Below are 57,671 nucleotides of genomic sequence, written 5' to 3'. Positions count from 1 at the left end.
TCGATTATCAAAATCCCCATGGCCGATCTCCCCTCTTAACAAGGTGTAGTAATCGATAGATCTCCTTTTATAGTAATACCCCAGTCGATAGGATATATTGACAGAAAGGCTAAAACCTTTGAAGGAAAAATCATTCCGTATTGCTCCAAAAGAGGTAGGTCTGGCAGAACCATGATATTGTAAGTTCTCGATGGTAGCTGCTCTGCTGAGCTCTCGGTAATCCTCACTGGCTTCTCCGTCCAAAAAACCTCTGGGATTTCCGGTATCAGGAGAAAGACCTGCCCATTCATAGGTATATATCCCATACAAGGGCCTTCCCACCACAGGATATGGAGCTGCCAGGAAGGCAGATCCTAAGAGGTTATTCACAGTAGGCTCTTTCTCAAAATCCAGTACTTCTTCCTTCAAATGGCTGTACAAAACATTGGTGCTCCACTGAAAGGAATTCCGTAACCATTTTACCTGCATGCTGAGATCTACCCCACGGGTCTGGGTCTCTGCAAAATTCCCGGTAAAACTACTTTTACCTGAAGAGGATGGAACGGAATATTCCCCCAACAAATCGCTGGCATGTTTGGAATAATACTCCAGACTGCCTGCAAAAAAGCCATTCTGGGTTTCCCAGTCCAGGGCCAGATTGGTCATTTGAACCTTCTCCCATCTCAAATCAGGATTGGGTGGATTGACCAAGACCGCTGCACGCATCTGAGGAAGCACATCGTAAAACTGAAAATTGACAAACTGGGCTGTCACGTCTGAGGAAAGGCTTTTGTCCACATTTCCACTGTAGCCATAGGTAGCGCGCAATTTCAGGAAGGGCATGTTGGCTCCGGACGCAAACTTCTCCTCCGAAACAATCCATCCTCCTCCCACAGACCATAAAGGAACTCCCCGTTGGTTGCTCTCTACCCCGAAAATATTGGACTGATCCTTTCTGGCACTTAAGGATAGGAAATAGCGGTGAGCATAATCATACCCAATATTTGCATAATAGGATATAAACCTGTCAGTAAATCCCGAGTGGGACTGAGCAGAAAGAATACTCACCTGTGAACCCGGATTATAATACATGGGAAAGCGTGAGATCCAATCCACCGGCACACTGCTTCCCAGATCATCCCGATAGCCATAAAAGCGATCCGAAAACCCCAAGCCCTGACGATCCTTTATTTCTGCTCCTGCCAGAACATTCAGAAAGTTAACCCCACTAAATACCTTAGCGTATGTCATTTGGGGTCTGAAAGTATGGGAAAAAGAGTTGTTTTCGCTGACATCCAAAACATCTCCTATGGGAACCGGATAACTCAGGTTTCCTTGCTCATCTTTCTGTGTATATTTATTGATCAGGTCACGGGTGTAGAAAAGCTCCTGACTGTTACGGTTTCTTCCAGCAGCCTGATTAGACCAATATTGATAATAGACTCCCAGATTCAGGTCAGGGGTAATATTCCATTTCAGATAGGGAGATACCCTGAAGTCATAGGCTTCTGTGCTGTTGTCCAGCTTCCCTATTTCATTCAGCGGAACGTATTTCCAATCCAACAAGCCTTGCCCCTCAACTGATTCGATGTAGCGGGTATTGTAATTCTGGATGATCCCAGTAGGATTACCCGCCTCATCAGTCAGCGATTCATAGGCATAGCCATTGGGAAGAGCCGTTCTGCCACTGGATTGCTGTCGGGCAAAATTCAGGTCCAGCCCTGCTTCCAATTTTCCTTCCAATAATTTCCATTGATTTCCTCCAGCCAAGGTCCAGCGGTTAGAAGGATTTACTACTATATCGGCATCAGACCGGTCATAGCCCAGGGATAAATGATAGCTGTGGACCTTTCCTCCTCCCCTCAGCGATAGTGCGTATTGCTGTGCGACGGAAGGTCTGAGGTAATAGGATTCTATATCCCTGCGGATATCAGACTGTGCATAGCCATTCAGCCTTGCATCTGCTCCTGCTTGGGTGATCTTCCCATCTCTCAGTGCAATAAGCGTTTCCACGACGGGGGAAAGCTTGGGTTTGTTGGCATTGTTTTCAGTAGATCGGTAAAAGTTCTTTTCAAACAATTGCTTTTCAATCCCTATAAAATCCGGAATGGACATCTGGGGCATATAAAACAAATCCCTTGCCTGGCTAATCGTGACATTGGAGTTGAAGCTTACCTGCAGAGGCTGGCTTTCACCTCCCCGATGGGTAGTAATTACAATCACACCGTTTCCGGCACGGGCACCCCAGATGGAAGCTGCAGCCGCATCTTTCAGTACTGTGATGCTGGCCACATCATTGGGGTTGATATTTTCCATAGGTCCATCGTAAGGGAAATTATCCACGATGATCAACGGTTGGGTATTGGAGAAAATGGTACTCCGCCCACGGATGGAAATGGGATCATTGGCAGCCTGTGGTCCTTGGTTGAAAATCAAACCGGAAGTCACATCTCCCAATCTTTCCAACACATTGGCTCCTACTTTTCTTTGCACCAGCTCCTCGTCCAAAAATGCAAAGGAACCTGTAGCCCTTTCCTTAGGGATCTGCTGATATCCGGTGGAAACTACTTCCACAGATGCAAGATCCAGCGATTGAGGGATCAGTTGGATTTCCTGGCGTTCCTCCATGGGCAGGGTGATTTCAATTTCCTGGGATTCCATTCCTATGTAGGAAACCAGCAATGTGTAGGTACCTGCCGGAGCCTGTAAGGAGAATTCACCTGACTCATTACAGATGGCAGAATAGGTCGAATCTGCAAGCTTGACAAAGGCGCCTGGCAAGGGAATGTCGGCATCATCAGATACCCTGCCTTTCAATTCGGTAGTCTGGGAAAATCCCGATTGGCAAATGCTGAACATCAGCAATAAATAGATTATATATCGTTTCATAAATTTACTGATTAGTTGATGAAAGGACGTCTGTTGTATACTCAGAAGCATGTTCCAGACGGTTGATCAGATCCTGCAATTCCATCCGCACAATGGACTGTAGCTGGATGGCACCGTTCTTGGAAATGATCATTTTTTGTGGGTAAGAATAAACTGAATAGGACTGTAAGATTCCGGTATTCAGGGGCACCCAGGTATTCAGGGAACTTTCCGAGGTATATTTTCCTGTGGCTAGACTCCTTTTCCAATTTTCCTTATTGGCATCCCCGTTCACTGTCATGATCAGGATATCCTCCCGTCCTTGGTATCGTTCGCTGAGATCAGCCATGACCCGTTGATGTTCTTCCAGGCAAAACTTACAACCGGAAATCCAGAAATGGATCAATACGGTCTTTCCCTGGATGATAGCAGGATCTAGCTGGCTTCCATCGGGTAAATAAATGCCCTCGGCAGAAAATGGATCCCTGACATTCGCCAATAGGTTTTCAAATCTGGATTTTATCCATTCGGATTGCAGCAAGCGAAGGTTTTTTGAAATGATTCCCGGCAACCTGTTTTCCATTCTGTTGAAATTATCCAGGACGTAAAAGGCAATTACTTCCTCCCTCAGAGGATTGGGTAACTCTCGATAGACCTGCTCAATGGGTGTTTGGGTAGCCTGGGCTTCCATCAGAGAAAACTGGAAGACCGCCTGTGCCAGGAGCGGATGGGAATATTCCTGATCCTGTAAATAAAAGCCATCCACCCATTCCTTGAGTTTTGCCATTTTTGCGGGATCCTGTTGAATGGCAGTCCATGCCAGATCCGCTTTATTGATGGCTGTAAAAAGAAGCTGTCCCTTGATAGCAGCTTCTACCAGATTTAAGCGTTCGGCAGAAAGCAGGGTGCTGTACCTATCCAGTATCCCAATAGCCGGATGTTCCAGCCAGTTGGAGGAGATATACTTTTCCAATTCTTCCCATCCCTCCTCGGCATTGCTGATCAGCTGCATCTGCACGTAGAGGTCTTCCCGTCTGGTTCGGGATTGCTGCCATAGTGTTTCAGACAGGGAATCCGAACGGTAAAACTCCCTGTTGGATGAAAACAGAATGGGATTGGCATTGAACTGATCTTCCTTGAATGCCCTGTCCACTTCGTATTGAAGCCGATAGAAAGCAGCATCAGGACCTCCAAAGAGGAGCACTCCTGCTGCAAGGTCCGCCCGAATTCTTACCCTGTCTTCCGGGAAATAGATCCACTGCCTGATCAGCTTATCCCTGCCGGAATTGACAGAAAAATACCCATGGGTATCTGATTCGGGAAAGGTCGAAGTGAAGACCTGAAACTTCATACTTCCTTCAAACATATTCCCCTCGGCACCCGGAACCATTTTCTTGGTTCCAGGGGTCACGTTCATTCTTTCGCTGATCAGGTGATCCCAAAACCTCAGTGTGAGGGAATCCAGATCCTGACTTTTGGAAAGCTCAAAGTAAAGCGTTCCCTCTCCCAAGCGAGCAGAAGGAACTAAGCCCTCCTGCCCTGGGAAACCAGGCTGATAAACCAAATCAGTGCCTGGAGGTGACTCCGCAACTTTACTTTGTGCTTTTAGTGTGCTTCCGAAAAGACATAGCTGTATCAGGAAGCATGTGAGTATGTGTTTTTGCATGCTTTTAGATGTTTGTTGCTGGGTGACCGATGACGGGAGACGGAAGACGGAAGACGGGAGACGGAAGCAGTGATCAGTAGGCAGTCGCAGTTAACCGTCATTGCGAGGAGGACCGACAGCCTGTCCCGATTTTTTCGGGAAAGCAATCCAGTCTTCAGTGAGCAGTCTCAGTGATCAGAGTCATTTCGAACGGAGCTTGCGAAGAGAGAAATCTCTATTCCTACTTACAGCTCTAGGTTCTACCCTCTTGATACTTGCTACCTGATACTTGATTCTATCTAGACACAAGTCTCCCACCCTGTCCAAACCGACCAACCGCTTGTGGTGAGCCTGTCTAACCAGCAATAATGAATAAGAAATTAACTAAAGTAATGGAGCTGATGATCCGCTGCAGCAGATGATCTCCATCATCGTGTAACGTCACTCCCTGATCTGTGTGGATAGTCCCGACGAAGTATACAAAGCTCAGTCGGAATCAATCAGAGAGAAAAAGTGCCCTGATCCTTAGATCGGATTCTTGGGTTTCAGAGGATACAAGCGATCTACCGCGGCGATGCCGTGGACCTCTGGTAGGTTATAATAGCCCCGAAAGTGATCGGGGGAGCAATGTGACCCAACGCATAAAAGCGCAGACAGATCTTTCTTCCAGAATACTGATCCCAGGAAGCAACTCAATCCAGAAATAATCACCGTCTTTTCCATGATACTTGGGTTATAATTATATCCAAGTTGAGAACTAGCCAAAATAGGCGTGGAACTCAACTCAGCGCCTTAGAGGTACTGCCATACCAAGAACACGGAAAAGTGAGCCCACGCCAAAGGCGTGAGCATTTTCACTTCACTTCTCGTGTCTTTTTTGAAAATTGGCAGTTTCCTAAGACGAGACTATAAAGTGCAAATGCATTCGAAGAATGAATCGAAGAATTCGCTGGCTAGAAAAGAAAACCTTTACTTTTCAAACCTTGATCAATATTACAAAAAATTTAATGTAATACAAGTTTATAATATCGTTTTAGATCTTTTTTATAATGCAATACGATATTTTACTATCTAATCACATCATTTTCCAATTCTTTATATTTGATAAACTTGGCAGTTTTCAAATGGAAAAAAGGGATTTAAACAGAATAAAAGCCGCTTTGGCTGAGAATAAGAAGAAAAATAAAGATCTATCTGAAGATCTAGGCGTTGCTCCTTCTACCGTTTCAAACTGGGTTACCAACACATCTCAACCTTCAATTGAAACTTTATTTGAAATAGCAGATTACTTAAAAGTAGACGTAAGGACACTTTTGGTATCGAACTTAAGGACCTAATTTTTTAGTAATTCCTTTAAAGAACCAAATTTAAAATGTTTTAACAATCAAAAGCAGAGGTATGTGATTACTGAGGAGGGGAAGCGTGTGGCTTCATTGGGAGAAAAATTCCAGAATTTCTTTTTAATCCTCCCAAATAATGCTCAATGAATAATTATAACTTGGCACAAACAAGCAAAATTCATAGAATTTTGGATCTCCATATTCTGGATTATGTCTAAGCCATGTCGACTTCCATATTTCTTGTTTAAGCTCATTCTGTGCATAGACTCTTTTTGAAGTAAACAATTCGTAAGCAACTGAGTCTGTAGGAGGGTGTTTATCGCGTTCGAATTCAAGGAAATATTTCCAATCATAAGATGCTTTAAACCATTTCATTTTGTTGTTTTTGCAATAAATTACGCAAACTGGATGATTTCCTCGTTTAACAAAACGAAGAAGAGCCGCAGTTTTACTCACTTCAAACATATTTGCTAAATGAGTGATTAGTGAAGGATCAAAATAGTATTCTTCACACTCTGAATGAAAAAGATTAGAAGGCATCAAAAACTCAGCAGCAAATTCGTTTGCCTCAGCCTCCTGCGGACCAGCTTGATACCAATTGACTAGATCATACTCAGTGTCAGTAATTATTGGAGACAGATTTTTATGCATTTCAAAATGTCCCAACTCATGGGCAATTGCAAATCTCTTTTTTGTTTGATACTGAATATTTGAATTAATTGTAATAATTGATCTATCTCCGAAAGAAACAATTTCTCCCTCTTTAAATTCCAATGACTTTTCTTCATAATAAGCCCCACGACCCAATACAATTTCTTCAAGCAATAGCTGGGTTGGCATATCTAGTCCACATTCTTCTAATACTGTTTTGGCTTTAAATTCTGCTTTTGTGAATTTGAAGTTCATTTTTTATCCAAATTACTTTTTTCTATAAGTTTCAAATAATGGTACTGGATTAATGTGTTCTTTATATCTGTATCACTTAATTTTTCAAGGTTTCTATTATGCATTGGAATACTGTTTTGGATAATATAGCTTTCGAATGAAAAATTTGCTTTCTCCATAAGCTTATCAACAATTTCAAGAGCCATTTCCTTTAAAGATTGATTTGATTGCATTTCTGTTCGCGTTTTTTCAGCATTTAGCCTTAGCATCATTCTTTTAAAACTCTGTTTCCCTTCAGATTTAACTTTATCCAAGTCAATCCCTTCATCATGCGCATAGATTTTAACGGATTCATCATTTTCACTTATAGCATCTGCATTAGTAAGCATTAGCCTTAGGAAATCAATTTTAGTATATGCATTCTTGTTGCTCATGACTGCTTAGATTTTAGGTCGTATTGCTTTGCCACCCTAGCTTTTATTGTATTTAACCTTCTAACTGCATTATTATATTCCGATTCAGACATTTTAAATTCTTCAATTATCTCTCTTCTTTTCATATCGAAAACAGAAAGCCCTAGAAATACGCTTTCAGCATTTGGGTCCTCATTTACTTCTTGTTCGATTTGCTTCATTATTGTATTATAATCAAGATCATCATCTAAATGTTCCTCCAAAAAAGGGAGGATAGTATCTAAAAAGGCAGATGGATCATCAACTCCCTCATCAGTATATATCGCGAATAAATCTGAAGTTGTCTTATTCTCTGGTGACCTAGCGTCATTTCCAACCAAAGTTTGAATAATATGTACTTTTAAATAATTGACAAGTGATCGTCCAGATGTCAAGTCATATTTTTCAGGAAATCTAAGATATTTTTCCACTGCATCCATTATGTAGTCATGTATTTCCTTACCCTTCAAGAAAGAATCGGATTTACCCTTTCTAAACCATTTTTTCTTTTTAACTAAGAAATCCGTATAAACATAAAGCTTATCATAGATCTTATCAAATTCAGACTCTGTCATTTCTGCAGTAAGCTAGCTCATTAACTATATATGTTATGAAAGTAGTTTTTTTTTCACCTACCTGCAAAAATTAAGTTCTGAGTAACATATAGTAGTAGGGTCTCAAGATCCATTGAAAAAAACTATTATGTCGAAACCATTTAAAATACTGTCAATTGACGGGGGAGGTATTAAAGGCCTCTACTCTGCAAAAATCCTTGAGCATTTGGAACAGCGATATTCATGCTCAACATCAGATCATTTTGATATGATATGCGGAACATCTACTGGTGGGCTTATAGCTCTTGCGCTTTCTTTGAAAATACCTTCTTCAGAGATATGTGAGTTTTATGAAAAATACGGCAATCAAATCTTTCCTCACCGCACAAGACTTGGAGGACTCATTAGGCAAACATTCTGGGGAGGAAAATATTCAGATAAACCTCTAAAAAAAGCTCTCCAAACTATTTTCCAAAACAAGAAAATGGGGGATTGTCATAATCTATTATGCATTCCCAGCTACTCTTTGACTGACGCCAGACCGTGGGTTTTCAAATATGATCATATTGAAGGTCAGCTTGATAGGGATAATAAAGCTTCATGCATTGACGTCGCTCTTGCTACTTCAGCAGCGCCTACTTATTTCCCTTTGGCGGAAATTAGTTGCTATGACAACAAACAATTTATCGATGGTGGTGTGTGGGCAAATAATCCTACTATGGTAGGTGTAATAGAAGCATTGACATATTTTGTTGGCGAGGGGAAAGAATTTGATTCTATTGAGGTGCTTTCAGTAAGTAGTCTAAACAACACTGCCGGTAAATCGATAGGCTTGAATAGACATCGCTCTTTTATAAAATGGAAGGACGACTTATTTGAGACATCCTTAATTGGCCAAAGCATGATCACAGACTACATGATGTCAAAGTTTTGCGAGATGAATCACATCAAAGTCAACTACGTACGTATTCCTTCAGAAAATATATCTGCCGAACAACAACACTTGGTCCAACTTGACATGGCTACAAAAAATGCTATCCGATTCATTAAAGGGAAAGGTAATGATCGGGGGGAAATCGCAAAAAAAGACCCAAAAATAGGATCATTCTTTTTGGAAACTAAAAATTATAAAATTTAACAATATGGCAAATTGCAACTTATTACTCAGCGAATACAATAATATAATCAGGTTATCAGATGAAAGGAGACAACAACTATTAGAAGTTCGTAACAACCTAAGAATTAGGCTAAGACGTGGTTACTCTATTGTATCTGAAGAGCTAGGTCTAAAAAATGAAATAATTCATCAGAGCCAAGGGTCGTTTGTTATGGACACCATTATTTCTCCAATTAGAGGAGATTATGATATCGATGATGGATTATACTTTATTGGTAACTTAGATAGAAAGAACAGACCATCTCCCTCAGATCTCCATAAATTGGTAAAATATGCGCTTGATCGTGGACATGATGACATCGAAAGAGTAATTGATAAATCGACATGCATACGAGTACAATACAAAAGTGGTTTCCATGTAGATATCCCTATTTATTATGCCGATAATGTCGATTGTCCAGAATTAGCCGACGTAAATCGTGGCTGGATTTTGAGCCATCCGATTGAATTTATTGAGTGGTTTGAACAAAAAGTTCAATCAGGGTTCAGAAAAGCATTTATTACTGAATCCAGACTTTTTGATGAGTTTGTACAGTGGACATCAGACATTAGAAAAAATGATCATCAGCTTCGTAGGATTGTCAGGTTTTTAAAGGCTTGGGGAGATCTGCGAAGAGAGGAAATGCCCTGTGGATTAATAATGACCATCCTTGCGGCAAACAATTATTATCCGCACCAACGAGATGATATTTCCATAAAGGAAACTTTAATTAATATCCAAGCTGCATTGCGCAATGACTTCAGGTGCGAACGTCCAACTACTCCTAAAGGAGAAAACCTTTTTGAAGACTATAAAAATAAAGATGCCTTTATGAAATATCTTGGATACTTTATTGACAATGCCAAGAAAGCACTTGAAGAGCCTAACCAAAAATTAGCCTGCAAACATTGGCAAGCAAGCCTGGGAGACCGTTTTCCTTGCAATTCAGCGAAGGATGAGAATATTGGCAATGCAGCTACTGTAAGCTTGGGAATTGGAGGTTCAATTAGGAAACCTTGGTGCTATTAAAATGGATAGTTTAAAGATTTTCGAAAGCCAGATTGGACTTGTCATTGAAAAATATCCGAAACTACACAGGGCAATAACCTCAGAGGGAAAAGTAATCTTAAAAGGAGAACTTGAAATAGTTGATGATTGCGGCAAGTTCTGGGAAGCCTTTGAGGTAGAAATTCATCAAATAATTAAGTATCCACTACAATTCCCCCAGGTTTTTGAAGTAGGTGGAAAAATCCCTAGAATAGCCGATTGGCATATTTATGAAGACACAAAGTCATGCTGCGTTGCTATAGCTCCAGAAGAAAGCATTGCTTGTAAAAAAGGCATCTCTTTGGTCAAGTTTATCGATGACTTTGTATTGCCATATTTTTTTAATCAGGCTTTTCGTCGGGTTGAAGGATATTACAAAAACGGGGAATATTCCCACGGTATTCAGGGGATTTTCGAATTCTATGATGAAACTTTTGAAGCAGGAGGAAATGTAAGAGAGGTAATCCACTTAATGAGAAAAATGGCCTCAACCCACATCAAACCAGGAAGAACTCATGAATGCTTTTGCGGAAGTGGCAGTAAATTCAGGCAATGCCATAGAGATGGATTCAACCAACTTTTTGATTTAGACCGAAGGCTGATTCTAATTCATGCAGATTTAATATTAAAGGTCTGGAATTAATTCGCTTTAATCAGGTGGCTTCCACTTAAATATATATTTCAGACCGAAATCGTGGTTGATAATTGCATAACTAAACAAATAATTAAAAAACCAAAATTCTAATCTAGATAAAATAACAAATACTATATATTTAGAATTGTTAAAATATTTATTTCATCACGCCAACTATTTTATTTTTCCCGGAAACCTTAGCGATTCTCAAATTCAACATGCATTCATTTATAGTAAAACCAAAACCAATACTTAATGAAAGACCTGACTTTTCCTTAAACTGCTCATTTAGCTTTTTTAAAAAACCTTCATCAAAGTAACTTATATCCATCGAAAACAAAATATCATCACACCCTTTCATCAATACTGCTATAGAATTATCTAATTCCAACTCTTCAAAGATGAGATTAATGTTATACTGAATTAAATTATGCAAATATTGAGCTTCCTTATAATCACTATTCAATAATGCCAACTCAATTCTATCACCGGCATTATCCACATCTAATCTAATGTATATTTTTTCACACATTATCCCTAAATTTTTTAGCTTCAAAATACGAATCGACTATATCATTACATAAAAAGGAAACTTCTATTTTCCCATTTGTTTTATGATTGCTCCAATATTTACCTTCTAATCTCCTAGGTTTTGATTCGATCAATCTTAGTTCTGTTGCTCCTTCTTGTAGAACTTTATCATCATCCTGACTTGTTTCTTTCCTATATAAGTAAGCCACATTCTTAAGTCCAGTTTCTTTTTTTAAAGTAAATGTCTCAGAATAGGATGTTCCGATAAAAGAGTCAGTGAAGGTTGTAAAATGAATTCTTAAAAAGCTTTGTCTAATGACAATATAGAACTCTATATCACCAACTTTTTCACCATGTTCATTTCGCCAATCTGATTTCAGAATACCAGACCAAGTGCCATTTAAATTTGGACGATAAAAAATTTTATCTAAGCCCCAAAGCCTCCATCCAAAAGCGAAATAAAATGTCCAAAAAAAAGTCGTAATAGTTAGCCCAAAACTAATCGCTCTAACCCCTTCAGACAAAATAAATTCCTTCTCCAAAAGAACGATTTGTACAACGCCAATGAAAACCGCTAAAGCGATAGAAATAGTTACAATAAGATTAAGCTCTTCTTTTTTCATTTATTTCGTTATACTACCTTGAAAATTTAAGAAATTTGTTGTCTAGCAATAATTCAAACTATTCTTTACAAAAAATTATACAGAAATAAGATTTTTATAATCATACTTCTCATAATCATTTATTCTCTCATTACTTAATTTAATAATTTCATTTTTTAATTGAATTCTGAACCAATACTCTGGCTTAGTATGAGAAAAAGAACTAATTTTAAGTACAACTTCAGAGTTCAATTTTCTTCCGCCAGTTAAATATTTGTGAAAATTACTATCTTTCATTCCAAAATAATTAGCTAACTCCTTTTTTGTAATATCCAATGCCTTCAAGTACATTTTAACAAAATCTAAAACATCTAACATTTCATTTTCCTTAATATCATCCATCTCAATATAATCTTCAATTTTATATTGAATAGAAAGTAGTTTATTTCTAATTTTCCTTTCATTAGATTGAGTATCAGAATGACTCTTGATGAATTGTTCAATTCTCTCAAGCTTTGCACCATTCCAAATGTCCTTTGGTTTTATTTCAGTATTTTTCATGATTCCTGTCTAATTAAATATTCATTGATAAGCTTTTCACTTCCTTCAGGTAGAATAATCATAGTTGTAGATTTTTCTAATCTTACTGCATAATATTTGTCGGAGTATACTTTCATAAGCTTTATCTCATCTTCCTTTTTTTCCTCAATTACATCAAGTGCCAAATACCCTTCCTTTCCTTTTATAAAACTCAACCTACAAGCAAATGCAATCAAACAGCCTGCAACCCAATCATGCTTTCTATCTGGATCCCTATTATGTGGGGCTAATTCTACATATGCCATGTATGACTGGCCCTCACCTTTGTGGTGGACGATCAAGCAGCCCTCAATTATATTTGGAGTAAGCTGCTTCACTAAGACATAAGTTTCGTAGCCAGTTGATTTTGAATGCCTTCTAAAGTTGAACCTCCATCCATCTGTTATCGAGGGTAGCGTAGTATCACCTTTTCTTACAATCTCAATTTTTGAATCAAGTTCATCCTTTGTTTTAACCTCTAAGACCTTAACGTTCATCTTACATCATTTGAATACAAAGATACGAAAAATATACAAAACGTATATTTCTTGTTAGAAATCAACGCTAAATTCTCATTCTTTTTTATTGGAGCCCCCCGCTAAGTGTATTCACGATGCTTATGTGACTGGGTAGGTTTTGTGGCTCATAACTCATGACCTTATACTCGACCCTGAAGAAAGCTTTTAGCTATTGAATTCCTTCTCAATTTCCACCAACATTTCTTCAAGTTCATTGATTTGCTTTTCAAGGCTATCAAGAAAAATTTCCGCATCGTCATTCCCGAAAAGAGTCTTTTCCGTCCACCATTGATCGAATCGGAGAATGATATAGTCTATCATTCTAAATGCATCTGATATACCGCTAGGCAGGTTTTCATTAAATCTTAAATTTAACTCCTCGCGTATCTCATCAATAGCAACTTTCGCTCCTGAAATACCCCATTCACCCTGAAAAGTTCTATCCTCATCTCTGATACCACGAAAAATGAACTCAATATTTCTGTCTAAACCAACTATCATTTCTTTTAGTGATTTATTTTTATGTTCTCTTTTTTGCATTTCAATCTTTTTTGATATATCGTCTTTGATTGTTTGCAGGACTGTGTTTGCAAATTCAGACTGTTTGGATATAAATGAGTTAATATCAACTTTTACGGCCCTAAAAGTTGGTGTATACCCTGCATATGTAAATCTATCTTTTGAAATTGGACCTTTTGCGATAAAATAAAATTCTGTGTTTTTTCTATTTGTAGGATGCCCCGCAATGTCGTTTCTGACTTCTCTGATATCTTTGTCAAAGGAAAATAAATCAAAGAAGTTTGTTTGGTTTATTTTGTTATTTACAATGCACTTATATAAATGATATAGTCCATCCTGTTGGAGAAAAAAAGCTTGAAGTAGTCCATAAATCAACAATGTACTTCTTCCCTTTTTTCCATTTGATTTAGCATTTTTATATTCTTCAATTGCTATTTGACTATCTTCAATTAGGTCGATTGAAGTAAATGTCTGGTTATAATTTAATTCGTCTGGTATGTTATAGAAATAATGATACAATGGCTCGTGGATTGCCTTGTTTAAAGTACTGCATAATTCTATAATACCATTTTCCATTTCTATTTTTATTCATCCTTATTAAAATGCAACAAATCGGGTCAGGTAAGAGAATTGCGCTCTCACCTTCCCACAAAACCGTGCGTCAGACTCTCCACGAAGCATATCTAATTCCAAGTTACTGATTTTGATGCTGCGCATAGTGATTTTTAACCTCGTTTCGGCGGTAATGGTGGCCTTGGAGGATTAGGCCGAGGAACAGATGGTGGTGAACCCTTCACCCTTCTAGGTGCTGGAGGCGGTGGTGGTGGTGGTTTCTGCGACATATTTCTATTCATTTCAAGTACCCCATTGTTCCAAGTATTATTAGCAAAACTAAATCTATAAAAAGAAAAGTTCGAGTAAGATAATAAGAGTCAGCTCTTTTATCATTTATTTCTTGATTAACTTGCGAAGTATTTATATAGTACATTTTTAAATTTGCTGTGAAATTCTTGCACGTCATAATTTTAGCATCTTTTCTTTTGTTTTTATATTTCTTTTTTTTGCTATACTTATAATAATACTTATACAATTCTAATTCGTGATTTTGTAATTCTCCCGTATATGGCAAGTATTCATATTTTCTCGTAAATCCGTGGAACATTATCCCTAAAAAACAAATTGTAATAATAGTTGATAAAGAAAATAGACCAAAGATTATTGAAAAAAACCAATCTGACTCCAAGCAAAAATTATTAATCCCTATTGGAAAATATTTGTTTAAAGAATATAGTGATGCTCCAACGAAAATTACTAATAAAGTGGTAGGGTATTGAATTAATCTATCGTAGAATTTTCTCCTTTCGTGTTCAAAGTAATATTGATTTTGATAAAACTCAATATTTTTAAATTCATTTTCTGTCATTATTGATTTTTCTTTTCTTTCAGGGAATCTAGGCCATCCAGAACAATTGGTTAAGACAATCCGAATCTAAAACAAGAATTGAGAATTTTTATGATCAGCTATTGAATCTTTTCAATACATGCGATAAATCTCTTTCAACTGCAAGCAATACAGTTTCTTTATCTGAACTTTCAAGTTTATCAAAGTATGGGGCTTCTCCAATCTCATACTCCTGATCAGCTGCTTTCATGACTGTGTTCATATCAAAAAGGCCATCTTGTTCAGGTTCAAGTGGAAAAGATTTATTAACTGAGCCTGTCATTCGGCGCATGATATTGCAAAAAACCTTGCTAATTAAAACCTCTTGTAAATCTAACTTATTCATTATTAATGGATTTAGTAAATATTTGGGTAATTCAAAAGGCGATTGATGGTTTCTGGATTTATGCCCAGAAGGGTGTTATAAAAGTTGGTCTAGTCTACCTTCCTCATCCTTACCTTCTCCTTTAGGAGAAGGCGATTGGCTCTGCTCCAAATGGGCTAAGAATAAGACGTAGGTTGGCCTTACTCAATAACTAAAAGACATCTGTAAGAAATGGTTTTTCGGACACAAAAAAAATACCCTGTACAGGGTATTTTTCACTAGTCTTACCTTACTTTATTTTCCCTGCTTATGCTTATGTGGCTTAAGGGACGGTGTGTTTCCAGGAGTATCTTTATTATCCCGTTGGCGCTTGTCTGGTTGTCCGGTTGAATCTGCAATTCTCTTTGGACCTGGTTTGATTCCATTTCTAGTTTCCATGTTTGTGTGGTTTTGATTAAACATGTAGTGAATCTAACCTAAAAAATGATAGAACCTCCTAATTTACAAGACTTTGGACAGAAAGTGTCGGGATATTTAACAATGATAAAACAAATCCCATTAACTAGTCAATAAGCTCCGACTGGGTGTAGTCAAAAGGCCATGGTTACTGGGTGTAATTTGCAATTCCACCCTTGTATCCTTACCAATTTATAATTTGCCTTCTCCGTTTTTACCCTCCGCGTCACACCTTATTAAAGTCACCAATTATCCTGCTTGTATTGTTCCCATAGTCCATCTGAAACAGGTTGTGCAAATTTTGTTTTTGGATCCATGGAAATAATCATAAATCCAATAACCCCGTCTTCGGTCTTCCATCCAGGAAGCCAAAGGAAGTATGTCTACTGGCATCATTGCCGACAATAATATAATTTATTAACTAGCTCAGCAAGATTTTATTAAAGACTAATTATTCATACCTGGGGCAGACATCATTTTTGAAAGTTTGATAAGTCAAAAAATTTCCGCCGTCAAGACTAGCAGAAAATTCATTTAGGACTCCTAGGGGATTTGCCGGGAGAATTAACCACTCACTATCTCTTTTAGCATTTGCTTTTGATTTTTCATATCCATCGAATTGGGACAAGTATTGGCCAACATCTATTAGCATAACTCTACAATAATTTAGATGTTGAAACATTAGTAAAGTTGGCTGATAAATTCCAGAATAAGCACCTTTGCAAATTTCACTTAGAGTCATCTGTACCGTTTCAATTTTCAGAATTGCAAAATCCCAAACACTATCATTTCCAAAATAATCTTCAGAATAACTATTTTTCCTTTGTTCCATTTCATCTGGTTCACAACCAATTCCAAATCTAAGTGCTACGTTTAGATTTGATGAAAACGATAAGAAATGTGTTGTATTCCAGCCTTTTGAGACATGACGGTCAACTAAATCTACAATTGGACTTTCCGTTATCTTTCTACCCTCTCCACCTTTAATGAGGTTAGTTTGAAGTTGATAATGATGAAGAGTATGTCTTAAATATCTTGTTCCCTTTGGATCACTATCGCCTCTATATAAATCTGGAATCATGTTTGGGATAGAATAATTATCTTAACATAAGTAATTTATTACAGATAAATCTCTCTCAAATAGCAGCCAATCCCAATTCCCAAAAAAATTCCTTATGTCTCATTTGAGCCCCTTCAATTTTGGACAGCTGGTCATTCATGGATTTCACAAATATTTCTTCAAAACTGATTCTTTTTGATTAGGAATCTCTTCAATCTGCTTTTCTAAAGATTTGATTTTGGCTTCAATTTTTTCAATTTCATCAATAACAGATGGTTCTTCTTTACTAGTTGGTATTGAAATCGGCAATGCCAAAAAATCTTTAGGTTTTATTCTTGGCAGACTGGTACCACTCATTAAATCCGTAGTCTGTTTTACAAATTCAGGGGCTCTTAATGCATATTTCAAAATACTAGGTATCCTGGTTTCCAAGACAATTATATCTGTAGAGCAAATCCCCTCAAAATCAACTAATAATACTTTGTTTAAATAGGGTCTAAGTTTTCCGTATAATATGTCTCCACTTTTAAACTTATTCTTAGATGAAAGTATGTTTTCACCAAGCTCCATATTCATCGTAACTTTCCCAGTATTGCTTTCAATATGTTCTAATCCAAGATATACATATTCCTTATCTGGGTAAGATGATGGATTTTCCTTTCTCGTGGAAATTTTACAAATAGAAGAAACTGACTGTTTCGGAAAAGATTCAAATTTGAGGAATATAGAATTTTGTAATTCTTCAATCTCAGCTAGAAGAATAGTCTCTTTAGTTCCTATCAGATCAATTTCATCTACTATCTTTTTCTGAATATTTATTGGAGGAAGAGGAATTAACAATTCTGAATAAAATGATTCCGGAACTCTTCTATGACCACTAGCCCCGGTCATATTAGATTCAGCGTACTCTCTAATTATATCCCGATTGAGTAACGAAAACAAATATTTGTTATTCAACTTTGGAGATGTTCGTATTACATGAAATTCGGAACTCCCAAAACCTACTCCATTCGTTAGGCCCCCAACAATGGCACACTTCCCATTTTCCATGCAAGGAGTAATTTTAGCAATAATTATATCCCCATTCAAAAAATATCGATAGCTCCCTCCTTTCACATCACTAAATGGGCGATCGATTTTGTCTAATATTTTCCCTGCATTACTGACTGATGCCATTTCTATAAAAGAGACCTCAGAATTGTCATCCAATTTTGCCACTTCACTTTTTGAAGGATTGAATATCGCGATATTCTTAAACAGTACTAAATCCCACTTACTTTCAAACTTTATTTTTTTTTTTGCAGATAGGGAAAGATTCTTCTCAAAATCCACCCTGTCAAATGTGAGCAGATCCACCAAATTTCCATAGCTCAGATTTACCGATAACTCTTTAGGAATTGGCAAGTCAAATTTGCCATTAAATGCCTTATATATATAAGTACTGGCTTTGTCTGGATGGTCAAAACTATCAGCGTCGTACAAATGTGTACACTCATCAATGGACTTCCTACGTTGGATCGGATGGATACCTTCGTTTCCCCGTCTATTACTAAACTCATAGCCTAAGAATCTCTTTTCCTCTATTTTTCCCCCACTATTGACTAAAACGAGCTTTTGAGGATAGGCAATAATAAAGTACGTTAACTTCTCTTGCTCTAAAGTCAAGATAGCTTCCCACTGGGCAGCTTCGTCTTTCCCTTTAATCTTCTTTTTGTATTCTTGATACAGCTCATGATCAGACACTTTCTTGTTGGGAGTTTTAGTAATCAGGGTTTTGTAATCGTCTAATGATATTCCCTCCCATGCATGAGCGATGTATTTTGAAAGTGGGTTTTCAATACCATTTATTGTGACATCCAGTTGAGTAGCGAATAATTTCTTAACGGCTTCTGCAATATTTGTGGCATCAGCATTGTTTCTACGTCTTAGGAAAAAGGTAACTGTACTGGTATTCGTTGCCATAAACGTATTTGACCCCAACTCAGCAATTGCCAGTATATCGAAGTACTTCAAAATAATCTCCCGACTCTGGGTATATATACCTGCATTGCTCAGGATACTACTAGGAAGAATGATTCCGGCAACCCCGCCATCTTTCAGTAATTGCTTAGTCCGCTCAATAAATAAGCATTCTATTTCAGAACTCTGGTCTGTCAGTCTATTGAACAGTTCAAAACCCTTCTTTGACTTCTCTTCATCCATCAATCCCTTAAAGGCAGAAACCGAGTAAGGAGGATTAGAAATTATGATATCAAATTGTTTATTATCCTGAGGATAGGTCTTATCAGTCTCCTTTAATAGATCCTTGTATTCGGTGTAAGTAGCAAAATCTCCTAATCCATCGCCATGGATTACTTTGGCCAGACCATCTCCATGTAAGTAACAGCTTACTTTTGCTGTCTTTACTAATCTGTAATCCTTTTCGATCCCATATACATATTGCTCTGCCCAATCAAATTGATCTTCCTTCCACTTCTTTACTGCTCTTTTGGTAGTAGGAGTTAAACCTTTTTCATCCACATTATCAATGTATTTCTGAACTTCTTCCATGGATTCGGTAAGGAAATGTCCACTTCCTGCAGCGTAATCGATGATAGTAGGGAGTAAGTCATTTTTATTGCCAGCTGCAATCTTTTTGGCTGTAATCTCCGGGAGAGGTAAACTTTTGATTATAAACCTTGCAATCGGGACTGGTGTAAAAAACTGTCCAGACTCCTGCTTTAGACCCGTAGTCAACAGCAACTCAAAGAAATCGCTTAAAAACTGCTGGCGATAATTATAGCGAATCTGATACACCTGTAGCAGTTCTACTACTTCTTTCACTACTTTGGCATTTTCCTCAAATGAAGTATCATCGTACACTTCTTTGATGGCAAATTCATTGTTCTTTTTTAGTCTAATCGTAGTAAGGATATCTTTTATTTCATCCCTATATTTTTCATCTACCTGCTGGAAGCGTAAATCAAATTCATCATCACTCACATCGGTCACTTTCTTTTCCAGAAGCTCCCTCATCCCCTTGCGGTATAAATCCGTTAGTCGCTTTTGGAATTTGATGTGATTATCTTCCCCCTCAATCCATTGAAAATCTAATTGATCATCCTCATTTTTTGAATACTCATCGACGATTTTACAAAGGAAAAGGGTAAATATTTTATTAAAGGCATTTGGTTTATCTGACACTACATTGTGTCTAAGTATTTCCAAAAACCGATTAAAAATAAAACTACTATCCTCTTGCTTTAATACTTGTAGATCCTGCTTGGTAAGTGCCTTGGATTGGAAATCGTAAGGTGACACCCAATTATCAAAAATCCCGTTAGACTTTGGTAGTTTATTCCAGCGTTCATATAGATCCTTTACGTTCCCTGTTTGTCTGTAATCCTCCTCTATTTTGACAATAATGTTTTTATAGCTGACCTCACCCTTATCGATCTTGGAAGTATATAGCATCAAAATATCGGAATTCTTATCCTGTTGGAAATAGGTGAATAATTGTCCACCGTTTTTTTCCAAATTCTTTAGTTCCTTTTCGAATTCTGCTCCCCATGTTTTGCATTCGATCATCAAAAAGGCAGAACCGTCCTCTTTTGTCACCAAAATATCCAATCGCCCACTGGTACCATGTCCAGAAGGATAGGTCTTTTCCAGAGTAATGTTTTCTGGCTTGTAGCCTTGATTCAAAAGGCGATCTACACATTCCAAAATCACCCAGTTCTCAGATTGTGAGAAATTCTGGGTTGTTTTACTATCTGCTATGATTTTGTCACCAAAAATGAAGGTTTCTTTTTCGAAGTCAACCTCAAGACAATAATAATCGCAAGCGGTATATTTTTTATGAAATATTCCAATTGTATTTTCCTTAGGCGTAAATCCCAATGTCTGTATGAGTTTCTTATAGTCCATCGATGGATTAGAATTTTAAATCTCCCTGTTTAACTTTTTTTGATGCGATGTATTTGGCTCTGTCTTCCGCAAAAGAGAAAACTTTTTCAGTACAACCGTATTTTAAAGCCTGTTCTACTAAAATATCTGCTCCAAACCGATCACGAACTATCACAAAATCCAATTCAAAAAAATCAGCCATTTCCTTCAGCTTGTTGAAGGGGAATTTTTTCTTCCCATGCTCGATTTTGCTGATATCTGTAAATGGAATATTTAATTCTCGAGCCAATTGATCCTGCGTTAATCCCTTAGAATCACGGTGTTCTCGTAAATATTGACCAAAGGTTGTTAGATTTTTCACTTGCCGAAATTTAACTTGACTCAATATTGTCAAATATAAGTGTTTACCGCATGTTTACTGCATAATTTTTTGACCCAACTAACGGCTTGATCGGACAATTGATGTCCCAAAAAGTCTGCATTAAAAACAGGGTATTATTGTGGATTTGATAAAATTCCCTCTAAAATGGAAAATTTAGGCCAGCCTTTACTTTGCTCCTTCAAAAAATTCATTCAAAGTTATTCTCAAGCTATCAACCTTTTACTATTTGCCAAAGCAAAAGAACTAGGTTAATAAGGGCTAAAACTCCGTTAATGACCAAGAATTTTCTATTAAACTTATTATTTCTTTCATTCAAATTGTTGGCTCTGATAGTAGATTCCGCAAGTTCAAATTCGAGGACTTCCTTTTTACTAGGCTGGTACAACTCAAATGAAGAGCGTTCATTCATCACCAATTCTCTGCCCTTTGGTCCTATAGCATATTCTCCAAATCCATTAATTGTCTTGTTTGTTCCAGGAGGAATTATGACCCGGACCAAATCGAAATGAATTAGGTCATGTTCTATTATCTGGTATTTCCAGGTTTCCTTATGCCCTACATATTGTTGGCCATCTAAAAGTTCAGGTAAATTACCGGACCTATCATTGTACAGTGCCCTCAAAACTCTGTCAATTATTACTGATTTTTCCATTTCATCCATACTTAATAAATTGATTGTGGCTTGGGTGATTTTGTAATTGGTTAGTTGTTTCATAACCATTCAAATGCAGTTCAATCTTCATATGAACTTCGAAGTTACGGCACTAAAGTGCTTTTATTCTTTACGATGAGAACACAATAAAACCTCACAATTATTTGCTATTTTCAAATAAACAGTCTGTAATCGTAAGTTCTACCTTCAAACCTTGAAAGCAACTTTCCAATTCTAGCAATTTGATTTGAGGAGTCAATGGTTGATGGTAATTTAGAATATAGATCAAGCGAGTTCCAATTCATTTTGGTCAAACCAAGTATTTCAGTTGCAATTACGTCAATATTGGAATCTCCATAGTGTTTTACAATCTTAACAGGAGCAGGAATACTTCTTCCTCCCAAATAAAATTTATAGTTTGTTTGACGAACAGAGGGCACAATACCATGTGTCCAAAGCAGAGCTGTATCCTTATTTGTAACTATACATGTTCCTCGTGAAATTGGAAACCTGTCTACTTGTAACAGTCTATTATAAACACTCATAGCAAAAAAACGAGCATCAGATTCATATGCAATTTCTATCAAGTCAATTTTCTTGATACCTGCTTTATGAAGACTTGCTTTAATGCCATTAATTTCATCTGAGGTGAATTTTGTTCTTTTATGAATCACAACTCTTTCAGGTAGTTTGTCTAGCGAATGATAGAATAATTCCCTGATTGAAACACCAAATTGAAATGCATCATTATAGGATAGAAAAGGATTGTTTTGACGATCGAGGTAAAAGTCATCAATTTTAGAAAGCTTATACTTTAATCCTTGACCATTAGAATCATAAATATGGCTACAACCTATTACTATTTCAGTTTGATCCTTTATTTTAGAAACACTATACCCGATACCTGCATAGGCAGTATTTCTTTCTTGATTATTTAATATCCATGGCGTCCTCAATGCCTTAACGTAAAAAGAAAGTGATAACCACCAATAAATCTGGCATTTCAGACTGTCGTTAAGTGTTTTTTCTCTAATTAGTTGAGTAGATATCCCCCTTGTTGCCGCAAATGCTTTAATGTAATCGTGTAAATCAAAAGTTTCTCCTTCGTTAACAAAGGTTTCAAAATGCTGCCATTCTTCTGGAATAAAAACGACAATGGTACTTTGCCCTTGGCTATTTACTATCTGCTCAATTTTTGAGGTAATTAGCCTTGCAAGTTGCACAGCATTTTCATGATGTTCACTTTCATTTTCCCCTTGAAACTCGATGTTAACCCACTTCTCGCTATCCTCATAATTAGGGATATTAATAGGTATATTATAAATGTTTGAAAAACCAGTATAGTCAATTAAATAGTCAGGATTAATACCACCTGCTTGGTGTTTCAGTGTGAGTTTAGACAGAAAATCATAAAGCTGTTTAGAGTAGTTAGTGCCACAAATCACAGATAGATTAACCTCATTTGAGAGAACACTTCCACTTAAATTTACATCATAAGGTCTGTTTTTAATTAAACCTCTCATGGGATGGTAGTCTTTGAAATCTTGATTTGAAGATATGTTTTTAAAAATTAATTCAGGCTCAATAAACTGTACCCCTTTAAATAGTGTCTGCTTCGAATCGTAGTTATTGGGAGCATAATGCCTGAAATTTGGGTCTAATACATCAATCTCTCCAAATGCTGTTGATTTAGAAATAATAAACTCAAATCCACTACCTGATTTAGATGGGAATTCAAATTTAATCTTTGGGGTGGTGAAAATACGCTCATTCCAACACTCAAGTAATTCATCATACTTGTCATTAAAAAGTTTCTCTAAATTTTGTTTTCCTATCTGTTGCCGACCTGATTTTTCTATTTCACCTTCAGATTCCATGTATACTGTTGGAATAAAAGTAAGGTATCCATAAGCATTACTTTTATCAAAATATAAGGAAATAGTTAGCGCTTGGTAAACCGAAATGCCATTGTATTCAGTCTTCTTATTATCGACCCATATTTTGTTTTTGGAATTTGAAGACAGGTTTGGCAAAGAACTGAAATACTTTAAAATAGCCTGCATCATTAATGCTTTGAATGATGAAACCCTCTCAATATCTCCTTTGCTAATAGGCGAGCGTTTAATTTCACTTTTGAGATAAGGCTTAAACACTTTTGATATTTCAGTTAGTGTCCCAATCGCAAACACTTTCCTTTTAAAGGGAATCGCACATATATCTTTTTCAGATGTTAGACCTTTCAAAAAAGCCCAAGGTCGTTCATCTTTGTAATCTATTTCAAACTGAAAAACTTCTTTAGGAAACACAACAGGATGAAGGTTGCTTTTAATATATTTTCCAGTTTGTCTAAAATTTAAATTGAAGTCAGTTTTTGTAAATGAGTCCTCTTCGGATATTTCTAATGCATCCTGAATTTTTTTACTAAAATATTGGTCATCTTCGAAAGCTGATTTTGCTAAATGAATCATGGTTTTATCAAATCCATCTGTTGAGACAAAATAAGCCTCCCTCCCTGATTTTCTCACCTCTTTCAATAAATCCTCTACCTCTTGGGTTATGATATCTCCATAACCACACCAATATAACCGACCGGCACCATCTTTTGAAAAGGCGTATTTTATAGCATCCATTAACGATTTATCTCGACCGCTGTACCCTATAACCACAAGATTTTTGTCAATGTGGTAGTTGGCTAAATGTGCTTTAAATGCTACTTCCTGTGAATCGAGCTCTCTTTCTGTGTTTTTAAGAGAGGAATATTTATAATCTCCATGGAGAGCAATAGTGAGCAGTTCCTTATTGCTTTCAGTTCTCTTCAGTCTCTCGGCATTATCTAAATTAACTTCTATCGGAATTAAGTTGTTTTGATGGGCTGCTCGAACCATTAAGCCATCGAAGTTTGTGGTCCAGATAGATCTTGCTATCCCACCTTTTGCCAGCAGACAAAGTAATTTATAACCAACATAAGGCTCCTTATTTTCAATCAGACCCAAAAAGTACTTTCTTCTATCTTCAGCTATAGGATAGGCCTTCTCAGCGAAAAAGGAATATTCGTTGTCAGAATCAAGTGCAGGATATTCTCCCTGATTATCTAGCCATTTCTGAATACTTTCTTTCACTACGTCTTCTTTGTAGTTTTTATAGAAAACTGAAGCATTAAGGTTTTTTGATAAATAAATATCCTTTTTCCATTCCCAAATACAGTCATAAGCGGACTGTATTCCAGAACTAATAGAAGCTCCTGCTCCTAAAAGAAATGAATGTGAAACATCTGTATTTCTTTTAAAGGATCTTAAAAAGGCATCATAATCTAGGATTATTTTTTCTGTCATTTAAGGAATTTTATTGGATAAAGGATAATTCAAATTGTACTAGTTCTATTTGTAATACCAACATAATATCACTTTAGTTGAAATTCAATATTGATTCAGTTTCTAGATTTAGCCCAGAAGAACACTAGCAGTGTTGAATATTTAGCCTATTTTTTTTAAATCTCTTTGTATAGTAGATCGATCGTGATCTCCATATAGAGAAAGGTTATGAACCACTTCCTTCAACTAACAGATATTTGCAAGAAAAGGATTATTACACGCAAAAAAATACCCTGTACAGGGTATTTTTCAGTTCTTATGAATACAAAAAAAGAGTTTCTCTATTTGCACCCATTCTTTGCACAGGTAATTCTTTCATTGGAATTTACCCAGTGCTCTGCTTTTACAGTGGTATCGATACCACATCCGGTTTTTCCTCCTTTTTGTCCTTGATGAATTTCCTTCGTTGGAGTGTGCTTTACAGCCATGATGATTTTGTTTTAGTGGATAATAAATCGTAGCACATAAAGTCAGGTTTTTATAAAATCCAGTGCTCATCAAAACTAACGAACTATTTACTGTAAACACTTGATAAAAAAAACAATTAGCGACAGTCTATGTCCATCTTAAGATTCTCCATTCCCATCACCCCTACTTATCCGATTCCGTCTAGGCCGCATTACGACTTTGTTGACAGGATCTGGCTCAATTTGTTTATCATGGATTTGAGTGAATTCCTGCACTCGGGTCACATTATGGTAGATCACCATCCCGCCTCCCAGTACTTCTTTTTTGATATTGCCTTTTTCGAGATGGTAGGTCAGCACCGCATAAGCCCTATCCCAGTCGTGGCCATTTAATTTGATGATTTCTTCAAACGTGATAATTGGTACATCCATAGGAGAAAAGTCTGTGGGTTTACCAAACCAATATCGGACTTATCAGGAATAAACCAGTGGATAGCTAACTGAACCAAAACCTTATAAACCAAAAAAGTAACCTTCGCTTCTGTTCTCATATAGCCTGTCTTTTAGTAAAGGTTGTTTGGTAGAAAAATCATCTGAAAGTAAATCCCAAAGGGCAGTTCTATCAGTTGTAAGCTACTACAAATACAGTATTCACCCACACTTTCTCTTATACATTTCCGATCAATCTACGATATCAGATCGGACAAGGATCGTAGTAGCATCGTAGATACATCGAAGGAGAGTCGAATTAAAGCATATTTTCAGCACGTTATGTTACCAGTTTATACTATAGGATAATCCTGAGAACACCTAGGGAAAAAGAAGCGAGAAACAGCTAGGAATTTAACAAAATGCAGAAATTGATCGCATCTACTTTTCTACTAAATTGACACCTTTTGTGGCTGGGCTTAGCGACCACAGCTTATGCATAAAGGATTTCAAGTATATTTTGAAATAACGAGTCTATGCAATTGGTTAATTAGCCTAGTCTTTTTGACTTAATCACCGGTGACAAGTGAGTTTCCATAAATAGCTCCACCGCCGCTACCCAATGTCTGTCCTCCACTTTCTTGCTATTGATTAATAGGATTCGTGAAGCAGAATCTGAGACTAACTCACGCATTTCCAAATGTTCATTTCTTGTGTTATCACGAACATGCTCCAACGCCCGTTTCCTGCAATTCACCAAATGTCTTCCCACTTTAATCACACTTGTTGAATTATAAAAAATATACACACCTGGGTGATACACGAATTCCTCCATTGAAGACTTCACTTCACTAAGTTTAAGATCAATAATTCTGAATTTGTGCTTAATGAAATTAAACTCAGCTTCAAATTTCCGTATAATTTCGTCGGGATTATCCATAGATAGTATGAGATTACCATAAGTGAGTACAAGATATTTGTCAACGATTAATTCACTTAAGGTACCTCTAGATAATTCTAAAAATACTTTGACAGCTTGTTTCAAAAAAGTTTCCAACATATAGGTTTAGATTCGAACCGACACCAAATCCCACCATATTGCAATCAGATTTCAAAAATACATGTACAACTGGGCCGATTTATGCAGCGAACTGAAGGAACTCGAAAAACGGGTAGATACTAAAATGAATCGCATCATCAGCGTGAGCGCCAATACTTTTCCCTATGACCGATTAAAGAAAGGCAAGGAAATAAAGGCGCTTTCTATGGCTTTACGGATGTTTATAGAACAGGATCTGGAAAAGGATGCTACGGTGGTACTCTATATGCTCCAAGAAAAAGGAGTAAAATTAAAGTCGGTGAGGTGAAGTAGCAACCATTAAAGAGAAGTTGGAAAGCAATATCGAAAAAGTTGTATCCGAAATACCTCCATAGAACGAATAGGTATTCGGTACACTTTACTGTCAAAAAAACTGTTTAGTTTTAATCAAAGAGAATTAATATAAATAGAGAATCCCTTCATCAACTAAATCATGTATCAATACCAAAGCCCCGAAGACAGAAAATACGTTAATACACTGATCAATTCAGCAAAGAAAGAAGCAGAAGCCTTCTTAAACCTCAAACATACTGCAGAGCGCTCAGATGGGATAATCCCTGTAAAGTATCGAGAATTGATGTCCATTGCTGTAGCATTGACCACTCAGTGTGCCTACTGCATCGAATCTCATATTGAAAATGCAGTAAAAGCCGGTGCTACCAAAGAGGAACTTGCGGAAACTGTCTTCATAGCTTCAGCTATAAGGGCTGGTGGGGCGGTGGGAAATGGACTATTGGCGATGAAAATTTTTGAAGAGACAACTGGAAAAGTCAGTAATACCTAGTCCTATTATCCATAAATCGTTAAGTAATTCGAAAAATCGCCAACTTAAATTAATGTTTAATTTCCTTGATGCATCTTTGCACTCCAACTAAGAGTTATTCATGAAGCGATTGCGAATTCTGTGTGCAAAAAAAATATCTGAAGGCCCACTGGTGGGAAGTATCACACATATCGGAGGCGTAAATGGAACTGGTGACAAATGGACCATTTCTACCAAAGAGGCAATTGAGGGAATCAATTCGAGGACTTGGGAATTCTATATCACCGAAAATCGTGAAGAATTACAAGTTAGTGTTTGCAAATCAACTGATTCCGAATCCATTCTAAGTGCGAAAGGCCAGGGTTATTTACATAACTTATTGGAAGACTTGCCAGAATGTCCTTGATTAAATACTGGCAAAACTGCTCTAGTCTCTGTTGGTAACTCTTTGAAATGACCAAAAAAGGGGATCTCTCCCCTTACTCCTAAAAAGGACATTCATTAAGAATATAATCCACTGCTTTCTGCGCTTTGCTTGCTGCCTCAATCAGTAAGTGCTTATCATTTCGGACCTCTTGCAGCCAGTGTTGGATATAGGCTACTGAGTTTTCCAGTAAATTCTCATCCAAGATCCCTGTATAATTATTCAGGTATCCTGCGCCCATTTCAGCTATCAATTCTTCTTTGCTGTATTCTTCGGATGCAAATTGATGTGGGTCTGAAACTCCTATCCTATCCAATCTGGAAGAATGTCCTGTGCTGTGGATGAGCTCATGGTATAAAACTCCATAATATGTCTCAGCACTTGAAAACAAACTCCTTTCCGGCAGGGTAATCTGATCGAGATCCATTCTATAGTAAGCCGAAGATCCCTTATGAATCAATTCCGGCGGTCTTACCATATCGGCATAGACTGTCTGACATTGTTCATTTATTGGAATTTGATCTGTATTTATAATTTCAGGAAACTCCCAGTCGATTCCTTCTATCTGCTCTATCGGAAATACCTTAAACTCTTTGAGAAAGCCAGATCTACTCACATGTTTCAAATCATATTCAGCAACCTTATCACTAGGAATCACTTTTCCCGTCTTCTTGTCACGGAAAGCGAAATTCCAGTAGCAGATCGGTAGCGCCTTTGCTCCTTTCTTTATTTTACCTCCCAGCGAGTTGGCCTGTTTGAAAGTTAGGTAATAAGGATACTGGTGGTCGCAGGATAATAACAGCCAGAGATTGATCCCTTTATAGGGTTTCTTGGTCAGGTAATTTGCTGGCAATCCCAACTCATGCCAAGGTTGCTTCCAGGGAATAATCCCCTGTTCCAGTTTCTCAATGATCAGATTGGTAAACTTCTCATAGATATCAGATTGGGATCCTGTTACCTGAAAGTTAGATCCCCTTCTTCTCTTTGCTGATTTTTTTGTTTCAGTCTTCATAGCTTTTGTGTTTTGGTTTTACAAATACTTATGAAGCTGCACCAGCCTGAGACCAGCACTAAGTGCAAGAGGAAACGGAATAAACCAGCAAAGGCAAGAGCGGGGGCTTTATGCCGTAGTCTCTTGCCTCGTGTGCTGGAATCAGGTTAAATTGGCGTAAGAAGGAATAGAAAAAATAAATTTAAATTCTTTCAGCCATAACTAAATCAAAATTAGTACATCTTGATAGGATTCAAATAGGATAACCAGTCAAAAAAACTCTTGCGTCAATACAGGACTAGTCAACTAGACCAGTAAGGGTTTTGTGAGAAGAGAAATGTGAGCAATAGTCCACTGCCTTTATCCATTTACTCACTGACATTTTTATTACAGTGTGAGTCAAGCAAGCCAAAAGCCATACTCTTTTGCAATTATTGGTAGCTTGTTAGCTTAGTAAATTACAAATAAGTATGGCTTTAAGAGAAAACTTTTCTTTCATCAATAGTTTAGCATTGCACCAATACCAAAGCCCATATCACTGTCGTAATGAGTGGTTACTCCAAAATTTCGTGTCGCTATATATCGTAATCCTGCCATATATTCTTTGTCAGTATTCCACATAAGGTTCATACGCAACCTTTGGGTTAGTGGAATATCATTACGCTCAAATTGCAACCTAACATTACCATCGGTGAATATTTCGGCCTGAGCTACTACGAGCATTGGCAAAGTGTAAGCGACACCTAAACTAACTAAAGAACGATTGTCCTTGGTGTTTTTTTGACCGAAAAGGTTTTCTTCGACCTCATTATGACCCAATTTTCGATAGCGCCAATCGAAGCCTACAAACGGCATCAACCATTGCATTTTTCCAATAAATCGGCCTATATGGGTTTCTGTTTCATACCCATGCCTATCATTATATCCCAAACGCCATTCGGTACCAATACTCCATCTTGTACTTTGAATCATTAGTTGCCCATCATTTCCATTGGTAGCAAAATCGTTTTCTGCCATCAAGTGGAAGGCTCTATCATCACCTTTTAGTTTTCTCAAGGCGAGTGCTGGATTTGGAATCAAGGGATTAGGTTCCTGATTTTCGTAGCTAAACACTCTACCCATACCACTCATCATATGGTAAAGAATATGGCAGTGAAAAAACCAATCGCCTTGAACATTCGCTTCAAACTCGATCACATCAGTTTCCATAGGCATGATATCCACCACATTTTTAAGTGGCGCGTATTCACCTTGGCCGTTGAGCAACCTGAAATCGTGGCCGTGCAAGTGCATAGGGTGTCGCATCATAGAATTGTTGTACATCGTTATCCTCACTTTTTCACCTTTTTTTATCAGGATTTTATCGGTTTCGGAAATAACCTTGTTGTCCAAGCTCCAAACATAACGGCTCATATTTCCCGTAAGCGTAAAATGTAGCTCTTTAACAGGTGCATCCTCGGGAAGCGTCGTTACGGTTGGCGACTTCAACATGGCATAGTTGAGCGTAGTAATATCGGATAGCTCATTGCTTTTGTACATATCCTCGCTCATTTTCATTCCATTCATTTGCTCCATTTTATGGCCTGAATGTTCTTTGTCCTCCTTTTCCATTTTCACACCCTTTCCATTAGCTGCAGACCCAGTTATTTCAGGATACATCACCACATTCATATCCATTTGCTGCATACTCATATTCATTCCCATTTGGTCCAGATCGCCGTTTATTTTCATCATTCCGTTCATCATTTCCATCCCTTCAAAGTATTTCAGTTTTGGCAGTGGCGAAGTGAGCTGTTTTATGCCAGTACCCAAATAAATGGAAGCTGATTTTATACGGTCTTCCGATGTGGCCAAAAATTCAAAAGCCATATCGTCCGCAGGTATGGTCACTACTACATCATAGGTTTCTGATACGGCAATGAGCATTCTATCCACATCCACGGGTTCTACATCATTACCGTCATTGGCAACCACGGTTATTTTTCCGCCGGCATAAGTGAGCCAGAAATAGCTCGATGCACCACCGTTTGAAATTCTAAGCCGTACCCTATCCCCTGCTTTCAAGCCTTTCAGAGATGTTTCCTCATTTTCGCTTTTACCATTGATGAGGAATTTCTCATAATAAACATCACTTACGTCCATTGCGAGCATTCGTTTCCACTCATTATGGAGCTTTATTTTAAAGTATCCGGTTTTTATAGCCTCCCCATAGCTTTGTGTGGTTCCTTTTTTTATGGCAAACCAGTCTGAAGCATTGTGAAGCATTCTATGAACATTCTCAGGTTTAATGTCTGTCCATTCGCTCAAAATGATAGGGATGGTGGGCAAATCGTCTATCCCTTTTCGGAATGTCCTATCATCAGGCCTTTTATTCAAAATCATAGAGCCGTACATCCCTATCTGTTCCTGTAGTCCAAAATGGCTGTGATACCAATGCGTCCCATGTTGTATAATGGGAAAGGTATATTTATGAACCGTGTGCGGCGGTATGGGCATTTGGGTGAGGTAAGGAACCCCATCTTCCTTATTGGGCAAAAACAAACCGTGCCAATGCAAGGAGGTTTCTTCATCCAATTCATTGTGCACATAAATTTCGGCGATGTCTCCCTCCGTAAACGTGAGCGTTGGCATTGGTATTTGTCCGTTCACTGCAATGGCGTGCCTTTCTTTGCCGGAAAAATTGACAAGCGTATCCCGCACATAAAGGTCGTAGCGCACTATATTTTGTGCCTGTAGGGAAAATGTCCCAAGAAACAGAAGCACCAAGATTAATTTTTTCATTTCGTAATCGAAAAATTAGATTTCTGTTGTGCTTCAGTTATTGTGTTTAATAGTTTCCACAGTAGAGCCGCAGGTTAACATCTGTGAACCGTAATAAGGATTTTTAATGGCCTTTTCCTTGCTCAACCAATTGGCATCCTGCATTGGGCAATATTGATAGTGAAGGGGTTCATGGGAGCTGTAATACGCCAAGATTTCGTGCATGTTCTTTGACAAGCCTTTGAATTTCTCCCGTTGCTTAATGATATCCTTGGTTTCTGAAATGCTTTTTGCATCCGCCATTATGGATGGCAACACCTTGGTTAGTGCGGCTTGATCTGCCGTTTTAAACGTTTCTATTTTTAGGACCTTAATTGCATTCAACAGTTCTGATGCCTTTGCACTTGCTGTAGCCGCATTAGTTTTTACCAAGGCATCGCTTATGTCAAAATAAGTGTCGAAAACTATCTCCAGATCATTTGATTCCTTCACTTCAGGCATAATCATATTTGCATGGTTTTCAGACGCTTTACTAGTCATTTCCATCTCCGTTTTAGAGGGCGCCATAGCCATTTCAGTCTCTTTTTGCAGCCTTTCATATTTGCAACATTCCGACAGTAGTGCGTACGCATTGTCAGGGGCCAAATAGTGGTCATTGTCATAACCTGCCAAGGCAATTCGTTTTAATATTTCGTCTCGATTTGACTTTTTGGAATCGTAAGTAATTTCGGCCATCTGGCTGTCTTTGTTCCAATGGACGCTGGCCGTATTTTTAATGTTTCCTGCTGTTTCGATGGCAGTTTTGCAAATGTCGCAGTTACCGAAAATTTTTACGGTTTCCGTTTGGGCGTTTTTAATTTGAGCGATAAGCGCTGTTGATGATAACACCATAAGTGCAACCATTATAATCTTGAATGATTTCATTTTTATGAATTTTAAACTATGATAGAAGGAAGCGAATACATGCCAATGACTTGCATCCAATACAGGACAGATTAGCTCCTGTCAAAAAATGAATCAGCTTATTTCTGGTGGTTGCCAGATGGAAAGATAGACTGCTTTAGGAATGTGTTGAACGTAAGTCCGATGGTTAACTAAAAGTATAAAGTTATTAGTGCTCGACAATTTATAATCATTAATGAAAACAGTGACATTAACTGTGCTTGAACAATGACAAGCTGTATTGTCACAAGGTACACTCCCAGGTTCATCTTGATTTTCTCCGCTATCACAACACGATTTTTTCTCGGAGTGATTAGCTTGTTTTGGGCAAGAAATTTTTCCTGTTTCAACTGAATTCCCGGAAGCCGCAACAGTACTGGTCAATATAACCAGTAGCATCAAAAACAAGATAAATCTATGTGCGATGTTTTTCATAAAATCCAATTACAAAAATAACTAAAATTCAGACTTCGGTTCCGCTTTTCTGAGCATTGTCAGAAACAGCTCTTTTGGTTTTTTCAACGTTGGTTTTCTTGTCCGAAAAAACGCATGGGTAATATGATAGCTAAACCGTACTATATACTCAACCAATCAAAGCCAAACGCATGGATATATCCTTTCGTTTCTATTAATTCTTGGCTCTGGAAGAGCTATGAGTTTTGATAATTTTCCAATCTCCTTCGATCTTCTTCAAAATCGAAGTGGCTGTCGCTTTTCGCTCTACTTTCTTGTCCTCATCTTTAAGTACAATGTTGTACACATATGATTCCGTAGTGAAAGCATAGGGCAGATCGACCACAACTTCTATTACGTATTCACTAAAGGTGAAAGAGGAAAAATGACCAAGCTCCGGGCCGATGTGATTGGCTATGTAGTCACGATACGTTCCTTCGATTTTCCCTTGTTCCAAAACCTGAGAATCTTCTGTAAACAGTGCATAAGACTCAGAAACATCCAGACTCTCCAGTGTCTCCTTGTACTTTTTCATTACCTGCTTAACTTGGTCTGTCTCAGTTTGAGCTAAAATTGTATGGCTACAAAAGATGGCAGCCATTAGTAATATATTTGTTGCGATGGTTTTCATGGTTATTAAATTTTGAAGTGAATTATTTACCTGCTTCTGCTTCTGATTTTTTGGATCTTGCAGAGGTATGAGTCTTTAGGATTTTCCATTCTCCATCTACCTTCTTAAGGATGGAAGTAGCAACACCCTTTTGTACAATGTTCCTTTCATCAGAGACCAAGGCAATCGTGTAATCGTAGGTTTCGGTTGTGAATGCATATGGCAGATCTATCTTTACAGTGACTTTATAATCACTAAAAGAAAATGACTTGAATGCCTTCAGTTCGGGTGAGAGATGATGATCTAGATAATGGGCAAAAGAACCTTCCACACCTCCAGACTCAAATACTTCTGAATCTTTGATAAAAAGGTCATTTAGACCGGTTGTACTTAAGGCTTCAACACCTGCCTTATACGCCATTAGGACTTCCTTTACTTTGGCTTCATCATCAGTCGTGTCAATAGCCGATTGGTCTGCGACTTTCTCCTTTTGTTCAGAGCATCCACTCCACAGGAAAATGGATAAGATCAGCAGCGTTAAATAATTAAAATTAGATTTCATAATTTCATTATCAAGGTTGGAAAAAGCAACCCTACAAGACAGTAAGTGCCTTGCAAGGTTGTTAAGAATTTAAATATCATAAAGATTATTCATCTTCCATGGGAGTAAGTTCGACAGATTTGATCTGGAGCATTCCTTTGCCTTCAAGTAATATACCGACATATCCATCCTTCATCATTTCACCATGTCCGTGAGTGATTGTCTTATTTCCAATATAGCCTTTAAAGTGTGTGCCAGCAGCAGAAACTCTAAGGTTAGTCCAGTCGTCTGCAGACTCATACGTTTTCTCATCAAAGATTTCTTTTTTCCCATCCACTACACGTCCAAGCTTCATCTTGTCGCTATTAATAGCCACAAATTCATAATTGCTAGTGTTCTGTGCATGATGAATCAGTTTTACCGTACCATTAAAACCTTTCAGGTTCAGCATTGCAGCTATTCCCACATTTCCGTAAGAGGTATGAAAAACGAACGCAGTTGGAGTACCATCTGCAGTAAGTTTCATCACATTTTGCCCAGCCTCAGACATTACTTCAGGATTGATGTTTTCCATAGATCCAGCTATAAAATGAAAGTCCGATTGGATGGATTTCACACCATTGTCTCCATGTGTCCATTTCTTCATCTCACCTCCATTTGAAGTTGACTCATGGTTTTCACCCATTTCAGATCCGTGATTTTGTTCACTTTCTTCACCTTCAGTATGGTGGTCACCAGCTCCCATCGTACTCTGATCATGTCCATCTGCTTCGTTCATATCATGCTCTTCACTGGTCTTTTCCCCTTGTGAACATGACACCACTAGAATTGCCGATAAAAGGACAATCATTATTTTTATGTGTTTCATTTCGATTATTGTTTAATGTTGTTTACTAATTATTTGTTGATTCCTACACCGTACTTATACACCAGCTTTCCTCCCAGATCTGCAGTCTTTGCCACCATCCCTATTCCTATAGTTCCAAGAATAAAAAGCACAATGGCCACTACTTTTTTCTTGTCCCACTGTTTCCAGAAGATAATTCCTCGAAGGATTGTATAGGCTATAAAGAAATAAAGCGTGTAGCTGCCCCAATCGGAGTGATTACTTGCTGTCATTTCACCCTGAAATGGAATAGTTACCATATCAATTGCCTGATTCCCACTAAGGAAAGCTGCATAGGCACTTACGGCACCAAGTCCATACAATGCCATTACCGTATTTCGAATCCATGCTCCCTTGCTAATAAGGGAAATCAAATCAAAAAAAACTGCTGCCAACCAAAGAACAATTGGAAAGTGAATGATCAATGGGTGGATATTTGGTGCCCATTCTGGGAGTAAAGCTTCCATGATTATTCAATGATTTCTTTCACACTCCCACAGGTAAGCATCTTACTCCCAAAGTATGGGTTTGCTATAGCTGCCTCATTAGAAAGCCAGTATGCTCCACTACTATTATTGGCCATTGGGCAATAATCCACATAGATCGAACCCATGGATAATTTTGCATTTTTAATCAGCGCAACCATTTCATTGCTTAGCGAAGCAAACATCTTTCGCTGTTCCTCCAAATTCTTTGCTTTAGAAACCATTCGTGCTTGCTCCAAGACTTTGCCTACATCGTTTACATCCTGCAGTGCAAGCACCAAAAGTGCTGCGGCATCACTAATTTTCAATGCATCGGAGGTAACTAGTCCATTTTTAAGCTCAATGTATTTACTGTAGGCATTGCCAATTGCTTGATCCTTAAACATTGGAGCCATCGGGCTCATCTCTTCTGTGTTTTTGTGGTCACCACTACCTTGAACATGCTGTGCGTAGGCTCCCCAGCTCCCCAGAGCCAGTGAAACCAATAGAATGAATTTTTTCATTATTGTTCGTTTTTGAAATTGTTCGTATTTGAAATTCCGCAGGAATGTCCCGAGAATCATTAGGAAACCTATGCTAAATGGATTGAAATCGATACTATTTTCCTATTGAGAACTATGTTCTCGTTAGTCATTTAGTCAATAGGCTTTAGAAATAGGTATTTTGAAAATCAATGAAATTGATCTTCTTATTGAAGAGGAATCAGATAATAAAGGACTGATACAAAATCCTCCGATGAACCGCTTTTGGGGGCGGATCAATAAAGTGTGATGGACTACCAAAATTTTCAAATCCAACTAGTTTGAAAGTGATTGGCTGAACGATAATTATCTCTCCAATCGAAGGGAATTCAACATGAATTTGATTTGCCAAGACCTTAGCTCCATTTAAAAAGGAATAGGTTAAATCTTCGCAACAATCATCTGCTGAGGAGTCGGAATTATGAGAATGAGTTCCTTCAGCAACCTCTACATGATGGTTGGCATCATGAGAATGACCTACTTCTTCGTTTGATAATACAGTATTGCAGATAAAAAATGTACCATAGACTCCTGTAATGGAGGCCAGAAAAAATATGGCAATCGCCATAACGTTCATTTTTCTTAATCGGAACACCTACTACTAAACTCAAATACAAAATTAAGGTTGCGATAATTTGTACTTTATTATCAAATGAATACTGGTAGGAGGAATATGATAAATCCAAGTCCAAATATCATACAAGAACTGCTCATATCCGCTCCCAAGAGGGTCTTTATAGTGGGCATGAATTCATGAGTTGCGGCACACGTTTCAAACTATATTTTTTTTAATACATCGTCAACAATGTTTTCACCTTCTTCAATGATTCTTGTAAGGTGATCTTTACTTAAAAAACTTTCAGCATAGATCTTATAAATATCTTCAGTTCCTGATGGGCGTGCAGCAAACCATCCGTTTTCTGCAATTACCTTCACTCCTCCGATCTGAGCATTGTTTCCCGGAGCTTTGGTTAGTATAGCATCAATCTTTTCACCGGCTAACTCTTTTTGTTTGATTATATCAGGTGAAATATTACTAAGTTTTTCTTTTTGTTCTGCAGTTGCCTTTGCTTCAATGCGGTCATAAAAAGGTTCACCAAAATCTTTTATCAATTCATTATATTGGATTCCGGGATCACGACCAAGCTTTCCAGTAATTTCTGCTGATAGCAAGGCCGGCACAAATCCATCTTTATCTGTTGTCCACACATTACCATCCAATCTTGAAAAAGAAGCACCTGCACTTTCTTCACCACCAAAACAAAGTGATGTATCCAGCAAACCATCAACGAACCATTTAAAACCGACCGGCACTTCATAGAGCTGCCTTCCCAATTTTGCAGTAACGCGGTCAATCAATTGAGTGCTTACAACCGTTTTACCAATTGCTGCATTTTTTGTCCACAAGGGGCGATGTTGCAGCAGATAAAAAATTACAACTGATAAATAATGATTAGGATTTAATAATCCAGCACTTTTTGTAACAATTCCATGTCGGTCATGATCGGTGTCGCAGGCAAAAGAAATATCAAAGCAGCCTTTCATCTCAATCAATTTCTGCATGGCAAATGAAGATGATGGATCCATTCGGATTTGCCCATCCCAATCCACTGTCATGAAATTAAAGGTGGGGTCAACTATTTTATTTACAACAGTCAGATTGAGTTTGTAGCGATCTGCAATTGGCTCCCAATAATGTACACCGGCACCACCAAGCGGATCAACACCGATGCTGATTTTTGAATCTCTGATGAGCTTCATATCAATAATATTTCCAAGATCATTGATATATGAATTCAGATAGTCGTGGCGGTGAGTTGTATCAGCATTCAATGCGTTATTAAAAGGAATTCTTTTTACCGATTGAAGATTGTTTTGTAAAAATTCGTTTGCTTTAGCTTCAACCCACTTCGTAACTGTGTCGGAGGCGGGTCCGCCATTGGGTGGATTGTACTTGAAGCCCCCATCACCCGGAGGATTATGTGATGGTGTGATAACTATACCGTCTGCTAATCCAGTTTTTCGCCCCGCATTGTACTTTAAAATAGCATGAGAGATGGCAGGTGTTGGTGTATATTCATCTCCAACAGCAATCATCACTTCAACATTGTTTGCAGCCAGTACTTCCATACTAGTAGCATAAGCAGGTGCTGAAAGCGCATGTGTATCAAAGCCTAGATATAAAGGCCCATCAATTCTGTGTTCCTTGCGGTAGAAACATATGGCTTGCGTGATAGCCAGGATATGATTTTCATTAAATGAATTTGTTAATGATGATCCACGATGACCGGAAGTACCGAATGCAACACGCTGTTCTGATACAGAAGGATCTGGTATTCCTGTGTAATAAGCAGTAACTAACCTCGGGATATCTACCAGCATTTGTGATACGGCAATTTTTCCTGCTAAAGGCGATATGTTCATCACTTAGATATTATTTACATATGCATTTAAATGCTTAGGAAACATCACTTTGCCATTCGGTATGGAAAACTCCTTCTTTATCAATCAACTCATAAGTATGCGCCCCAAAATAATCACGTTGCGCCTGTATGAGATTTGCTGGCATTTTTTCACTTCGAAAAGCATCAAAATAAGTCAATGATGCTGCATAAGCAGGCAATGCTAGGCCGTACTTTGCAGCGTCCGAAACTATGGTACGGATGCCTGGTAAGCTGTTTTTCAGTGTTGATTGAATGGACTTATCCAATAGCAAATGTTCCAGCTTTGAATTGGTACTGAAAGCGCTATAAATATCTTCTAAAAACGCTGCCCGGATGATACAGCCACCTCGCCATATTTTAGCGATCTGGTCCAGTTCAAGATCATAATTAAATTCCTGAGATGCTTTATAAAGCAAGTGCATCCCCTGTGCATAAGCCGTTACCATACCAAAGTAAAATGCCTGTTCCAGGTTTGCTATATATTCATCAGGGTTATCTACAAGAGGCATCTCTGTAGTATCAGCATACATAGCCGCGGCTTGCACTCTTAATGTTTTATATTTAGATAAGTCACGCATGGAAACGGCAGTATCAATGGTTGGAATTGGCAAATTGAGATCCATACCTATCTGGGAAGTCCATTTTCCAGTACCTTTTGCTTTAGCTTCGTCTTTAATATCATCCAGCAATAAATGATCTGCACCTGGGTTTTTAAATGCAAAAATATCACGGGTCACTTCCAGTAGAAAAGATTGGAGCCTGCCATCATTCCATTGGTGAAAAACCGTATGGATGGCTTCATTATTCAGATGAAGCCCCTTCTTTAAAACCTCGAATGTTTCTGCTATCAGTTGCATCAGCGCATATTCGATTCCATTGTGCACCATCTTAACAAAATGGCCTGCTGATCCCGGCCCCATGTAGGCAACGGTGGGATCACCATTGACATGAGCTGCTATTGTTTCAAGAATGGGCTTTACCAATTGATAAGCATGCATATCGCCACCCGGCATCATGCTTGGCCCTCTGCGGGCGCCTTCTTCACCTCCTGAAACGCCCATTCCGATAAAATGAAAACTCTTTTCTTTCAGATCTTTGTAGCGCCTGTCTGTATCGGTAAAATGCGAATTTCCACCGTCAATAATAAGGTCGCCTTTCTTCAATAAGGGAAGGATTTCTGTAATAACTTCATCTACTGCTTTGCCCGCTGTCACCAGCAGCATTACAGTTTTTGGAGATTTAAGGCTATTGATAAATTCGGTTAAATCAGTAAAACCTTGTACACTATTCCCCTTGCTTTCTTCCTTTAGCAAAGTCACTTTATCATCGTGTCTGTTAAAGCCGGCAACAGGAAATCCATGGTCAGCCATATTCAGCAATAAATTTCGCCCCATGGTTCCCAATCCGTAAATGCCAAATACATTTCGATTTCCCTTTTCCATTTTATTTAGTTTTTTATTTCTTTAAGTTCATTAGATTTTCTAAAGTGTTTTTAAAATCCCGATGATGAAAGCTGCGGATACCCAACTTTTCCCCTGCCTCTGCCAGCATGAGCCTGTCATCGAAATAAGCACACTCTTCCGGTCGCGCCTGCGCTATGCCCATAGCTAATTGAAAAATACCAGGATCAGGCTTACGCATACCTAGGTGACAGGATGAGAAAAACCCATCAAAACATTGATGCAGTGAGAACTTTTTAATGCGGTAATCATTGAGCTCCCTGCTTTCGTTGTTTATGGAAAAAACACGGACTCCACAATTTTTCTTCCATTCTTTTAGCCAAGGAAGCATATCCGGCAATTCTACAGACTGAGAGAACATGAAATTTTTAAACTCTTCTTTTGAAAAATCTCTGGAGTGATTGAATACTACCGTTTCGAGGTAATCATCCAAGGTAATGCTCCCTATTTCGAACACGTTGAAAATGAAATTATGAAGCACGTTCATTTCTTCATAGTTTAGATTGAATTTTTTAGCAGCTTTTTCACGTGACAGATGACCCCACCCATTGCTGAGCAACACGCCGCCAATATCAAAGAAAATAACCCTAGTTTGTGAGTTTTCCATATCACTTGAATCTAAGAGTGTAGTTTTTGCTTTTCGATTTTTTTCAAAAGTTTATCAAAAGATTTATTGAATTTTTCTATACCCTCGTCTTCAAGCGCCTGGGTTATAGTATCTATGTTAATGCCGTTTTCTTCCAATTGCTCTAATACTCTGCCTGCTTTATCTAGATCATCTTCCAAGGTATTTCCTGCTTTCCCATGATTTCGAAAAGCGTCTAGGGTTTCCATTGGAATAGTATTGATGGTTTCTTTACCAATTAAAGCCTCCACATATTTTACATCGCTGAATGAAGGATCTTTACTACTGGTACTTGCCCACAATACCCGCTGCCGGTTTGCTCCTTTTACTTCCAGGTTTTTAAAGCGCTCACTATTCACTACCTCTTGATAAATTTCATAAGCCTTTTTAGCGGAAGCGATGGCCACTTCACCTTTCAGTTTACTCAACCCTTTTTCCTCCAGCAGCGGATCGATCATAACATCAATACGGCTGAGAAAAAAACTGGCTACTGATGCCACCTGATCAATGGGCTGATTGAAATTTAATCTGTCTTCAAGCCCCGAAATGAAAGCGTTGGTGATGTCCCTATATCTTGACAAACCAAACAGAAGTGTGACATTGATATTTATCCCTTTGCTGATACAATGCCGGATAGCAGGTAGGCTTTCTGCTGTTCCGGGAATTTTGATCATTAGATTTTTTCGGTCAACGGCTTTCCATAATTCTTTTGCCTGTTTTATGGTTCCCCCTGTATCGCGGGCAAGATTAGGAGAGACCTCAAGGCTTACAAAACCATCTTGCCCTTTGGTTTCGTCATAAACCGGTTTAAAAAAATCAGCTGCACGTTTAATATCATTGACCGCAAGGCCGAAAAAAATCTCCCCGTTGCTGGTTTTTTGTTTCGAAAATACTTCAATATCTTCATCATAAGTAGAACTATTGCTTATTGCATTTTCAAAAATAGCGGGGTTGGAAGTAAGACCCCTGATGCCATCTTCTTCAATCAGTTTTTGTAATTCCCCCGAGTCCATAATTTTGCGATCCAGGTAATCGAGCCAGATGCTTTGACCGAAATCGAATATGCTTTTTACTTTATTTGATTCCATGATTAGTTACATTAAATTTTTTCTAGCTGTTTAACTTTTTGCAATCGTCTTACATGTCTCTCAGCGCCCGTAAATTTTGCGTTTAAAAATGCGGTGATAAATTCCTGTGCTGCTGAAATACCAATAACACGCCCTCCGAAACAAATCAAATTCATATCATCATCTTCCACTCCTTGGTGTGACGAAAAATAATCGTTAATCAAAGCTGCTCTTACGCCTGCAACTTTATTGGCAGCTATTGATGCTCCTACACCACTGCCGCAAATAGCAATGCCCCTTTCAACTTCATTTGAAGCTATCGCTTTAGCCAGCGGAATTACGAAGTCAGGATAATCATCCTTGTCATCAAGTTTATGTGCGCCAAAATCCACCACTTCGTATTCCTTTTTGAGCAGGAATGCATTGATAATTTCTTTGAGTTCAAACCCACCATGATCTGCAGCAATTCCTATTTTCATTTCATTAATTTTTTTTGCAAAGACAAGGCTTGTAATATCTTTGGGCATTGCCCTAATTCGTTAATTTGGCTCTTTATGAAAGCAAGCCTTTCGCTCTTTTTACCACGTTTTCAATCGTAAATCCATATTCCTGCATTACTTGCTCGCCTGGGGCCGATTCGCCAAATCTATTGATACCAATGATATCACCTTCATCCGTTACATATTTATGCCAGCCTAAAGGCGAGCCGGCTTCCACCGCCAATCGTTTCTTTAACGCTTGTGGAAATATTTTTTCTTTATAAGCGGCATTCTGTTTTTCAAACAATTCCCATGAAGGCATACTTACTACGCGTGCCCCAATGTTCTGCTCTTTTAATTGCTGCTGGGCGGCAATCATTAATTGAACTTCAGATCCAGTGGCAATCAAAATAATTTGCGGGTTTGTTTCTGATTCGGATAGAATGTAGGCTCCCTTTTCCAGTTCATACGCCTTGGTGTATTTCTCCTGGTCAATTACAGGAAGTCCCTGTCTAGTTAATATAATTGCTACCGGGCCGTCGGTATGTTCCAAAGCAACTCTCCATGCATGTGTTGTTTCATTGGCATCGGCAGGGCGAATAACTGTTAAGTTTGGTATAGACCTTAATGAGATTAATTGTTCAATGGGCTGATGCGTTGTTCCATCTTCACCCAATGCGATACTATCATGAGTGTAAATAAATATTGGTCTTATTTTCATGATGGCAGAGAGGCGAATTGGAGGTCGCATATATTCGGAGAATATAAGGAAGGTAGCGCCATATGGAATAAAAAATTTGCTAAGGGCTAGCCCATTTAAGATGGCGCCCATCGCATGTTCTCTAATGCCAAAGTGGAAATTTCGCCCTGCATAATTTTCTGAAGTAAATGATTTGTATTTCTCCAGGTCCGTGTCTGTGGATGGAGCCAGATCCGCCGAACCACCAATTAGGTTAGGTAAATAATCAGCAATTGCATTCAAAACTTTTCCAGAAGCTTTGCGGGTTGCTATTTCCTTATCTCCGGCTGTAAATACGGGTAACTTTTCCTTCCACCCTACGGGTAACTTCCCGCTGATTAATAATTCATATTCATTAGCCTGTTCTGTATATTTTTCTTTATAGCTCCTGAATAATTCATTCCAGCTCTCTTCTTTTTTTATTCCCTTCTTTCCGGCAGCACGGTAATAATCCAAAACTTTACCAGGCACTTCAAAATATTTATCAGGGTCAAAACCAAAATGCTTTTTCACTAATTTTACTTCATCTTCACCCAACGGAGAACCGTGTGCGGTAGCAGTACCAGCTTTATTAGGACTCCCATAACCGATGTGAGTACGGACTTTTATCAAAGAAGGCCTATTTGTCTCTGCTTGCGCATTTTTTATAGCTGCAGATAACTCCACTATATCATTACCGTCTGCAAGCACCTGGACATGCCAACCATATGCTTCAAAGCGTTGAGCTACATCTTCGTCGAAAGCTAAATTTGTACTTCCCTCAATAGTAATATGATTATCATCATAGAGATAAATCATATTACCTAACTGAAGATGCCCTGCCAAAGATGCCGCTTCAGCAGTTACACCTTCCATCAAATCGCCATCACTGCAAATGGCATAAATTTTATAATCGAAAATATCAAATCCCGGCTTATTGTAACGTGCAGCCATATATTTTTGTGCAATTGCAAATCCTACTCCATTGGCAAAACCCTGTCCTAATGGACCTGTGGTCACTTCAATGCCTGCTAATAATCCGTATTCAGGATGCCCTGCGGTTTTGCTATGAAGTTGCCGGAATTTTTTAAGATCATCCATGGAGATATCATAGCCGGTTAAGTATAAAAAACTATACTGTAACATGCAGGCATGACCGGCTGACAAAATAAAACGATCACGATTTATCCACTCAGGATTTTTCGGATTATAGTTCATACTCTCTGACCACAGCACGTGGCCTAGCGGTGCCAAACCCATGGGAGTACCCGGATGACCTGAGTTTGCTTTTTGAACAGCATCAGCCGCTAAGATTCTTACCGTATCGATGCCCAATTGTTGAATATTTTCTGTTGTTTTATCCATGGTTGATCAATCAGAAATGTAATTAAGAAGATTTAGCGTTGAGCCAGCCACCTGTAAAACTTGCCAGTCGCAAACCTTTTATGATAGGATGACTTTTTTTCATTTGATTCCATATCAACCCTGATTTATAATTTTCGATCATTAAAATGATCGGACCTTGATTTAATCCAAATTGCCATGGTGAAAACCAAACACCTTGGTGAGTGTCTTTGACAGGAAAAGTTGGGTTAAAACTTGCATCAAAACCATATTTACCATGTTTTTCAAAATCATGTCTTTCTATGGCATGCCGAATGGTTCTTAGAACAATCTCTGGTGCAAACGGAAGCGAAGCTGCAACTGCCCAGGGAGCAATGGTGCCGTCGTCCGGCCCAAAAGGGATCCCTCTTGCCCTGTAATCAAAAAACTTTCTTGGAACACCGTTAACAATACGTTTACTGGGGCCGGGGCCATCACTTGCTGTAAACCCCCAACAATTTTCGCCATAGTGAGCAAATCCCAAAGGGTTTTCAATGGCATAGCGTTGCTGGACAAGGGTTGCACGCCGACTGTTTTCAAAGTAATCCACACCGATCTTTTTATTCAGCTCATCACCGATGCCGTGAAAATCAAGCCAGATGTGCGACATCTGGTGTATAAATAGAGGGCCGGCATAAATATGTTCTATTCCGTATAGTTTTTTAAATTCAAAAGTGAATATCCATTTTTTATAGATAGATGGATTGATGGGGAAACTAGGTGAGCCGAGTGCCAGTATATACATTATATGAGCCTCGCTATACTTTTCGTCCCAACGGAAACGAAGAAAGCCGGATTCCGGCTTCCACCCATGGGCAACCGAGTCACGACCGTTCAGCGCCCACTGCCAATCAACCCGGGCATAGAGTTCATCGGCAATAGACCGGATTTCGGTTTCGGATTTATTTTCCCCTGAAAAATAATTTCGTGCAGTCAATACCCCTGCCAATAATATAGCGGTATCTATCGTGGACAATTCACTTTTCAGTGCCCGTTTGCCCGTTTGCATATCAAGAAAGTGATAATAGAATCCCTTGTATCCTGTCGCATCCACTTCGATACCCTGATGGCTGGTATTGAAAAACCTTAAAACGGTAAGCGTCCTTTTGATTGCCTCATCACGGAATATATATCCACGCTCAATACCGACAACATAGCAGCTAAGCCCCATACCTACCGCTGCTATACTTGATGGAGATCCTGGTTGGCTTTTATCCGCTATTAACCCGGTATGCCCGTTCACCTCTTTCAGAAAGTACCCAAAGGTTTCCCGCTGCAGCTGATCTATCATTTCTGTATCCGTACCCTGAGGATTTATATTTTGCAAGTGTTTAGATCTTAATGGTTTCGTCATTCTACTGCTTTTACCTGATTTTGACTTTCCTATTTAGATGCTTATTTATACTTTACTGTCTTTTTCGATTAACTAACAGACCTGAACTTTCAAGAATTACAGTGTTGACCTACGCCATATGATTTCCCTATTCCACTTTAAATGTGCGATGAAGCTTTTATTTTAAACTATTACTTTTTGATAGTAATTAATTAATATTTTACTAACCTCATTAAACGACAGTTTTATAAGTATTAGAAGCTCTGCAATACTTTGTTTAAATCTTTGTGGTTCTTGGAATAACTTCCTCAATTCATTTATAACATTCTATAATAAACTTATTCGTCATTTTAACTCACCCATATGTATTTCCACATAGGACAATTAAAATATTTTGAAAGGATTTCAATTTCGATAACAGCATACATATCTCACATTAATATAATTACTAAGCAGGCAATGATAAAAAAATATAAGAGCTAATAAATTTTTCCATCATGATTATTTTTTTTCTTTCTTTTCAAGCATCTTATTCTCTATCATTTCCTTTTTAATATCCTGCCTGACCAATCCGAATAAACTCATATAGATATTGGCAATCCACACCAATGAAAATCCTGCAATTATATAACCTCGCCAATCACTCATGAGTAATGTGTAATTCGTCATAAAAAGAAATACAATCGCTACGTAATGGCTGAAGCAATACTCACAGGTAAAAAGGTAAAAGAATTTTCTTTCCAGTAAAGTTTTACCACGCACACTTCGGTTAATACAATAGTCTCTGGGTTCGCGAAAAACTTCTTCATGAGTCACTGTCCACGCGATGCATGCAATGGGTATGGCCAATATAAAAAGCCAGATTATTTGTACGGAGACCATCAATATACTCGTCGCGCTAATCTTCCAGTATCCATTCCTAATTTGGCTTCAGACTCAAATAAACTTCTAACGCTGGTAAGGAAAATAAAACTTTCCTTACCAATCTCTGACAGACCTCCCTCGATTAACGTTGTTTTGTTTTCCAATTTTTTCATTATTCTTTTTGATTTACGCGATTAAAATTCCAAGTATAAAATGCGGTTTTATTCTCCCAAAGAATACGTCCATATTGGGCAATCCATGCGATTGACAACCTCTTCAGCCACACTTCCTGAGAATAAATGAGCCAGACCTTTGCGACTGTGCGTACCCATAGCAATTATATCCGCCTTAATTTCAATAGTGAAATTGATGATGGCATCCGATTCGTAAAAATCATTTCGCGTGTTAATTGTATAGTTTTGAAGATTAAAATCCCTCGCATACGCTTCCATCATATCTTTCTCATCTACAGTTCTCTTCATATTGTGAGGTGTATTCACCAACAACAGATGAAGTTTCGCAGAAAAGAAATTTTGCAACTCTTTGATATGAATCAGTAATTTATTTTGATTCGGATCAAGTGTGGTGGGAAATACAATGTTTTTAATGTCAGACAACTCGAGCGACTTCCTAATGGCCAATACAGGCAATGGGGAGAAGCGAACAACTTTTTCAGTATTTGAGCCCACAAGAAACTCTTTAATCCCTGTTGCTCCCTGGGTACCCATAACAATCAAATCCACGCTATTTTCTTCTGCTATACGGATAATGGTTTTAGTGATGGGACCGTGCTCTACCATTGAGCGAACATTGATCGCTCCATTCGTCCACTTGGATTTCAGTTCTTCAAATTTTTTTTCGGCACTTACATTCATATCATTCAAAAAACTCTCTTCAAAATAAAGTGCTGGCACCTGTATTGTGCCGCGCAAAACTGGAATCTCAATTACATGGAGTAAAATAATTTCTCCTTTGCTTTGTTGCGCAATCTGAAATGCAAATATGAAGGCCTGAACTGCCGAATCAGAAAAATCGCATGGGACGAGTATCTTTTTCATTTGTTTTATTTTATGTAAATAATCATTTGTAAAATTTATTTCTTAAAACGGATCTGAGAGTTTGTTTGATTCGCTATATCCTCTGATTTTCATTTTAACGTTTGATGCTTGCAAACGCCCTACCCTATTCTCAAAAAACCTTATTTACACTACATATTTATCCCAAAGTCCGTAGGTTTCTTTGATTTTACCTTTGGAAAAGGAAAGTGCCATTATGATAAGTCCAGCAAGGCTACTGCTTAGGGGGTGCACCATATTGCTATCCTCTATCAACCAAGGCATAACTACCAGTGCTAGACCTAACAATACGTTGAAATAGCGAAAACTTCTGAGTACCTCGGCCATGGCCACTACCGCAAAAACGATCACCAGTGCTCCTCCCAAGTGGTTCAAGTTTGCAGCAGATGTTTCTATTCCCATCTGGAAAACGGTTGGGGAAATCATCAACCAAAGTCCAATGATTACAGAAATGGTTAATTGCCAAGGAGCAGTCATTCCCCATAGTGATGATTTAAAAACTTTCCAGGGGTTGTCGACAAATGTTGCCAAGTCAGGGGAACGTTGATCGTTTTCAGTAGAAAGCGCTTCACCGCCTTTCCAAAATACTGTCCATAAGGAATCTCCTTTCTGTTTTCTCTGCACCATGTGCTGCCACATAGCAATGACTTCATCGATTTGTAAAGGAATCATGGGAAGCATAATAATGGCAGAAAATAGGCAAAGTGCACACCATGCGCCTACGGTAAGAGGTTGGGAAACCACTAGGAATATACTCACAAACCCAAGTGGAATGACCAAAACCCCAAAAAAAGTGACCATCCAGGGCATGGTCCGCCATCGGGAAGTGCCGCCCATAAATCCCATTAGAAATTCTAGCGTATAGGCGAGCGTGCCCAGTGCCGCATCTGAAATGGGGAAACTATGCGACATATCGGAGTTCAAAACATTTAAGGTGCCTTCCCCAAAAAAAGGATCCCAGACGGTATCTATATAACCTAATTGAAATGCTCCCAAATAACGGGAGGCAATCCACCCGATAAATGCCAAGCCAATCATAATAGATCGCTGTGGCCAGCTTGAAGGGTTGTAACTCCAGCCAGTGGGTACATTTCCACCCATTTTCATATACCGGATCATATTGGGCATGCCGGGTATGAGGATGGATAAGGCAATAATTAGGGCCCCAACCATGGTGCCGTTATAATAAGCTATAGCTGTTGGTGCCCAAAAAATGAACGGGGCCATACTGATCCATATCCCAATAAAACAACTAATCCAAACGCTATAAGGACGGTTTGGCTTGAGGGATCTCCAACCAAAAATAACCAGTAACAAACCACTGATGATATCGCTCCAATACATGGCGGCAATACGATCACTAAGAGATAACCAAACTAGTCTTCCTCCGGCAGGTGATACCACATTCTTGCCATAATCAAAAGTAAGTGGTGAAGCGATCATCCAAAATCCCAGCAATACAATAACCCAGTAAACCCAGAGCGTTTGTTTGTGGTGATCTTTCAACATTTTCATGCGATCATCTGCACTCATTTTCATCGCGCCCATATCCATGTGTTTATGACCCTTTTTGTGTTCGTGGCCTTCCATGTCCATCATTGGTCGGGTGACGCCTCGTGAGCCCATACCTTCCATTTTGTGAGATTGTTCTTCCCCTTTGGGTACAAGCTTCATCCCACACTTAGGGCATTTTCCCGGTTTATCACTGATAATTTCAGGATGCATGGTGCAAGTGTATTGTGTGCCTTGTTTTTTGTCACCCTTCTTAGGATCGTGACTGTGCATTTCATCTTTCATGTTTTCCATAACCCTATTACATTTATGCTTCCTTCCGTAGGCGATAATCCTTCACAAGTACAGTTTATTTTACTGTTGCTCCTTTTCTTTGTTCTTCTCGTCTTTTGCAAGCTTGATTAATTCTTTTAGCGTACCGGTATCATTCACCGTCACTTGACTATTTTTTATAGCATTGGTATTCGACACTAGATTCAAATCCATACTTAATTTATATTCCATTTTTCCTCCTTTGCTGATTAGCGGACCTATGCTTTTAAAAATGTGGGAAAACGAAATGCGCAGAGGTAGTAATAGTTCCGAACTGTCCTGTTGTTTAATATCAATTGCTCCCAATTCTGCTCCGGTAATCCAGGGATGGCCACCGAGCGAAAACTTATATTTCAAATCTTTTAACTGGAAAGGAAATTTATTCCTGTTTCCTATCATCACCTTTAAAAACAGGGTAACCCCCTTTAGGTTAAGTGAATCGTGAGATACTTCCTTTAGTCGTGCAGTGGGGATATAGAACAGGGGAAGCAGCTTTTCTGCATCTATATCAAATTTCTTTTTGAATGGTATGTGTGTATGGAAAGTAGTTTGAATGCGGTACAACACACTGTCCTTTCCCAGTTTATCTGCTTGGCTGAGTGTAGCGAGAAGTTTATCAGAGTTAATAGTTATTGGCAGGTCAATCCAGGTGCTGTTCCATTTTCTTATAAGGAGTGATTTTATATACGTGCTTTTGATCACCTCCACATCACCGATAAATAGTTTGTATTGAAGACTATCAGCTGTAAAATTAAAAGGCAGTGGATTATGAATTAGTAATTTTTCGTCCATGGTGATTTCATCCGAACCCAAATTGGATATTTCAACAATTACTATCTCAAGACGAGGAATTAATAAGGTGCGATAAGGACTTTCATTTTTTGAATAATGATAAAATTGCAACGCAAAAAATACTGCAATTGGCAGTAGAATTAAAGCAAGTAAAACGAGAACTATCCGCTTAGCTTTCATGGAAATTTGCGTATAAATGCATGGTCATATCAACATCTCTATTTATCCAATTTATTTACCTGATAAAATTTCTTTGGATTGGCCTTTAAGTTTTCAATCATTTTAGGCAAAGTATCGCGCAAACCGTGTTTGGGCTTCCATCCTAATAATTTTTTAGCCTTTGAACTGTCCATTTCAAAATGGTCATCGGCCAGGTCGATCATCCAAGGTTTTATAAAGGCTTTACCAAATAGGTTTTGCATAAATGCCCCGGCTTTGGCAAACCACTTTGGTATATGAATTATTTTAGATTTCTTTCCATGAATTTCTGTGCTGATAATATCCTGGAGTTCCTGATAAGTCAGGGTTTCGTCATCTCCAATATTCAACACGACTTCCTTTGGAAGCTCATTCCTTTTTTCAACAGCAAGGGCCAACGCATTGATGACGTCATCTCGATGCACAAAGGTGCTGCCATGGGCGGTATTTGCTGGATAGAGCCGTGCTGAAATTTGTTTTTCATAAATACGCTGTACCTGATTGGTGATGGGTATTGAACTGCCCTCTTCACTATACACACCCGCAATTCGCATCATTACTACAGGGATTTCACCCCGATTGTCGTGCATTACTTTTTCAGTCGTGACTTTAGATTTAGGATAATCCCATTTAGGTTCCAACGGCGATTCTTCAGTAATTAAAACTCCTGGAGAGGAAGGTTTATAAACCAGCATACTGCTTGAAAAAATGAATTGCTCCACTTCAAAATCCTGTAAGTATTTCAGCATCCGCTCAGTGCCTTTCACAGTCACTTTATCATACAGCTCAGAGGGTTCGCCTAAGAAATCGTAATATGCCGCGAGATGCACAACCGATGCTATTTTATTACCATAGGCGTAGCGGATTCTTTTGTATGCAAAGGCCATTCGGTCATCGTCGGTGAGATCCACACATACACATTCTGCCTCAACGGGTGGAAACGGAGAGCCATCTTGGTCAAATCCAACAACATGGTATTTTTCAGCAAGCTTATGAATTAAGGCTGAGCCTATCATTCCACTGCTTCCTGTCACAATTATTACTTCGGTTTTGTCTTTCATTATAATATTCTATTTCCTAAAAAATTAGAATTCATTTTTTAGGGTCTAATTGGTATGAAATATTTTATTGAGTTGTATAGCCTCCATCAATTGTGTAATAAGAGCCGGTTACAAAAGAAGATTTTGAAGAACTTAACCAGAGCACTAATTCGGCAACTTCTTCTGAAGTACCTAACCTGCCAATGGGGTGAAGCCCGGCTAATGATTTTATAGTGTCTTCATCGAGTGAATCGGACAGTAAAGGAGTATCGATATATCCCGGCCCCACTGCATTGATACGTATTTGCTTATCAGCATAATCCAATGCAGCAGTCTTGGTAAGTCCCACAACACCATGCTTTGCAGCAACATATCCAGGTACGTTTTTAGAACCTACCATTCCAAGTATGGACGCCATATTTACTATACTGCCACCTTCGCCAGAAGTTAACATGGCAGGAATCTGATAACGCAAGCCATAAAACACACCCGATAGATTGACACTTATAATTTTGTCCCAAGCATCAATGGAATACTCTCCCGTTGGAGCTAATTCTCCACCGATGCCCGCATTGTTGCAGGCAATGTGCAAACCACCGTATTTTTTTACGGCCTTTTCCACCATTGATTTTTGATCATCAGGGTTGGAAGTATCTGCTTTTATGAAAAAAGCTTCTCCCCCATTTGATTTAATGAGGTTCACCGTCCCATTTCCACCATTTTCATCTATGTCGGTCACGACAACTTTTGCGCCTTCAGATGCATATAGTATTGAAACTGCTTTGCCAATACCAGAACCTGCTCCTGTAACAATGGCCACTTTGTTTTCTAAATTTTTCATCATTTTAATTTTTAAAAATTTAATTAAACTGATCTAAGTTCTGCAATGGTGTAGTGCGTATTCTTTAATGCATCCTGAAGTGTATCGGCTTTAATTATAGCTGAGGAAGTTATCTCAGCCTCTTTCTTTGCAAGGTCAACTGATACGGATGTTACACCCGGTGCAACAGACAATCTATTTTTAACTGTTGCAACGCATCCGCCACAACTCATTCCACCTATTTGATAAGTATGCTTTATTGAATTTTCCATGATTTCTATTTTATTTATGTTTTATCCACTCTCACCGTTACTCTATTATTGGTACTTTTTGTTAAAAGATATATTATAGACTGCGGCTATCAGCGCTCCAAACAGCCAACCCAGGATAAATATTTCTACTAATCCTATTAATGCCTCAATCCAAGGCACATCCATTCTGATAATAGTACTAGTGTCCAGACCATGAAGCAAACTGTTAAAGAACAGAACGGTACCTTCATGGCCTACCGTGGCCATCAGAATAATACAGCCCAAGTACAAAACCACTCCTGCTACTCCCCATGCCAAAGCGAATTTTTTAATGTTGATGTGTTGCATGATCTTCTTTGTTTTTAGATTGATTTTCTTGATTTCTATCATGTCCGGAATGGCTTCCGTGCCCACCATGCCCTCCATGGCTTCCCATCATAAAGAGGTGCACAAAGAATAAAATGATGATGAAAACGAAAAGCGAGTTAGTTCCATTAAAGCCGAAAACCGGCAATAAAAAAAGCAGGAGGAATATGCCAAGGCATCCTACCAGCATCCATGTCATGTGATTTTTCCTCATCGTTATAGTTTTTTAGTGGTGGTCTGGATGATTTTCTATTCCCATCTTTTCTTTATTACTCATCATCGTTTCCTTGTCCATCATACCTTCATTATACATCATATCCATCATCTGCCCCATCACAATTGGCTTATCTTTCATGAGGGTCATCATTTGCGTGCACAATGAGGAATCTGATTCAGCCATATTCATCATACTGCTCATCATGCCTTGGGTCATCTCAGGATTGTCCTTCATCATGCCCATCATATTTTCATTTTCAGACATCATCATACTCATCAATTCACCATTGTCCTTCATCATCATTAGGGTATGATCATCTTCCATCATAGCCTGCATCAGTTGTTTTGAATGTTCATTATCGGAAATGATAGCTTCATATATCTGATTTCGGGATTCTTCATTTTCCAACATTTTGCTTACATCCCCCTGTTGCTGACAAGCCGAAAATGATAATATCAATAAGGAGAATACCATTGCTGTTTTCAATATCTTCTTCATAATTCTATTTGTTAAGGTTGATACTTAAAATGGGTATTTCAGAATGATTTGCCAGACTTTCGGTGATGCTTTTACTTACAAAACTTAAGAAACCTGTTTTTCCATGCGTAGTCAGCGCAATAAGATCAGCCTCTACAGTTTCAGCAAATTTTAAAATCCCGCGCTCTTCATTCAGCGAATTGTAGATGTTGGAAGTACAGGTTCCTCCACGGGGACAGCTTTCGTGAAAAGCATTCATTTTTTCCATGCTCATGTCGGTCTCTTCAAATGAAAATGGCACATTGACATATAACAGGTGAATATTGGATTCGTTGAGATCGGCAAACTTCACCACTGTGTTGAAGGGTGCTTTAACATCTTCTTCAAAGTTGGACGCAAAAACTATATTCTTAATTGGCCAGATAGATTTTTCTTTGATAATTAACACGGGTACCGTGGAGTCTCTCAATACCTTCTGAGCATTTGATCCAACAAATAGTTCTTTTGCCCCGGATGCACCGTGTGAACCCATCACTACAAAATCATGATGATGAAATGGAATGTGTTTAAGTATTTCTTCTCTACCCACATCAAACACCACAAACCGCTCCGCTTTTACACCCTTATCTTTAGCTTTCTTCACCAGTTTATTGAGTGCGTCCTTTGCATGACCTATTTCCTTTAATGTTTCAGGAAATCGCTTCTCCTTTTCTTTATCCAACTTCACCCAAGGAATAGGGGTTATTTTAAGATGTAAAAAATGAACTTGGGCCCCAGATTTTTCAGCTATTGAAATAGCAATATCTGCTGCATGGTTTGCAGCATCTGAGAAATCGGTAGGCACTAATATATTTTTCATATTTGCAAATCTTCTCTTATATGGTCGTATTCCTTCTTATTAATCTCTCCTTTTGCATACCTCTTTTTCAAAAGATCTAATGGCGTTTCCTTTTTGGTTTTTTGCCCAGGTATGTCCCAAGGTGTAAAAAAAAGCCAAATCATAAATATTACCCAGATCATCCACCAAATGGTGTGCATACCCCAATAGTGTCCTTCAAACCAATTCATAAAACTTGTTTTTAAAATTTTTTAAATAACTTAAAACGGTCTTATCAATTTGTGATGATTTAACCCTAATCAAAATTAACAGATTGTTACGCTTTAGATTTGTTAAATCTTGTCTTTGATGTATGATATTCCGCTATTTAATCATCATAATAGCTTAGGTAAATCTAGCTATATTCATACTTGCCCTAGACTCCTTGAGATGTCTGCCAACCAAAGGTGGTCCAATAAAAATTTGACATGCCTTAATGTCGGTCAGCGTCTTTATTCATTATAAGAAAAGGCTTTATTAATAATAACTAAAAGAATATTAGGTAAACTAAACTAAATCAGTTAGCAGACTTAAAAATTTCAAAAAAGCTTCTAGGCTTTTTAATGGCGTTAAACGCAGTATTCAACGCGTAGGTCCATACTCATTGCCATATTGCTGAGACTGAGCAGAGGTAAAATAGCTATGTAAAGAATTTGATCCTTTAAATGAAAAACTACTAATTAAACCAGTGAAAGGCTATTGCATTGAGGAGGCTAAAGATCTGAAATTAATAATCAGAGTTTTTAATTAACATTTTATTGATAGCTCAACATAGCTTAACTAAGACTTCAAATAAGCAAATTGACTTTGTTCGATTTCTTTTAATATTTTGAAAACTCCTTTTGGATAATCATCGTAATGATAGAAACGCATGTAAAGTTTTATTCCTTTTTGAGGATTTATATTTAATTCCCTATGTTTGCGTAAGTGAAAAAATCTTTTTCCATATTATTAGCAGTCTTACTGCTTTTTGCAAATATTGGTTTGGCGAAAAGCAGTCATATTTGTATGGGATCTGAAATGTTCAACGCAATTGGTCTATCTGCTAAAAATTTAGATTGCGGGATGAAACATCAACCTGAATCTCCTTCGAGTGATCATGGAGACCTAAGCGATGCGAAAGAATGCTGTCAAAATCAATTCGAATTGGTTCAAAATGACAATGACCAAAATCTTAAAGTCGTACAGATCGACGCTGCTCAGCTTATTTTTATAGCAGCATTTACACAAACTTATATCTTCGGAATAGCTCCAATCACTTCCACTGAGCTACCTAGCCCCTACACTATTCCCCCCTCGATTGAAAAGGACTTAAGCGTTCTCTTCCAATCATTCTTGATTTAATACTTCCTGGTAATAGGTCTTTGGACCTCTTTTTAGCTAATGGTTCTCAGCCATTTAGTATAGTCTATTTAGTTTCTCTTTTTACCAGGATTAAATCATGCTTAACTCAATTATCAAGTATTTTCTTGAAAACAAATTAGTTACAGTTCTTTTGCTTATCGCTTTGATAGCTTGGGGAATTGTGACAGCTCCCTTCGGTTGGAAAGTAGGTTCGCTTCCATCAGATCCTGTCCCCGTTGATGCCATTCCTGACATTGGCGAAAACCAACAAATTGTTTTCACCCAATGGCCAGGTAGATCTCCACAGGATATTGAGGATCAAATCTCCTACCCACTTACTACCTATCTATTAGGAATTCCTGGAGTAAAGTCCATCCGTAGCTCTTCTATTTTCGGCTTTTCCAGCATATACATCATCTTCAATGAAGACACAGAATTCTATTGGTCTAGATCAAGAATCCTGGAAAAACTCAGTTCATTACCTGCAGGATTGCTTCCAGAGGCAGTTCAGCCAGGACTGGGGCCAGACGCCACTGCTCTAGGCCAAGTTTATTGGTACACGCTGGAAGGAAGAGATGAGCAAGGCAATCCGACCGGAGGATGGGATCTTCACGAGATCAGGACTGTTCAGGATTTCTTTGTTAAGTATGGCTTAAACGCCGTGGAAGGCGTTTCCGAAGTGGCTTCCATTGGTGGATTTGTACAGGAATATCAGGTGGATGTCAATCCAGATGCGCTCAAAGCTTATAACATCCCGCTGATGAAAGTCATGGAGGCAGTTAAGCAATCCAATAGGGACGTAGGCGCCAAAACCATAGAAATCAACCAAGCCGAATATTTAGTACGTGGATTGGGTTATATCAAAAAGGTAGAGGACTTAGAAGAGGCGGTAGTTTCCGTGGAGCAAAATGTCCCTATCCGGATCAAAGACATAGGGGTAGTAAGCCTAGGCCCAGCTAACAGAAGAGGGCTTTTGGATAAGGATGGAGCAGAGGTAGTAGGCGGAGTGGTAGTTGCCAGATATGGCTCTAACCCCCTTCAGGTAATCAACAATCTGAAAGAGAAAATAACAGAAATTGCCCCTGGACTTCCCAGAAAAACGCTTTCAGATGGGCGTGTTAGCCAGCTTACCATTGTTCCATTTTACGATAGATCTACACTGATTCAGGAAACCCTAGGCACCCTGGAGGAGGCGCTTTCTTTGGAGATTCTGATTACTATTCTGGTTGTGATTGTGATGGTCTATAACCTGCGAGCATCTATTCTGATTTCAAGCTTATTACCAATTGCAATTCTGATGGTTTTTATAGCGATGCGCTATTTTGGGGTAGATGCAAATATTGTAGCTCTATCTGGAATAGCTATCGCCATCGGTACGATGGTGGATTTGGGGATAATCCTTTCAGAAAACATTATCAAGCACATCGATGAAGCTCCTCCAGAGCAGAAGTTGGTCACGACCATTTACAAAGGATCATCAGAGGTAGCCACTGCAATCCTTACCGCTGTGTCCACCACTATTGTGAGTTTTATTCCGGTTTTCACAATGGAGGCTGCCGAGGGGAAATTATTTGGACCTTTAGCCTATACCAAGACTTTTGCACTTATAGCAGCATTGATCGTATCCTTGCTTATTCTGCCAATGTTGGCTCATGTGTTCTTTGGTTTCAAAATCAAAAATCGGCGAAATAAGCTTCTAGGAAATGCATTGTTGTTAATTCTAGGAGTAGGAGCACTGATTTACGGCTACACTTGGGCAGGAATTATGTTGTTACTATTTGGCATTATTTCCTTCGCCAAATTTTATGTAGAGAAAAAGACTG

The 57,671-nt window shown here is 38.4% G+C and carries 58 protein-coding genes (1 of these 58 running past the window's edge); 9 read left to right on the top strand and 49 right to left on the bottom strand.

Going from position 1 to position 57,671, the window contains the following annotated elements:
• A protein-coding gene (locus AACZ73_RS20985) for a SusC/RagA family TonB-linked outer membrane protein (RefSeq protein ID WP_339880804.1) crosses the window boundary here: on the bottom strand, window positions 1-2,868 show its 5' portion. It extends 318 nt beyond the left edge of the window; only the first 2,868 of its 3,186 coding nucleotides appear in the window; the start codon lies at window positions 2,866-2,868; its stop codon lies off the left edge, out of view.
• 4 nt (window positions 2,869-2,872) lie between these two features.
• Window positions 2,873-4,513, bottom strand: coding sequence for a TlpA disulfide reductase family protein (locus AACZ73_RS20980; protein WP_339880803.1), 1,641 nt, complete (start codon window positions 4,511-4,513; stop codon window positions 2,873-2,875).
• Window positions 4,514-5,616: 1,103 nt separating this feature from the next.
• On the opposite strand from AACZ73_RS20980, the gene AACZ73_RS20975 reads away from it, so the two are divergent.
• A complete protein-coding gene (locus AACZ73_RS20975; RefSeq protein ID WP_339880802.1) occupies window positions 5,617-5,829 on the top strand; it encodes a helix-turn-helix transcriptional regulator in 213 nt (70 codons plus the stop codon).
• 123 nt (window positions 5,830-5,952) lie between these two features.
• On the opposite strand, the gene AACZ73_RS20970 is transcribed toward AACZ73_RS20975, so the two are convergent.
• Genes AACZ73_RS20970 through AACZ73_RS20960 form a run of 3 tightly spaced genes read right to left on the bottom strand, consistent with a single transcriptional unit; the run spans window position 5,953 to window position 7,744 of the window.
• Window positions 5,953-6,738, bottom strand: coding sequence for an ImmA/IrrE family metallo-endopeptidase (locus tag AACZ73_RS20970; protein ID WP_339880801.1), 786 nt, complete (start codon window positions 6,736-6,738; stop codon window positions 5,953-5,955).
• Window positions 6,735-7,151, bottom strand: coding sequence for a hypothetical protein (locus AACZ73_RS20965; RefSeq protein ID WP_339880800.1), 417 nt, complete (start codon window positions 7,149-7,151; stop codon window positions 6,735-6,737). Before AACZ73_RS20965 ends, AACZ73_RS20970 begins: the two co-directional genes overlap by 4 nt.
• The gene (locus tag AACZ73_RS20960) at window positions 7,148-7,744 is read right to left on the bottom strand and encodes a hypothetical protein (RefSeq protein ID WP_339880799.1); all 597 of its coding nucleotides are present in this window, start codon (window positions 7,742-7,744) and stop codon (window positions 7,148-7,150) included. The genes AACZ73_RS20965 and AACZ73_RS20960 overlap by 4 nt, the downstream gene beginning before the upstream one ends.
• 127 nt (window positions 7,745-7,871) lie before the next feature.
• Here AACZ73_RS20960 and AACZ73_RS20955 point away from each other — a divergent pair, with 127 nt between their 5' ends.
• From AACZ73_RS20955 to AACZ73_RS20945, 3 genes are read left to right on the top strand one after another with little or no spacing between them, the layout of a single operon-like run.
• Window positions 7,872-8,861, top strand: coding sequence for a CBASS cGAMP-activated phospholipase (locus tag AACZ73_RS20955; protein ID WP_339880798.1), 990 nt, complete (start codon window positions 7,872-7,874; stop codon window positions 8,859-8,861).
• Between the two features lie 4 nt (window positions 8,862-8,865).
• Window positions 8,866-9,909, top strand: a complete 1,044-nt coding sequence (locus AACZ73_RS20950) for a CBASS cGAMP synthase (protein WP_339880797.1) — start codon at window positions 8,866-8,868, stop codon at window positions 9,907-9,909.
• A 1-nt stretch (window position 9,910) separates the two neighbouring features.
• Window positions 9,911-10,570, top strand: a complete 660-nt coding sequence (locus AACZ73_RS20945) for a hypothetical protein (RefSeq protein ID WP_339880796.1) — start codon at window positions 9,911-9,913, stop codon at window positions 10,568-10,570.
• 148 nt (window positions 10,571-10,718) lie between these two features.
• Here AACZ73_RS20945 and AACZ73_RS20940 read toward each other — a convergent pair whose 3' ends face one another.
• From AACZ73_RS20940 to AACZ73_RS20865, 16 genes are all read right to left on the bottom strand, one after another.
• Entirely contained in the window at window positions 10,719-11,093 is a 375-nt protein-coding gene (locus AACZ73_RS20940; protein WP_339880795.1) for a mCpol domain-containing protein, read from the bottom strand.
• A complete protein-coding gene (locus AACZ73_RS20935) occupies window positions 11,086-11,715 on the bottom strand; it encodes a hypothetical protein (RefSeq protein ID WP_339880794.1) in 630 nt (209 codons plus the stop codon). Before AACZ73_RS20935 ends, AACZ73_RS20940 begins: the two co-directional genes overlap by 8 nt.
• A 75-nt stretch (window positions 11,716-11,790) precedes the next feature.
• Window positions 11,791-12,255, bottom strand: coding sequence for a hypothetical protein (locus AACZ73_RS20930; protein ID WP_339880793.1), 465 nt, complete (start codon window positions 12,253-12,255; stop codon window positions 11,791-11,793).
• Window positions 12,252-12,770 (bottom strand): hypothetical protein, encoded by a 519-nt coding sequence (locus AACZ73_RS20925; RefSeq protein ID WP_339880792.1) that lies wholly within the window; start codon window positions 12,768-12,770, stop codon window positions 12,252-12,254. Before AACZ73_RS20925 ends, AACZ73_RS20930 begins: the two co-directional genes overlap by 4 nt.
• Window positions 12,771-12,956: 186 nt before the next feature.
• A complete protein-coding gene (locus AACZ73_RS20920) occupies window positions 12,957-13,886 on the bottom strand; it encodes a hypothetical protein (RefSeq protein WP_339880791.1) in 930 nt (309 codons plus the stop codon).
• Window positions 13,887-14,160: 274 nt separating this feature from the next.
• Window positions 14,161-14,733, bottom strand: coding sequence for a hypothetical protein (locus AACZ73_RS20915; protein WP_339880790.1), 573 nt, complete (start codon window positions 14,731-14,733; stop codon window positions 14,161-14,163).
• Between the two features lie 94 nt (window positions 14,734-14,827).
• Complete coding sequence (locus tag AACZ73_RS20910; protein ID WP_339880789.1) at window positions 14,828-15,097, bottom strand: hypothetical protein; 270 nt, start codon at window positions 15,095-15,097, stop codon at window positions 14,828-14,830.
• 273 nt (window positions 15,098-15,370) lie between these two features.
• Window positions 15,371-15,514: a hypothetical protein gene (locus AACZ73_RS20905; protein ID WP_339880788.1), complete on the bottom strand. Its 144-nt coding sequence runs from the start codon at window positions 15,512-15,514 to the stop codon at window positions 15,371-15,373.
• Between the two features lie 469 nt (window positions 15,515-15,983).
• Entirely contained in the window at window positions 15,984-16,613 is a 630-nt protein-coding gene (locus AACZ73_RS20900; protein ID WP_339880787.1) for a hypothetical protein, read from the bottom strand.
• 144 nt (window positions 16,614-16,757) lie between these two features.
• Window positions 16,758-20,498 (bottom strand): N-6 DNA methylase, encoded by a 3,741-nt coding sequence (locus AACZ73_RS20895; protein ID WP_339880786.1) that lies wholly within the window; start codon window positions 20,496-20,498, stop codon window positions 16,758-16,760.
• A gap of 7 nt (window positions 20,499-20,505) precedes the next feature.
• The gene (locus tag AACZ73_RS20890) at window positions 20,506-20,838 is read right to left on the bottom strand and encodes a helix-turn-helix transcriptional regulator (protein WP_339880785.1); all 333 of its coding nucleotides are present in this window, start codon (window positions 20,836-20,838) and stop codon (window positions 20,506-20,508) included.
• Window positions 20,839-21,070: 232 nt separating this feature from the next.
• Window positions 21,071-21,574, bottom strand: a complete 504-nt coding sequence (locus AACZ73_RS20885) for a hypothetical protein (RefSeq protein ID WP_339880784.1) — start codon at window positions 21,572-21,574, stop codon at window positions 21,071-21,073.
• A gap of 110 nt (window positions 21,575-21,684) precedes the next feature.
• Window positions 21,685-24,843 (bottom strand): SIR2 family protein, encoded by a 3,159-nt coding sequence (locus tag AACZ73_RS20880; protein WP_339880783.1) that lies wholly within the window; start codon window positions 24,841-24,843, stop codon window positions 21,685-21,687.
• 320 nt (window positions 24,844-25,163) lie between these two features.
• Window positions 25,164-25,310, bottom strand: coding sequence for a hypothetical protein (locus AACZ73_RS20875; protein WP_339880782.1), 147 nt, complete (start codon window positions 25,308-25,310; stop codon window positions 25,164-25,166).
• A 138-nt stretch (window positions 25,311-25,448) separates the two neighbouring features.
• Window positions 25,449-25,721 carry a hypothetical protein gene (locus AACZ73_RS20870; RefSeq protein WP_339880781.1) on the bottom strand — a complete coding sequence of 91 codons (273 nt, stop codon included), beginning with the start codon at window positions 25,719-25,721 and terminating at the stop codon, window positions 25,449-25,451.
• A 547-nt stretch (window positions 25,722-26,268) separates the two neighbouring features.
• On the bottom strand, window positions 26,269-26,778 hold the full coding sequence (locus tag AACZ73_RS20865; protein ID WP_339880780.1) for a hypothetical protein: 510 nt from the start codon (window positions 26,776-26,778) through the stop codon (window positions 26,269-26,271).
• A gap of 61 nt (window positions 26,779-26,839) precedes the next feature.
• On the opposite strand from AACZ73_RS20865, the gene AACZ73_RS20860 reads away from it, so the two are divergent.
• From AACZ73_RS20860 to AACZ73_RS20850, 3 genes are all read left to right on the top strand, one after another.
• The gene (locus AACZ73_RS20860; RefSeq protein WP_339880779.1) at window positions 26,840-27,085 is read left to right on the top strand and encodes a hypothetical protein; all 246 of its coding nucleotides are present in this window, start codon (window positions 26,840-26,842) and stop codon (window positions 27,083-27,085) included.
• A 165-nt stretch (window positions 27,086-27,250) separates the two neighbouring features.
• On the top strand, window positions 27,251-27,601 hold the full coding sequence (locus AACZ73_RS20855) for a carboxymuconolactone decarboxylase family protein (RefSeq protein WP_339880778.1): 351 nt from the start codon (window positions 27,251-27,253) through the stop codon (window positions 27,599-27,601).
• 100 nt (window positions 27,602-27,701) lie between these two features.
• The gene (locus AACZ73_RS20850) at window positions 27,702-27,986 is read left to right on the top strand and encodes a DUF3892 domain-containing protein (protein ID WP_339880777.1); all 285 of its coding nucleotides are present in this window, start codon (window positions 27,702-27,704) and stop codon (window positions 27,984-27,986) included.
• Between the two features lie 79 nt (window positions 27,987-28,065).
• Here the strand turns inward: AACZ73_RS20850 and AACZ73_RS20845 are convergent, their stop codons facing one another.
• The 28 genes from AACZ73_RS20845 to AACZ73_RS20710 form a co-directional block, all read right to left on the bottom strand.
• Window positions 28,066-29,016 carry a zincin-like metallopeptidase domain-containing protein gene (locus AACZ73_RS20845; RefSeq protein WP_339880776.1) on the bottom strand — a complete coding sequence of 317 codons (951 nt, stop codon included), beginning with the start codon at window positions 29,014-29,016 and terminating at the stop codon, window positions 28,066-28,068.
• A 477-nt stretch (window positions 29,017-29,493) separates the two neighbouring features.
• Window positions 29,494-31,776: a multicopper oxidase domain-containing protein gene (locus tag AACZ73_RS20840; protein WP_339880775.1), complete on the bottom strand. Its 2,283-nt coding sequence runs from the start codon at window positions 31,774-31,776 to the stop codon at window positions 29,494-29,496.
• 33 nt (window positions 31,777-31,809) lie between these two features.
• Entirely contained in the window at window positions 31,810-32,679 is an 870-nt protein-coding gene (locus AACZ73_RS20835; RefSeq protein WP_339880774.1) for a DUF3347 domain-containing protein, read from the bottom strand.
• A 646-nt stretch (window positions 32,680-33,325) separates the two neighbouring features.
• Window positions 33,326-33,781, bottom strand: coding sequence for a nuclear transport factor 2 family protein (locus tag AACZ73_RS20830; RefSeq protein WP_339880773.1), 456 nt, complete (start codon window positions 33,779-33,781; stop codon window positions 33,326-33,328).
• A 22-nt stretch (window positions 33,782-33,803) separates the two neighbouring features.
• Window positions 33,804-34,322, bottom strand: coding sequence for a nuclear transport factor 2 family protein (locus tag AACZ73_RS20825; RefSeq protein WP_339880772.1), 519 nt, complete (start codon window positions 34,320-34,322; stop codon window positions 33,804-33,806).
• A gap of 85 nt (window positions 34,323-34,407) precedes the next feature.
• Window positions 34,408-35,169 (bottom strand): hypothetical protein, encoded by a 762-nt coding sequence (locus tag AACZ73_RS20820; RefSeq protein ID WP_339880771.1) that lies wholly within the window; start codon window positions 35,167-35,169, stop codon window positions 34,408-34,410.
• Window positions 35,170-35,198: 29 nt separating this feature from the next.
• Window positions 35,199-35,654 carry a DUF2231 domain-containing protein gene (locus tag AACZ73_RS20815; RefSeq protein WP_339880770.1) on the bottom strand — a complete coding sequence of 152 codons (456 nt, stop codon included), beginning with the start codon at window positions 35,652-35,654 and terminating at the stop codon, window positions 35,199-35,201.
• A 2-nt stretch (window positions 35,655-35,656) separates the two neighbouring features.
• Complete coding sequence (locus tag AACZ73_RS20810; RefSeq protein WP_339880769.1) at window positions 35,657-36,175, bottom strand: DUF3347 domain-containing protein; 519 nt, start codon at window positions 36,173-36,175, stop codon at window positions 35,657-35,659.
• 199 nt (window positions 36,176-36,374) lie between these two features.
• Window positions 36,375-36,761: a hypothetical protein gene (locus AACZ73_RS20805; RefSeq protein ID WP_339880768.1), complete on the bottom strand. Its 387-nt coding sequence runs from the start codon at window positions 36,759-36,761 to the stop codon at window positions 36,375-36,377.
• 209 nt (window positions 36,762-36,970) lie between these two features.
• The gene (gene pgm / locus AACZ73_RS20800; RefSeq protein ID WP_339880767.1) at window positions 36,971-38,617 is read right to left on the bottom strand and encodes a phosphoglucomutase (alpha-D-glucose-1,6-bisphosphate-dependent); all 1,647 of its coding nucleotides are present in this window, start codon (window positions 38,615-38,617) and stop codon (window positions 36,971-36,973) included.
• A 34-nt stretch (window positions 38,618-38,651) separates the two neighbouring features.
• Window positions 38,652-40,079 (bottom strand): NADP-dependent phosphogluconate dehydrogenase, encoded by a 1,428-nt coding sequence (gene gndA / locus AACZ73_RS20795; protein WP_339880766.1) that lies wholly within the window; start codon window positions 40,077-40,079, stop codon window positions 38,652-38,654.
• Between the two features lie 13 nt (window positions 40,080-40,092).
• A complete protein-coding gene (locus tag AACZ73_RS20790) occupies window positions 40,093-40,704 on the bottom strand; it encodes an HAD-IA family hydrolase (RefSeq protein WP_339880765.1) in 612 nt (203 codons plus the stop codon).
• 11 nt (window positions 40,705-40,715) lie between these two features.
• Window positions 40,716-41,810 (bottom strand): transaldolase, encoded by a 1,095-nt coding sequence (gene tal / locus AACZ73_RS20785; protein WP_339880764.1) that lies wholly within the window; start codon window positions 41,808-41,810, stop codon window positions 40,716-40,718.
• Window positions 41,811-41,821: 11 nt separating this feature from the next.
• Window positions 41,822-42,316 carry an RpiB/LacA/LacB family sugar-phosphate isomerase gene (locus AACZ73_RS20780; RefSeq protein ID WP_339880763.1) on the bottom strand — a complete coding sequence of 165 codons (495 nt, stop codon included), beginning with the start codon at window positions 42,314-42,316 and terminating at the stop codon, window positions 41,822-41,824.
• Window positions 42,317-42,341: 25 nt separating this feature from the next.
• Window positions 42,342-44,351, bottom strand: coding sequence for a transketolase (gene tkt / locus AACZ73_RS20775; RefSeq protein ID WP_339880762.1), 2,010 nt, complete (start codon window positions 44,349-44,351; stop codon window positions 42,342-42,344).
• Window positions 44,352-44,373: 22 nt separating this feature from the next.
• Entirely contained in the window at window positions 44,374-45,723 is a 1,350-nt protein-coding gene (locus tag AACZ73_RS20770; protein WP_339880761.1) for a glucoamylase family protein, read from the bottom strand.
• 480 nt (window positions 45,724-46,203) lie between these two features.
• The gene (locus AACZ73_RS20765; RefSeq protein ID WP_339880760.1) at window positions 46,204-46,350 is read right to left on the bottom strand and encodes a hypothetical protein; all 147 of its coding nucleotides are present in this window, start codon (window positions 46,348-46,350) and stop codon (window positions 46,204-46,206) included.
• Window positions 46,351-46,787: 437 nt separating this feature from the next.
• Window positions 46,788-47,624, bottom strand: coding sequence for a universal stress protein (locus AACZ73_RS20760; protein ID WP_339880759.1), 837 nt, complete (start codon window positions 47,622-47,624; stop codon window positions 46,788-46,790).
• A gap of 144 nt (window positions 47,625-47,768) precedes the next feature.
• On the bottom strand, window positions 47,769-49,448 hold the full coding sequence (locus AACZ73_RS20755; protein WP_339880758.1) for a vitamin K epoxide reductase family protein: 1,680 nt from the start codon (window positions 49,446-49,448) through the stop codon (window positions 47,769-47,771).
• Window positions 49,449-49,508: 60 nt separating this feature from the next.
• Entirely contained in the window at window positions 49,509-50,438 is a 930-nt protein-coding gene (locus AACZ73_RS20750; RefSeq protein ID WP_339880757.1) for an LEA type 2 family protein, read from the bottom strand.
• 38 nt (window positions 50,439-50,476) lie between these two features.
• Window positions 50,477-51,517, bottom strand: coding sequence for an NAD(P)-dependent oxidoreductase (locus tag AACZ73_RS20745; RefSeq protein ID WP_339880756.1), 1,041 nt, complete (start codon window positions 51,515-51,517; stop codon window positions 50,477-50,479).
• A 64-nt stretch (window positions 51,518-51,581) separates the two neighbouring features.
• Complete coding sequence (locus AACZ73_RS20740) at window positions 51,582-52,316, bottom strand: glucose 1-dehydrogenase (RefSeq protein ID WP_339880755.1); 735 nt, start codon at window positions 52,314-52,316, stop codon at window positions 51,582-51,584.
• A gap of 44 nt (window positions 52,317-52,360) precedes the next feature.
• Window positions 52,361-52,588 carry a heavy metal-associated domain-containing protein gene (locus tag AACZ73_RS20735; protein WP_339880754.1) on the bottom strand — a complete coding sequence of 76 codons (228 nt, stop codon included), beginning with the start codon at window positions 52,586-52,588 and terminating at the stop codon, window positions 52,361-52,363.
• Window positions 52,589-52,633: 45 nt separating this feature from the next.
• Window positions 52,634-52,915, bottom strand: a complete 282-nt coding sequence (locus tag AACZ73_RS20730) for a DUF5676 family membrane protein (RefSeq protein WP_339880753.1) — start codon at window positions 52,913-52,915, stop codon at window positions 52,634-52,636.
• A complete protein-coding gene (locus tag AACZ73_RS20725; protein ID WP_339880752.1) occupies window positions 52,896-53,147 on the bottom strand; it encodes a hypothetical protein in 252 nt (83 codons plus the stop codon). The genes AACZ73_RS20730 and AACZ73_RS20725 overlap by 20 nt, the downstream gene beginning before the upstream one ends.
• 12 nt (window positions 53,148-53,159) lie before the next feature.
• Complete coding sequence (locus AACZ73_RS20720) at window positions 53,160-53,648, bottom strand: hypothetical protein (RefSeq protein WP_339880751.1); 489 nt, start codon at window positions 53,646-53,648, stop codon at window positions 53,160-53,162.
• 4 nt (window positions 53,649-53,652) lie between these two features.
• On the bottom strand, window positions 53,653-54,486 hold the full coding sequence (locus AACZ73_RS20715) for a universal stress protein (protein ID WP_339880750.1): 834 nt from the start codon (window positions 54,484-54,486) through the stop codon (window positions 53,653-53,655).
• On the bottom strand, window positions 54,483-54,695 hold the full coding sequence (locus AACZ73_RS20710; RefSeq protein ID WP_339880749.1) for an SHOCT domain-containing protein: 213 nt from the start codon (window positions 54,693-54,695) through the stop codon (window positions 54,483-54,485). Before AACZ73_RS20710 ends, AACZ73_RS20715 begins: the two co-directional genes overlap by 4 nt.
• 874 nt (window positions 54,696-55,569) lie before the next feature.
• Here AACZ73_RS20710 and AACZ73_RS20705 point away from each other — a divergent pair.
• Window positions 55,570-55,848 (top strand): hypothetical protein, encoded by a 279-nt coding sequence (locus AACZ73_RS20705; protein ID WP_339880748.1) that lies wholly within the window; start codon window positions 55,570-55,572, stop codon window positions 55,846-55,848.
• A 97-nt stretch (window positions 55,849-55,945) separates the two neighbouring features.
• Window positions 55,946-57,671: efflux RND transporter permease subunit (locus AACZ73_RS20700; RefSeq protein WP_339880747.1), on the top strand; the 1,726-nt coding region annotated here is incomplete at its 3' end.

Source organism: uncultured Algoriphagus sp. (assembly GCF_963974835.1).
GTDB lineage: Bacteria > Bacteroidota > Bacteroidia > Cytophagales > Cyclobacteriaceae > Algoriphagus.
This window is presented reverse-complemented; position numbering and strand designations above follow the sequence as displayed.

Bases quoted from the DNA above. Each gene is read 5' to 3' on its own strand.
- AACZ73_RS20980 (WP_339880803.1), bottom strand. From the start codon at position 4,513: ATGCAAAAACACATACTCACATGCTTCCTGATACAGCTATGTCTTTTC.
- AACZ73_RS20975 (WP_339880802.1), top strand. From the start codon at position 5,617: ATGGAAAAAAGGGATTTAAACAGAATAAAAGCCGCTTTGGCTGAGAAT.
- AACZ73_RS20970 (WP_339880801.1), bottom strand. From the start codon at position 6,738: ATGAACTTCAAATTCACAAAAGCAGAATTTAAAGCCAAAACAGTATTA.
- AACZ73_RS20965 (WP_339880800.1), bottom strand. From the start codon at position 7,151: ATGAGCAACAAGAATGCATATACTAAAATTGATTTCCTAAGGCTAATG.
- AACZ73_RS20960 (WP_339880799.1), bottom strand. From the start codon at position 7,744: ATGACAGAGTCTGAATTTGATAAGATCTATGATAAGCTTTATGTTTAT.
- AACZ73_RS20955 (WP_339880798.1), top strand. From the start codon at position 7,872: ATGTCGAAACCATTTAAAATACTGTCAATTGACGGGGGAGGTATTAAA.
- AACZ73_RS20950 (WP_339880797.1), top strand. From the start codon at position 8,866: ATGGCAAATTGCAACTTATTACTCAGCGAATACAATAATATAATCAGG.
- AACZ73_RS20945 (WP_339880796.1), top strand. From the start codon at position 9,911: ATGGATAGTTTAAAGATTTTCGAAAGCCAGATTGGACTTGTCATTGAA.
- AACZ73_RS20940 (WP_339880795.1), bottom strand. From the start codon at position 11,093: ATGTGTGAAAAAATATACATTAGATTAGATGTGGATAATGCCGGTGAT.
- AACZ73_RS20935 (WP_339880794.1), bottom strand. From the start codon at position 11,715: ATGAAAAAAGAAGAGCTTAATCTTATTGTAACTATTTCTATCGCTTTA.
- AACZ73_RS20930 (WP_339880793.1), bottom strand. From the start codon at position 12,255: ATGAAAAATACTGAAATAAAACCAAAGGACATTTGGAATGGTGCAAAG.
- AACZ73_RS20925 (WP_339880792.1), bottom strand. From the start codon at position 12,770: ATGAACGTTAAGGTCTTAGAGGTTAAAACAAAGGATGAACTTGATTCA.
- AACZ73_RS20920 (WP_339880791.1), bottom strand. From the start codon at position 13,886: ATGGAAAATGGTATTATAGAATTATGCAGTACTTTAAACAAGGCAATC.
- AACZ73_RS20915 (WP_339880790.1), bottom strand. From the start codon at position 14,733: ATGACAGAAAATGAATTTAAAAATATTGAGTTTTATCAAAATCAATAT.
- AACZ73_RS20910 (WP_339880789.1), bottom strand. From the start codon at position 15,097: ATGAATAAGTTAGATTTACAAGAGGTTTTAATTAGCAAGGTTTTTTGC.
- AACZ73_RS20905 (WP_339880788.1), bottom strand. From the start codon at position 15,514: ATGGAAACTAGAAATGGAATCAAACCAGGTCCAAAGAGAATTGCAGAT.
- AACZ73_RS20900 (WP_339880787.1), bottom strand. From the start codon at position 16,613: ATGATTCCAGATTTATATAGAGGCGATAGTGATCCAAAGGGAACAAGA.
- AACZ73_RS20895 (WP_339880786.1), bottom strand. From the start codon at position 20,498: ATGGACTATAAGAAACTCATACAGACATTGGGATTTACGCCTAAGGAA.
- AACZ73_RS20885 (WP_339880784.1), bottom strand. From the start codon at position 21,574: ATGAAACAACTAACCAATTACAAAATCACCCAAGCCACAATCAATTTA.
- AACZ73_RS20880 (WP_339880783.1), bottom strand. From the start codon at position 24,843: ATGACAGAAAAAATAATCCTAGATTATGATGCCTTTTTAAGATCCTTT.
- AACZ73_RS20875 (WP_339880782.1), bottom strand. From the start codon at position 25,310: ATGGCTGTAAAGCACACTCCAACGAAGGAAATTCATCAAGGACAAAAA.
- AACZ73_RS20870 (WP_339880781.1), bottom strand. From the start codon at position 25,721: ATGGATGTACCAATTATCACGTTTGAAGAAATCATCAAATTAAATGGC.
- AACZ73_RS20865 (WP_339880780.1), bottom strand. From the start codon at position 26,778: ATGTTGGAAACTTTTTTGAAACAAGCTGTCAAAGTATTTTTAGAATTA.
- AACZ73_RS20860 (WP_339880779.1), top strand. From the start codon at position 26,840: ATGTACAACTGGGCCGATTTATGCAGCGAACTGAAGGAACTCGAAAAA.
- AACZ73_RS20855 (WP_339880778.1), top strand. From the start codon at position 27,251: ATGTATCAATACCAAAGCCCCGAAGACAGAAAATACGTTAATACACTG.
- AACZ73_RS20850 (WP_339880777.1), top strand. From the start codon at position 27,702: ATGAAGCGATTGCGAATTCTGTGTGCAAAAAAAATATCTGAAGGCCCA.
- AACZ73_RS20845 (WP_339880776.1), bottom strand. From the start codon at position 29,016: ATGAAGACTGAAACAAAAAAATCAGCAAAGAGAAGAAGGGGATCTAAC.
- AACZ73_RS20840 (WP_339880775.1), bottom strand. From the start codon at position 31,776: ATGAAAAAATTAATCTTGGTGCTTCTGTTTCTTGGGACATTTTCCCTA.
- AACZ73_RS20835 (WP_339880774.1), bottom strand. From the start codon at position 32,679: ATGAAATCATTCAAGATTATAATGGTTGCACTTATGGTGTTATCATCA.
- AACZ73_RS20830 (WP_339880773.1), bottom strand. From the start codon at position 33,781: ATGAAAACCATCGCAACAAATATATTACTAATGGCTGCCATCTTTTGT.
- AACZ73_RS20825 (WP_339880772.1), bottom strand. From the start codon at position 34,322: ATGAAATCTAATTTTAATTATTTAACGCTGCTGATCTTATCCATTTTC.
- AACZ73_RS20820 (WP_339880771.1), bottom strand. From the start codon at position 35,169: ATGAAACACATAAAAATAATGATTGTCCTTTTATCGGCAATTCTAGTG.
- AACZ73_RS20815 (WP_339880770.1), bottom strand. From the start codon at position 35,654: ATGGAAGCTTTACTCCCAGAATGGGCACCAAATATCCACCCATTGATC.
- AACZ73_RS20810 (WP_339880769.1), bottom strand. From the start codon at position 36,175: ATGAAAAAATTCATTCTATTGGTTTCACTGGCTCTGGGGAGCTGGGGA.
- AACZ73_RS20805 (WP_339880768.1), bottom strand. From the start codon at position 36,761: ATGGCGATTGCCATATTTTTTCTGGCCTCCATTACAGGAGTCTATGGT.
- pgm (WP_339880767.1), bottom strand. From the start codon at position 38,617: ATGAACATATCGCCTTTAGCAGGAAAAATTGCCGTATCACAAATGCTG.
- gndA (WP_339880766.1), bottom strand. From the start codon at position 40,079: ATGGAAAAGGGAAATCGAAATGTATTTGGCATTTACGGATTGGGAACC.
- AACZ73_RS20790 (WP_339880765.1), bottom strand. From the start codon at position 40,704: ATGGAAAACTCACAAACTAGGGTTATTTTCTTTGATATTGGCGGCGTG.
- tal (WP_339880764.1), bottom strand. From the start codon at position 41,810: ATGGAATCAAATAAAGTAAAAAGCATATTCGATTTCGGTCAAAGCATC.
- AACZ73_RS20780 (WP_339880763.1), bottom strand. From the start codon at position 42,316: ATGCCCAAAGATATTACAAGCCTTGTCTTTGCAAAAAAAATTAATGAA.
- tkt (WP_339880762.1), bottom strand. From the start codon at position 44,351: ATGGATAAAACAACAGAAAATATTCAACAATTGGGCATCGATACGGTA.
- AACZ73_RS20770 (WP_339880761.1), bottom strand. From the start codon at position 45,723: ATGACGAAACCATTAAGATCTAAACACTTGCAAAATATAAATCCTCAG.
- AACZ73_RS20765 (WP_339880760.1), bottom strand. From the start codon at position 46,350: ATGAGTGATTGGCGAGGTTATATAATTGCAGGATTTTCATTGGTGTGG.
- AACZ73_RS20760 (WP_339880759.1), bottom strand. From the start codon at position 47,624: ATGAAAAAGATACTCGTCCCATGCGATTTTTCTGATTCGGCAGTTCAG.
- AACZ73_RS20755 (WP_339880758.1), bottom strand. From the start codon at position 49,448: ATGGAAAACATGAAAGATGAAATGCACAGTCACGATCCTAAGAAGGGT.
- AACZ73_RS20750 (WP_339880757.1), bottom strand. From the start codon at position 50,438: ATGAAAGCTAAGCGGATAGTTCTCGTTTTACTTGCTTTAATTCTACTG.
- AACZ73_RS20745 (WP_339880756.1), bottom strand. From the start codon at position 51,517: ATGAAAGACAAAACCGAAGTAATAATTGTGACAGGAAGCAGTGGAATG.
- AACZ73_RS20735 (WP_339880754.1), bottom strand. From the start codon at position 52,588: ATGGAAAATTCAATAAAGCATACTTATCAAATAGGTGGAATGAGTTGT.
- AACZ73_RS20730 (WP_339880753.1), bottom strand. From the start codon at position 52,915: ATGCAACACATCAACATTAAAAAATTCGCTTTGGCATGGGGAGTAGCA.
- AACZ73_RS20725 (WP_339880752.1), bottom strand. From the start codon at position 53,147: ATGAGGAAAAATCACATGACATGGATGCTGGTAGGATGCCTTGGCATA.
- AACZ73_RS20720 (WP_339880751.1), bottom strand. From the start codon at position 53,648: ATGAAGAAGATATTGAAAACAGCAATGGTATTCTCCTTATTGATATTA.
- AACZ73_RS20715 (WP_339880750.1), bottom strand. From the start codon at position 54,486: ATGAAAAATATATTAGTGCCTACCGATTTCTCAGATGCTGCAAACCAT.
- AACZ73_RS20710 (WP_339880749.1), bottom strand. From the start codon at position 54,695: ATGAATTGGTTTGAAGGACACTATTGGGGTATGCACACCATTTGGTGG.
- AACZ73_RS20705 (WP_339880748.1), top strand. From the start codon at position 55,570: ATGAAACATCAACCTGAATCTCCTTCGAGTGATCATGGAGACCTAAGC.